Source organism: Pectobacterium sp. PL64, from assembly GCF_022477975.1.
GTDB lineage: Bacteria > Pseudomonadota > Gammaproteobacteria > Enterobacterales > Enterobacteriaceae > Pectobacterium > Pectobacterium jejuense.
The window spans coordinates 4839291-4896961 of sequence record NZ_CP092070.1 but is presented as its reverse complement, the minus strand read 5'-3'; the positions used below and the strand labels follow the sequence as shown (position 1 = coordinate 4896961).

Genomic DNA, 57671 nt, shown 5'->3' with positions numbered 1-57671 from the left:
GCGAACCCTACTGGAGCGAAGAGGCTTACTACCAGTTCACGCTTGCCCAGATCGAAGAGCTGGAAGAAGCCACAGCCGAGCTGCACCAGATGTGTCTGCAGGTGGTGGAAAAAGTTGTCAGTAGCGACGCGCTGCTTGCCAAATTCCGTATTCCCAAACACACCTGGGAATTCGTCAGATATTCATGGCGCACCAATCAGCCTTCGCTGTATTCACGCCTCGATCTGGCGTATGACGGCAAATCCCCAGCCAAGCTGCTGGAGAACAATGCGGATACGCCGACGTCGCTGTACGAAGCAGCCTTTTTCCAATGGCTCTGGCTGGAAGATCAAATCAACGCCGGAAACCTGCCGCAGAATTCTGACCAGTACAACAGCATTCAGGAAAAGCTAATCGAGCGCTTTGAAGAGCTAAAACTGAATCACGGCTTCGGCCTGCTGCACTTCGCCTGCTGTCAGGATACGGAAGAAGATCGCGGCACGGTGCAATACCTTCAGGATTGCGCGCTGGAAGCCGGTCTGCCGAGCGAGTTTCTGTACATTGAGGAAATTGGCCTCGGTGAGAAAGGCCAGTTTACCGACCCTGAAAATCAGGTAATTGGTAATCTGTTCAAGCTGTATCCGTGGGAGTTCATGCTGCGCGAGATGTTTTCCACCAAGCTGGAAGATGCGGGCGTCCGCTGGCTGGAACCGGCCTGGAAAAGCATTATTTCCAATAAAGCGCTGCTGCCGATGCTGTGGGAAATGTTCCCGAATCACCCTAACCTGCTTCCTGCCTATTTCGCGGAAGATGAACATCCCGCGTTGGACAGCTACGTCATTAAGCCGCTGTTTTCACGCGAAGGGGCGAACATCCAGATCGTCGAAAATGGCAAAGAGATTGCGTCAGCCGACGGCCCTTACGGCGAAGAAGGGATGATCGTCCAGCAGTACCACCAACTGCCGAAATTCGGCGACAGCTACACGCTGATTGGTAGCTGGCTGGTGAACGATCAACCTTGTGGTATCGGCGTACGTGAAGATCGCGCTCTGATCACTCAGGATCTCTCACGCTTCTATCCGCATACCATTCTGGATTAAGCATTGAATTGAAAGTAATAAGGCACGGTTTTCACCGTGCCTTATTCATTACTGAAGCAAACAGCAGATTTTATCCCACCTGCACCGACAGCATACTCAGCGATCCCATTTCAAGCCCATCGACCGGAATACTGATTGCCTCTTTGCCGTCCCAGCTTCCCAGCACATAGAGCAGCGGGAAATAGTGATCGGGCGTCGGGTTGGATAATGCGGCACCGTCATGCTGCATAAAATTAACCAGCGGATGGTCGTCGCCCTGATAAGTCAGGTTATCACGCACAAATTGATTGAATGAAACAGCCCACGGATACGGCTCCGCGTCGCCGTCCCATTTCACCATCCGCAGGTTATGCACGACGTTACCACTCGCCACAATCATGAAACCTTCATCACGCAGGGCTGCCAGCTTACGCCCTAATTCGTAGTGATACGCGGCAGGCTGCGTACCGTCCACGCTCAGTTGCACAACGGGAATATTCGCATCGGGATACATCTTGATCAGCACGCCCCAGGAGCCGTGATCCAAACCCCATTGGCTTTGATCGGCGGTAACGGGATACGGTGCCAGCACCTGCTGGATTCTCGCCGCCAATTCAGGTGAACCGGGTGCCGGATACTGGGTATCAAACAACGCCTGCGGGAAACCGCCAAAATCATGGATGGTGCGCGGGTTTTCCATCGCTGTCACGGCCGTACCACGGGTATACCAGTGGGCAGAAACCGCGATAATCGCCTTCGGACGCGGCAGCGTCTCACCCAGCGTTTGCCACGCCTGCGTATACACATTGTTTTCCAACACGTTCATCGGGCTACCGTGGCCGAGGAACAGTGCAGGCATCCGGGAAGTGTTACTCATAGTCATATCCTCTGAAAGATGTCAGCGAGCGTGCAGCCGCACGCGATGGCCTTACTTTACGCGCTTTATGAAACAGAAAAAGTCAGAGTTATGTGATGGAGAACATCAATTAATTTGAAAGGTATGACATACATGGCAGGATGAAGGAAAAGGCTTCCCGCCGAAGCGGAGGTTTCATAATGAAGGACGTTGGCCATTAAGCCGCATTCTTTCATAAAAAGCAAAACCCCGCCGAAGCGGGGTTTTATGATGAAGGGAGTTGACCGTTAAGCCGGGTTCTGTCGTGGACAGTCATTCATCTAGGCCAGCAATCACTCACTGGCTCAAGCAGCCTACCCGGGTTCAGTACGGGCCGTACCATGTGAACCCCTATTTGGCCTTGCTCCGGGTGGAGTTTACCGTGCCACGAACTGTTGCCAGTCGCGCGGTGCGCTCTTACCGCACCCTTTCACCCTTACCTGATCCCACTTGCGTGGGCCATCGGCGGTTTGCTCTCTGTTGCACTAGTCGTAGGCTTGCGCCTCCCAGGCGTTACCTGGCACCCTGCCCTATGGAGCCCGGACTTTCCTCCCCTCCACCTGTCTCCCCCGAAAGGGACGGCAGTGAAGCGGCGACTGTCTGGTCAACTCCGGCGCGGATGATAGGGCAAATTGCCCTACTTGTCATCCCCCGATTCACCGCTATCACCTTCTTGCTCCAGCCCATAGCGGTAAAGCGCATTTTTCTTCACGCCGTGAATCTCTGCCGCCAGCGCCGCCGCTTTCTTCAGCGGTAGCTCGGCACGCAATAGCGTCAGCGTACGCAGCGCTTCCGCCGACAGCGCGCTGTCATCAATCTGATGCCCTTCCACAATCAGCACCATTTCCCCTTTGCGCCGATTCTCATCTTCTTTCACCCAGGCCAGTAATTCGCCCACCGGTGCGCCGTGAATCGACTCCCAGGTTTTGGTGATTTCGCGTGCCAGCACCACGTAGCGCTCGGCTCCCAGCACCTCGCTGATATCCTGCAGGCTATCCAAGAGACGATGTGTGGATTCGTAGAAAATCAGCGTGCGAGTCTCTTCTCCTAGCTCACGCAGCTTATCCTTGCGTCCTTTGGTTTTGGCGGGCAGAAAACCTTCATAGCAAAAACGGTCAGACGCCAGACCGGACGCGGAGAGCGCCGTTATCGCCGCGCACGCGCCCGGCAGCGGCACCACGCGAACGCCTGCTTCACGGCAGCGTCGAACCAAATGGTAACCGGGGTCGTTAATCAGCGGCGTGCCCGCATCTGAAACCAGCGCGATGCTTTGTCCTGACTGTAATTTAGCCAGCAACACGTCCGCTTTTTGTTGTTCGTTATGATCGTGTAATGCGAACAGTCGCGCATTAATCGCAAAATGTTGTAACAGCAGACCGGTATGGCGGGTATCCTCTGCGGCGATCAGATCAACGCTCGCCAATACCGCCAGCGCACGCTGCGTGATGTCGCCCAGATTGCCGATTGGCGTGGGGACAATGTAGAGGGTAGATGCAGAAATGTCTGCTTGTTGGTCTTGATTCATTGTTTCATCCGGGTTGCCGATTTAATATTGAGCATCTTTAAAAAAAATCACTGGATACAGTATGCTTCCCTTTCATTTCGTCCGTACCCAGGCAGGGCGTGTTATCCCTGTTTTGTTAGCGGCACTGTTTCTCGCAGGCTGTCCAAGTCATGCACCGCAGAGCCCACCACCCGAGGTTCAGGGCAAAGCTGACGCATCATCCGATTATTATCTGCAACAGATGCAGCAAAGTAACGATAATAACAAGGCTGACTGGCAATTACTTGCTATTCGTTCCCTGTTACAGGAAGGGAAAGCCCCTCAGGCAAGCCAGCAGTTCAATGCGCTGCCAGAAAAATTGAGCGCAGCGCAAAAGCAAGAACAGCAGCTACTCAGTGCGGAACTGTCCGTTGCCCAAAACAATATGGATGCGGCTAAAGCAGCGCTGAGCCAGCTTGATGTGGGTGCGCTTTCCGATGAGCAAAAGCAGCGTTACTACCAGACGCAAATCAAAACAGCACAAGGTCGTCCTTCCATTGAGCTGCTGCGGGCCTATATCGCTCAAGAGCCGCTGCTGAAAGGCGACGAGCATCAGATGAATCTCGATCAGACCTGGCTGGCGTTGACGCAAATGTCACCGCAGGAGTCGAACTCGCTGCTGATTAATGCGAATGAAAATGTGCTGCAAGGCTGGGTCGACCTGCTGAATAACTATCAGGACAACCGGACTTCTCCCGATCAGTTAAAGAGCGCGATTCAGGATTGGCAAACCCGCTATCCGCACCACCCTGCTGCAAAAACGCTGCCTACGCAGTTGAATCAGGTCATTAACTACCAGCAGTCATCGGTGAACAGCATCGCATTGCTGTTGCCACTCAATGGTCAGGCGCAGGTTTTCGCCAATGCCATCCAGCAAGGCTTTAACGCGGCCAAGAACGGTCAGATAGCCACCGCAGTCGTATCTGCCCCGGCCGCACCGTCAGCGGATGCCACGCAAGCCGAACAGGTCACCCCATCGCCAGAAGGTCAGAATGCCCCATCGCCTGCGCCGTACAGCGATCAGGCGGTAGCCTCCCCGACGCCTGCACCGGAAGCACAGGCGACAAGCGCTGGGCTGTCCAGTTCGCTCCCGGTCAAAGTGTATGATACGTCTTCACAGCCGCTGGCGAATATTCTCACACAGGCACAGCAAGATGGCGCTTCGCTGGTCATCGGCCCGCTGCTGAAAAATGAAGTGGATCAGTTGGCGAACAGTCAGTCACCGCTGAATATTTTGGCGTTGAACCAGCCAGAACATGTCGAAAATAGCCCTAACATCTGCTACTTCGCCCTCTCTCCAGAAGATGAAGCCCGAGACGCGGCAAAATTTATCCATCAGCAGGGTAAACAGCAGCCGCTGGTGCTAGCCCCTCGCGGTGCTCTGGGCGACCGTATCATTAACGCATTCGCTCAGGCCTGGAACCAGCAAAGCGGCACCAGCGCTCTGCAACAGCGCTTCGGCAACACGGCGGAGTTAAAACAGGCCATTAATAGCGGCGCGGGCTTAAGCCTGAGCGGTCAGCCTGTTAACGTGTCGCAGCAGCAAGCACAGCCAGGCACCACCATCGGCGGCTTAACCATCCCATCACAGGTTCAACCGACGACCAGTTCGTCTGTCAGCGGTAATATCGATGCGGTCTATATCATCGCAACGCCAGACGAGCTGGCGCTGATTAAGCCGATGATTGATATGCGCACCACCTCACGCGCACGTCCGGCGCTCTACGCCAGCTCACGTAGCTTCCAGGCTGGATTGGGCCCTGACTTCCGCCTCGAAATGGAAGGCTTACAGTTCAGCGATATTCCGTTGTTAGCCGGTGCGAACCCAGCGCTGATGCAGCAAGTCAGCAGCCAGTTTAAAAACGATTACTCGTTAGTCCGCTTATATGCCATGGGGATGGATGCCTGGACGCTCGCCAGCCACTTTGGTGAAATGCGCCAGATTCCGGGCCACCAGATTCCTGGGGCAACAGGAATGCTGAGTTCAGGGCCGGATTGCACCATCAATCGGCAGCTAACCTGGCAGCAATATCGTCAGGGCCAGCTGGTACCCGTTCTCTGAATCAGCGAGCGGCTGGTGCAGTTTACGAACAACAGGCCCGACGTTATCTTGAACGCGCAGGCCTGACCTTCACCGCGGCGAATGTTACGCTACGCGGCGGTGAACTGGATTTGATCATGCGAGATCGCCATATTTGGGTGTTTGTCGAAGTGCGCTATCGGCGCAACGCCCATTTTGGTGATGCCGCAGCCAGCGTCACCCGACGCAAACAGCAGCGGTTGTTGCATGCCGCCGCCGTGTGGTTGGCACAGCGAGGTGCCAGCTTTGACACGGTGGATTGCCGTTTTGACGTGCTGGCAATTACAGGCGAACAGTTCGACTGGCTCCCTAACGCCTTTGCCGCACAGGGATAACATTTTTACCATTCAGAGATATCTTATCCTTAATGGACTTCAATTTACGTAGGTTAATTCAACGTGCTGGATAGAATAAAAGTTTGTTTTACCGAGAGTATTCAAACGCAGATTGCAGCGGCAGAAGCCTTGCCGGACGCTATTTCCCGCGGCGCGATTGCGATGGTGCAATCTCTGCTAAACGGCAACAAAATTCTGTGCTGCGGTAACGGAACATCAGCAGCCAATTCGCAGCATTTTGCCGCCAGCATGATTAACCGTTTTGAAGCAGAGCGCCCCAGCTTACCGGCTATCGCACTTAATGCAGATAATGTGGTCTTAACTGCGATAGCCAATGACCGCTTGCATGAAGAGGTCTATGCCAAACAAGTCAGAGCGTTAGGTCAGGCTGGCGATGTGCTATTGGCCATTTCAACCCGTGGCAACAGCCGCGATATTGTTAAAGCCGTAGAGTCTGCCGTTACCCGCGACATGACGATTGTCGCCCTGACCGGCTACGATGGCGGAGAACTGGCCGGGTTGCTCGGGCCGCAGGATGTGGAAATTCGCATCCCGTCACACCGCAGCGCCCGTATTCAGGAAATGCACATGCTGACAGTCAATTGCCTGTGCGATTTAATTGATAACACACTTTTTCCACACCAGAACGATTGAAGGAGCACTACATGAGGATAAGTTCTGCATTTGCCGTGCTGTCTATCGCCCTGCTGCTACAAGGCTGTGTCGGGGTTGTTGCTGTTGGCAGTGCCGTGGCAACCAAAACGGCCACAGACCCGCGTACCGTAGGCACGCAGGTTGACGATGGCACACTGGAAGTCCGCGTGACGAATGCAATCAGCAAAGACGAGCAGTTGAAAAAAGAGGCTCGTATCATTGCAACAGCTTATCAGGGGAAAGTATTGTTAACAGGGCAAGCACCGAGCACAGAAATGGCAAGCCGAGCTAAGCAAATCGCCCTCGGCGTGGAAGGCGCAGCCGAAGTCTACAATGAGATACGCCAAGGTACGCCGGTTTCAATGGGAACCGCCTCCATGGATACCTGGATCACCACCAAAGTGCGCTCACAGATCCTGGCAAGCGACACAGTTAAATCCTCTAACGTCAAAGTCACAACGGAAAATGGCGAAGTCTTCCTGTTAGGTCTGGTGACACAGCGTGAAGGCACCTCCGCCGCAGAGATCGCCAGTAAAGTTGGCGGCGTGAAACACGTCACGACGGCCTTCACCTACCTGCAATAACGTTTTGATTTCTTTAATACGTTTGTCTTTTTAAAAACAAAAACCGCTGATGAAGACATCAGCGGTTTTTTTATCTCTGCGCTTTTTATCCCACTTCAGAGACGCATATCTTTGCCCGATGAGATCGGGGCTCAAGAAAATTATGGCGTCACAGGGTTAAGCAACCAGAGTGCACGGCGGGTTTCAACGCTGATGTGGCTCGGTTCTTTATCACGCGCACCAGCCTCACCGGTGAGCAATTCCGCAAAGCCTGCTTGCCTGATTTGCGTCTGGTAACGCGACGTTTTCAAACCACGATCCGCCTGCAATAACAGCGGGATAAGACGGCTGCTTTGCCTGTCCATCGTTTTGCGCGGCCACGCCTTGTTTTCATCCAGATACGGTGCCATGAAATCCAACGCCTTTATCATACTGCTTCCCTTCGGCGTGTGGTACTGCCAGATATTCTCGCCAACGCGGGAAGCCAGCATCGCCATATCCGTTATCGCCTGAAGGTTGAAGTAGCTGTAATGGAAAGAACGGGTACGTGCCAACTCTTCCGGCTGAGCCCCATCCGCTTGCAGTTGGTGATCCAATTTTTCCCGCTGTAACTGCGCCATGGATTTCACCACGTCGATTTTCCCCAGATACCAGGCGATCCCCGCAACCTGTACGGTATACCAGCTACCGTGATTGTTCTGGGCCGTTGCCTCTTTTTTCCCCAGTTTGCTGGTTTGCAGCCAGTGCAGATAATCACTCATCCATTTCTGCATCTGCTGTTCATCCTGAGCTGTCCAGCCCGGAGCCTGACGCAGCATGATTAGCGAATCGACGATGCGGGTCGAAAAATAGCGCCCGTCCAGCACGCCCGAGCCTCTGCCCGGCGCGATGCCCGGCACACCTTGCGCGAAGTCGAGATTAGGGTTCATGCGCGTAGCGGGGTCGATAAACCAGGTACGGATCATCGACATGGCCTTATCGGCATAAGCCTGTTTGCCAGAGAAATACCATGCCAGCGTCAACGCCTGCGTTTGGGCAGTAAATTTTGCCAGTCTTACCCCATCGGTCTCCTCATCCTTGCTGGCAGGGTTTACCTGCCCATCACGACGAATCCAAGGCAAACCATCAGCTTTGTCGGGATCGGGCCACCAGTAGGCGCTGAGGCTCAAATAATCATGCTTTGAACCACTGGGTGGCGTGGATTTCTTTTCCGTCACGCTGGGATTATTTATTTTCAGCGCGCGGTCGGCTTCCGAAATAAGCTGCTCGTACGCCATTCGCGCCTGCGGCTTTTCCGTTTTCTGCTGTAGCTGCTGTTTTACCGAAGATAACTGAGCCTGCTGCAAGAAGGCGTAGGGATTATCGGGGGATGACGCTTTAGGCTCCGCATCCGCACGGGCAACAGAAGCCACACAACACAATGCAACCAGTAAACCTGACCAATAACGTAACCGCATACTTTCTCCTGATGTCGAAAACACGACCGTTAACGCAAAAATTTCTCGGTATAGTAAACGAACAAGGCGACTTAATTCAGATTGTTACCTCACAACAGATCGTTATCTCGCAAAAACTCGTCGCCGCCCATCTGCCTCATCTGGCGCAAAATCCACTGCTGACGTTGAATAACATAGCCGGAGGGCGCATTCGCACGAAAGCGAATGGGGTTCGGCAGCACCGCCGCCAGTAAGGCAGATTCACTTGCCGTCAGCCTGCTGGCAGGCTTGTTGAAATAACGTCTGGCGGCCGCTTCCACGCCAAAAATTCCGGGGCCAAATTCGGCGATATTCAGATACACGGTCAGAATCCGCCGTTTCGTCCAGACCAGCTCAACTCCGGTGGTAATACCCGCCTCAAGCCCCTTGCGCACCCAGCTACGTCCATCCCACAGAAACAGGTTCTTCACCATCTGCTGCGACAGCGTAGAGGCACCGCGAATCCGCTGCGTGTTGCGCTCGTTGTGCTTCAGTGCCTGGCCAATCGCATCCAGATCGAAACCCCAATGCTGAGGGAATTTTTGGTCTTCCGCCGCGATCACCGCCAGCGCCATTTCCGGTGCAATTGCCTCCATTGCCACCCAGTCAGAATGGGCAACGTAGGAGAACTCGCCTTTCAGCCATGCGCTGATCTGCCTGTCGGCCATCACCGCAGAGAACGGCACGGGCAGGAAGGAAAACAGCAGGATGCCAGCCAGCCACGCACCGATGACAACCAACAGACTCCGAACAATCAGGCGCTTCAGCCACGTGAATAAGCCTCCACGCCCTCGGTTCCACCTCATTCGGTGAGATCCAATACGCGTGCCACAAGCTTATCAATGCCTTGTGCCGCTTCGCTGATGGAGTTAGCCAGCATATAGGCCGGTGTGGTCACGATTTTATGCTCTTCATCAACCACGATATCATCGACCGGACAAACCACGTGGATACCACCCATCTCGTCGACGGCCTCAGCGGTATCAATATCGTTACCAATGGTTACGCGAACAGGTACACCCAAAATCGTTGGCAGCAGCGCCGGCGAGATGCAAATAAAACCAATTGGTTTATTTTGCTTATAAATTTCCTGTGTGAGCAATTGCAGCGTTTCGTCAATCTGACACGCCGTTCCCTGCGTCGCGAAGTCACTTAAATTTTTCGCAGCGCCAAAACCACCCGGCACAATCAGCGCATCTAAATCTTGTGCATTTGCCGCAGAAAGCGGCTGGATTTTTCCTCTGGCGATCCGTGCTGATTCTGCTAAAACGTTGCGATTCTCACCAGTTACGTCACCTGTCAGGTGATTAACCACCTGTAATTGTGGTTTATCTGGCGCAAAGCAAACTGCTTGCGCGCCCGCGCGATCCAGCGCAAGTAACGTCAACACGGCTTCATGAATCTCGGAACCGTCATAAACACCACAGCCACTAAGGACAATGCCGACTCGTTTCATCATCTTTTCCTTCATTTCATTACATCAACTAATTGATTTTTTAATTGACAAACACTAATCTACATCACACATTTTAATGATTCTTGTAACAAAGATTTCTACATTTGCTATTTTGTTGCTTGATGAAGATGTACAGTAGCTAGGTTTTAGTCGCTGTTGTAATTTGTAGTCGTTAAGAACATAGTTAAGACACGAATATCCGCACTTGCGAGTTTACAAACCCTGAGATCTAAATGCAGGTGCATGTTTTCCCTGGTGTTGGCGCATAATTCGCGCACCCCGACTTCGGTCGGGGTCATTTTTTTCTACCGTATGAAAACGTGCAAAGCCCTCGCATCCCCATCCCCCTAGAATCGTAAACATCACTCAATCTGCCGCCGTTGGCACTTTTTGCATGATATCGTGCAAGACGAAAAAATTTTCTAGCCGTTTTGCTCGCCACGTCCCTGTGGCCGCAACAGACCGTATCAGGATTCTTTTTCGGCTTTTGCTACCCAATCACGCAGTACCTGAACGTCATGACGCCAGTCGTGCTTAAGCTCATCAACCCATTCCTGCACGTTATCCCACCATGCCGGTAGCGATGAGGTCTGAATTTGCTGGGCGACTTGCTGTAGATGCCGTAGCCCGACGGAACCTGCCGCCCCTTTGATTTTGTGTCCTTCTTCCGTAATGCCTTTCTGGTCGCGTGCTGTCATGTTGGAATCCAGAATCGCCAGATAGCCCGGCATCATCTGTTCGAACATCTCCAGACTCTGGTGGATCAATTTCGGCCCCACCAAATCCAAATACTGTTCCAGCATCGGGATATCCAGTAGGTCTTCTTCTGCGTTTGCCATTTCATCCTCCTCCTCAATCACCGGTTCTTCCGTCCACACCGAGTGCGTATCCCAGAATTGTTTGATGACGGCGGTCAGCGCAGGTACCGAGAGCGGTTTGCTCAGCACGTCGTCCATTCCCGCATCCAGATATTCGCGTTTATCTTTCAGCACGTTCGCCGTCAGCGCTACCAGCGGCGGCATACTACGTTTGCCATAGCGTGAACGCAGCTGACGCGCCACGTCCAGCCCGGTCATATCCGGCAGTTGAATATCGAGCAGTACCAGATCGAACTCATCGGGATCGAACATGTCCAGCGCTTCCTGCCCGGTCATGGCGACATCCACGCTATTACCCAGTTTTTCCAGTACCGAACGCGCGACAACTACGTTGAGCTCGATATCTTCCACCAGCAGAACATGCAGCGCCGGTAGCGGTAAATCATCGTCGTCATCCAGACCGCTTCCCGCTTCATCGACGCTCGGGGCCGTCACCGTCAGGGTGAAGCAGGATCCCTTGCCTTGTGTGCTGGAAACCTGGATATCGCCCCCCATGTTCTGTGCCAGACGCTTCGACACCGCCAGACCGATTCCCGTGCCCGTTGCGGGTTTCCCGCCGTGCTGGTCTTTGACCTGATAATACATGGCGAAGATTTTTTCCAACTCATCCGCCGGAATACCCATCCCGGAATCTTCCACCTCAAAGCGCAGGCGATCGCCTTTCTCATGCCAGACGCGCACCACAATTTCGCCCTTCTTGCCGTTCTCACCCTTCGGAGTGAATTTCACCGCGTTGCTGAGCAGGTTCCACAGGATCTGCCGCAGGCGCGTTCCGTCAGTAATGACTTTCTGCGGCAGAGGCTGATGCTGGTCCATAATCAGCTTCAGACCTTTCGGTTCTGCCAGCAGGCCACCGAGGTTTTCCAGATCCACCAGAAAACCGGTGAAATCAATCGGCTGGTTATCGAGTTGCACCTTGCGGCGCTCCTGTTTGTCCATCTCAATCACGTCGTTAAAGATATTGCCCAGCGTAATCGCGCTGACGTGGATGGTTTTCAGGTATTTTTGCTGTTCAGGGTCAAGTTGCGTATCCAGCAGGATGCGACTTAACCCGACAATGCCATTAAGCGGCGTACGAAGCTCGTGGCTGATTGTTGAGATAAAAGTGGTCTTCTCCCTACTGGCGTTCTCTAACGCGTCCTGGTAACGCTTACGCTCCGTTATATCGCGTCCAAATCCCATCAGCCCGTGACGTTTGCCCATCCGGTCATAAAACGGCACCTTGCGCAGCTCAAAACAGGCTTTACGGCCATCGGGATACACCAGCCATTGCTCGTAGGTCAGAGAAACGTTGTGGCGGAATACTTTTTCGTCCGTTTCCATCACTTTCTCGGCAATATCGGGGGCGTAAACATCCTGCGGCGTCAGACCAATGAGCTGCTTCTGGCTTTTGCCCACCAGCAGTTCCATCGCACGGTTGCAGCCGGAGAATTCTTTATCTTCGTTACGGTAGTAAACCAAATCCGGCGAGGCATCGAGGAACGAACGCAGCAGCGCAGATTGCTGCTCCAGCTCAATCTGCGCCTGTTCACGGCGGGACATCTCTTCTTTGAGCCGGCTCATCACCAGCACGCGCGCATCTTCCGCTTTGATACGGTCAGCGATTTCCTGATTGAGCTGTGCAATATTCTCCTGAAGCTGCGCATTCAGCTCCAGATCCCGATGGCGCATTTCTTCCAGCTTCGCCACCAGCTTCGCCAGTCGCTGGCGAGACTCTTCAAGCTGTTCCACCACCACGGAGAGAAAATAAACGGCCCAGGGCGTAATCAACAGCCCGAAGAAAATGGAGCGGACGACGTCGATATTTTCGACTTCCCCGCTGAGCAACAGGGTGACCGCCATTTGCACCACCATCGCTAGCAGCACCAATACCGAGGCCAGCAGCAGTGAAAAACGGACAAGCCCCAGTTTTACCATCAAATCAACATAGTACTGCGCCAACAGACGAATTTGCTTCATAGCGATTTTCCTTAGTCACCCACCCGCGCATCATAACGTAAAACGACGGCTTATACGGTGCTGCCGCACAGATTCACGGCACAGCATCAGCCGCCAATGTCCTGCGGCACATTACCTATCAGCATAGTGGTACGGCGTGCCCAGCGCGGAACCCTGTACGCCATGCGTTTGCAGATAGCGATCCAGCTCCACCATGCCCGTCCAGCGGTTTTCACACCAGAGCGGTGCCAGCAAGGTCGGGCGGCGAGCGCTGGCGGAAATGCGGTGATAAATCACATCCGGCGGCGTATGGCGAATCATCTCTCCCGCGATCTCCACGTAGCGATCCAGCGCCAGCTCCGGCAGCCTTCCCGCTTTCCAGGCCTTCGCCATCGTGCTGCCTTCCACGATATGGAGAGGATGCAGCTTAATGCCCTCCACGCCGGTTTCAACCACCTGCTCCAGCGTCGATAAGCAGTGCTGTGCGTCCTCTCCCGGTAAACCCACGATCAGATGACTACACACTTTCAGACCGCGCTCACGTGCACGGCGGGTGGTTTCCTGATAGCAGGCGAAGTCATGGCCGCGATTAATCCGGTGCAGCGTTTTGTCACACGCGCTTTGCAGCCCCAGTTCCAGCCAGACCTCATAGCCCTGTTCATGGTAGCGGGACAGCAAATCCAGCACCGCATCGGGCACGCAGTCGGGGCGAGTGCCCACGCAAATCCCCACCATTTCGGCCTGCTTCAACGCTTCCTGATACATGCTTTCCAGCACCTGAACCTCGGCATAGGTGCTGGTATACGCCTGAAAATACGCCAGATAGCGTTTGGCTCGGTTCACCTTTCCCGCCTGCGCTTCCAACTGCTGCGCGATGCTGCGTTGCTGCATCTGCTCATCGGCAAACGAGGCCACATTACAGAACGTGCAACCACCCCGCCCCAGCGTGCCATCACGGTTTGGGCAGTTAAACCCACCGTGCAGCGTCAGCTTGTGGATCTTCTCGCCATAACGACGTTGAAGATTTCCGCCAAACATATTGATTAATTTTTGCAATTGCATATTCTAACCTGCTCCCTTGAGGAACAGCAGACTACCTTTCTCTCGCTCCCTTCGCGATGACCGCGATCAATCACACACATCCCAATGAAATGCATTTTTATTCGCTTTTAGTGAAAATAAAATCACGTCGGTGTTAATTAATTTTTCTTATCCCGCATGCTCGCTTGATGAAAAGATGAAGCAATACTTAAAAATAGTTTCATGAAATCTAAAAGTAGTCATATACAGCATAATATGCTACGACGCAGAGAGAATGCAGCACGGATAAGGGTTCCCGCGCTTTTGTATAGTGATACAGCTCACACTTCAATTAAACCCCATATCCATTTATCGAGATAGTTTTTCTAAAAAAATCATTATCTTTCATAGGTATAATTAAAAATTATCGCATATCAGCACATTTTACACTGGTATTTGACCTGAACAGGCTTTCTCGCTAATTTGGGGATCCGCTGGAAGCTTTCCTGACGGGTTCACGACTCGTCATATTTATGCAGTAAATGAAGACTCCCTCTAAAAACAAGTCATTTACCACTTGTGAGACCGTCACGAGAGGCCGAAGAAGAGAGCGTAATACTAGCCGCTCAACGCCACGGTGCTTTCTCGCAGTAGGTTGTGAGAGTCACACAGAGCCTGGGGAGGTTCACTAACATGTTGTACGATGCATCCCAAGAGAGAGATAACTGTGGTTTCGGATTAATCGCCCATATAGAAGGTGAGCCGAGCCATAAAGTAGTGCGTACTGCCATTCACGCACTTGCACGCATGCAGCACCGTGGCGCAATCCTTGCTGACGGCAAGACTGGCGACGGCTGCGGTTTATTACTTCAGAAGCCCGACCGTTTCTTTCGTCTGGTGGCGGAAGAGCACGGCTGGCGTTTAGCCAAAAACTACGCCGTTGGCATGATGTTTCTCAATCAGGACGAAGAACTGGCTCGCGCCACACGTCGGATTGTAGAAGAAGAGTTGCAGAACGAAACGCTGTCCGTACTGGGCTGGCGTGAAGTTCCGACCAACCCGGATGTACTGGGGGAAATTGCCCTGTCGTCCATGCCGCGTATTGAGCAAATTTTCGTTAACGCCCCGGCTGGCTGGCGTCAACGTGATATGGAACGTCGCCTGTTCATGGCGCGTCGCCGTATCGAAAAGCGCATTGAAGATAAAGAGTTCTACGTTTGTAGCTTCTCCAATCTGGTCACGATCTATAAAGGTCTGTGCATGCCGGCGGATCTGCCACGCTTCTACCTCGATCTGGCCGATCTGCGTCTGGAGTCGGCAATTTGCCTGTTCCACCAGCGCTTCTCAACCAACACCGTTCCACGCTGGCCGCTAGCGCAGCCGTTCCGCTATCTGGCGCACAACGGCGAGATCAACACCATCGCTGGTAACCGTCAGTGGGCACGCGCACGTGCTTACAAGTTCAAAACGCCGCTGATCCCGGATTTGCAGGATGCCGCACCGTTCGTCAACGAAACTGGCTCCGACTCCAGCTCGCTGGATAACATGCTGGAACTGTTCCTGAGCGGCGGGATGGATATCATCCGTGCCATGCGCCTGCTGGTTCCGCCAGCCTGGCAGAACAACCCGGATATGGATCCTGAACTGCGCGCCTTCTTCGACTTTAACTCCATGCACATGGAGCCGTGGGATGGCCCGGCTGGTATCGTGATGTCCGACGGGCGCTATGCTGCCTGTAACCTGGATCGTAACGGCCTGCGCCCTGCGCGCTACGTCATCACCAAAGACAAGCTGATCACCTGTGCCTCTGAAGTCGGTATCTGGGATTATCAGCCGGATGAAGTGGTTGAAAAAGGCCGCGTTGGTCCGGGCGAACTGATGGTGATCGACACCCGCAGCGGTCGCATCCTGCACTCTGCCGAAACCGATGACGATCTGAAAAGCCGCCACCCTTACAAAGAGTGGATGGAGAAAAACGTTAAGCGTCTGGTGCCGTTCGAAGAATTGCCAGACGATCAGGTCGGCAGCCGTGAATTCGACGATGAGCTGCTGGAGACCTTCCAGAAACAGTACGGTTACAGCAGCGAAGAGCTGGATCAGGTCATCCGCGTGCTGGGCGAGAACGGTCAGGAAGCCACCGGTTCGATGGGTGACGACACGCCGTTCGCCGTGCTGTCGAGCCGTCCACGCATCATTTATGACTACTTCCGTCAGCAGTTCGCGCAGGTGACCAACCCGCCAATCGACCCGCTGCGTGAAGCACACGTGATGTCACTGGCGACCAGCATTGGCCGCGAGATGAACGTGTTCTGTGAAGCGGAAGGTCAGGCCCACCGCCTGAGCTTTAAATCGCCCATCCTGCTTTACTCCGATTTCACCCAGTTGACGTCGCAGGATGAACTGCACTATCGCGCCGACACGCTGGATTTGACGTTTGATCCGTCGCAGCAAACGCTGCAACAGACGATCGAGAAACTGTGTGACGAGGCTGAAAGCAAAGTCAGAGACGGTGCCGTTCTGCTGGTGCTCTCCGACCGCGGCATTAGCGAATCACGCTTGCCTGTCCCTGCGCCGATGGCCGTGGGTGCCGTTCAGCGCCGTCTGGTCGAAAAGAGCCTTCGCTGTGATGCCAACATCATTGTCGAAACCGCCAGTGCGCGCGATCCGCACCACTTTGCCGTGCTGTTAGGCTTTGGTGCGACCGCTATCTATCCTTACCTCGCCTACGAAACGCTGGCGCGGATGGTGGATAACCACACCATCGACAAACCTTATCGTGCCGTGATGCTGAACTACCGTAACGGCATCAATAAAGGCCTGTACAAGATTATGTCCAAAATGGGCATCTCGACGATTGCGTCTTATCGCTGCTCCAAGCTGTTTGAAGCCGTGGGCCTGCACAAAGATGTGTCGACGCAATGCTTCCTGGGCGTCGTCAGCCGTATCGGCGGTGCAAACTACAGCGACTTCGAACAGGATCTGCTGAACCTGTCCAAACGTGCCTGGCTGAAACGCAAAACACTGGAACAGGGCGGCCTGCTGAAATTTGTTCACGGCGGCGAATACCATGCCTACAACCCGGATGTCGTCACCACGCTGCAAACCGCGGTGAAAACCGGGGAGTACAGCGATTACGAGCAATACGCCAAACTGGTTAACGAGCGTCCAGCAGCGACCTTACGCGACCTGCTGGCACTGAAACCGCAAGAAGGCGCGGCCATCGCAATCGACAGCGTCGAACCCGCTTCTGAAATGTTCAAACGCTTCGATACCGCGGCCATGTCCATCGGCGCACTCAGCCCGGAAGCCCATGAATCGCTGGCTGAAGCGATGAACGGACTGGGCGGCTTCTCCAACTCCGGTGAAGGCGGCGAAGATCCGGCGCGTTACGGCACCAATAAAGTGTCCCGTATCAAGCAGGTGGCTTCTGGCCGCTTTGGTGTGACGCCAGCCTATCTGGTTAACGCCGATGTGATTCAGATTAAAGTGGCGCAGGGCGCGAAGCCGGGCGAAGGCGGTCAGTTACCGGGTGATAAAGTCACGCCGTACATTGCTCGTCTGCGCTATTCCGTGCCGGGCGTGACGCTGATTTCACCACCGCCGCACCACGATATTTACTCTATCGAAGATCTGGCACAGCTGATTTTCGATCTGAAGCAGGTCAACCCGAAAGCGATGATTTCGGTAAAACTGGTGTCCGAACCGGGCGTCGGAACTATCGCTACGGGCGTAGCCAAAGCGTACGCCGATTTGATCACCATCGCCGGTTACGACGGTGGTACCGGTGCCAGCCCGCTGTCCTCCGTGAAATACGCGGGTTGCCCTTGGGAGCTGGGTCTGGTTGAAACGCAACAGGCTCTGGTCTCCAACGGGCTGCGCCACAAAATCCGCCTTCAGGTGGACGGTGGCTTGAAAACCGGTCTGGATATCGTCAAAGCGGCGATTCTGGGTGCAGAAAGCTTCGGCTTCGGCACCGGCCCGATGGTTGCGCTGGGCTGTAAATACCTGCGTATCTGTCACCTGAATAACTGTGCGACAGGCGTTGCAACACAGGATGAGAAGCTGCGCCGCGATCACTACCACGGCCTGCCTGAGCGTGTAACCAACTACTTCCACTTCATCGCGCATGAAACTCGCGTGCTGATGGCAGAACTGGGCGTCAGCCGTCTGGTGGATCTGATTGGTCGTACCGACTTGCTGGTTGAGCTGGACGGTTTCAGTGCGAAACAGAACAAACTGGATCTGTCACCGCTGCTGCACGCGGCACAACCTCAGCCGGGCAAAGCGCTGTACTGCACTGAAAGCAATCTGTCGTTCGATAAAGGCTTGCTGAACAAAGAGCTGCTGGCTCAGGCACAGCCGCACATCGATGCGAAACAGGGCAAAGCGCTCTACTTCGACATCCGTAACACCGATCGCTCCGTCGGCGCGACGCTGTCTGGTGCGATTGCCGAGAAACATGGCGATCAAGGGCTAGCGGGCGATCCGATTAAAGCGCACTTCTCCGGTACCGCAGGGCAGAGCTTCGGCGTCTGGAACGCCGGCGGCGTGGAACTGAAACTAACTGGCGATGCCAACGACTACGTGGGCAAAGGCATGGCGGGCGGCAGTATCTCCGTGCGTCCTCCAGTAGGTTCTGCCTTCCGCAGCCACGAAGCCAGCATCATCGGTAACACCTGCCTCTACGGCGCTACCGGCGGTAAGCTGTTTGCCGCAGGCCGTGCAGGTGAGCGTTTCGCCGTACGTAACTCCGGCTGTATCACCGTGGTAGAAGGTATCGGCGATAACGGCTGTGAATACATGACGGGCGGTATCGTCTGCGTGCTGGGTCGTACCGGCGTGAACTTTGGCGCAGGGATGACCGGTGGATTCGCCTACGTGCTGGATGAAGACGGTGAATTCCGTAAACGCGTTAACCCGGAACTGGTGGAAGTGCTGGATGTCGAAGAACTGGCTATTCATGAAGAACATCTTCGTGGCCTGATCACCGAGCACGTGCAGAATACCGGTTCACACCGCGGAGAAGAGATCCTTGCTAACTGGCCGACCTGGGCACCGAAATTTGCTCTGGTGAAACCGAAGTCAAGTGATGTGAAGGCATTGTTGGGTCACCGTAGTCGTTCCGCAGCCGAGCTGCGGGTTCAGGCGCAGTAAGAGGTCATCATGAGTCAGAATGTTTACCAGTTTATCGACTTACAGCGCGTTGATCCGCCCAAGAAACCGCTGAAGATTCGTAAAATTGAATTTGTTGAGATCTACGAGCCGTTCTCAGAAAGCCAGTCCAAAGCCCAGGCAGACCGCTGCCTGGCGTGCGGTAACCCTTACTGTGAGTGGAAGTGTCCGGTACATAACTACATCCCGAACTGGCTGAAGCTGGCGAACGAAGGCCGCATTATCGAAGCGGCTGAGTTATCGCACCAGACCAACAGCCTGCCGGAAGTCTGCGGTCGCGTATGCCCGCAGGACCGTCTGTGTGAAGGGTCTTGTACGCTGAATGATGAATTCGGCGCGGTCACCATCGGCAACATCGAACGCTATATCAATGATAAAGCGATAGAGATGGGCTGGAAGCCAAGCGTTGCTAACGTCAAACCGACCGGTAAGCGCGTCGCCATCATTGGCGCGGGTCCGGCAGGGCTGGCTTGTGCCGACGTGCTGGCACGCGGTGGCGTACAGGCCGTCGTGTTCGATCGTCATCCTGAGATCGGTGGCCTACTGACCTTCGGTATCCCTTCTTTCAAGCTGGAAAAAGAAGTGATGGTGAAACGTCGTGAGATCTTCACCGAGATGGGCATCGAATTCCGTCTGAATACCGAAGTCGGCAAAGACGTGCAGATGAAAGCGCTGCTGGACGAGTACGATGCAGTATTCCTCGGCGTCGGCACCTATCAGTCTATGCGTGGCGGATTGGACAATGAAGACGCTCAGGGCGTCTACGATGCGCTGCCGTTCCTGATCGCCAACACCAAGCAGCTGATGGGCTTTGAAGCCGCAGAAGACGAGCCTTACATCAGCATGCAAGGTAAACGCGTTGTGGTGCTGGGCGGTGGTGACACCGCGATGGACTGCGTACGTACCTCGATTCGTCAGGGCGCAACGCACGTTACCTGTGCCTATCGTCGTGATGAAGAGAACATGCCGGGCTCCAAGCGCGAAGTGAAAAACGCGCGTGAAGAAGGCGTCGAGTTCAAATTCACCCTGCAACCGTTAAGCGTCGAGATCAATGGCGCTGGCAAAGTGTGCGGCGTGAAAATGGCGCGTACCGCGCTGGGCGCACCGGATGCCAACGGCCGTCGTCGTCCTGAAATCGTAGAAGGTTCCGAGCACGTACTGGAAGCCGATGCGGTCATCATGGCGTTTGGCTTCCGTCCGCATAAAATGACGTGGCTGGCAGAACATGACGTCAAGCTGGACGATCAAGGTCGCATTGTCGCACCAGAAAGCTGCGATAACGCGTTCCAGACCAGCAACCCGAAAATCTTTGCGGGTGGCGATGCAGTGCGCGGTTCCGATCTGGTGGTTACGGCCATCGCAGAAGGTCGTAAAGCCGCTGACGGTATCATGAACTATCTGGAAGTGTAGAACGACCACTTCTCTTAAGGGCAGCGCTGGCTGCCCTTTTCTTTTTCAGCCTTCACCCGATTCCGCCTTTATTCGCACACTCAATCTTTACCGGAATACAGGTCAATCACATCCTGTTCCGTCAGCATCGGCGTTTTCTCAGCAAGCGAGTAGTAGCTCGGTTTCTTATCAATATAAATCTGCGATACCAACGTTTTATTGGTCTCGTCAGCAAAAAAGCCCGCCGGAATATGATAAGCACCACCGCTACGCAGCCGATAGAACAGGTGCGTTCCACATACGCGGCAAAAACCGCGCTCGGCCCATTCCGATGACGGCCAGACCGTAATATTTTCCTCGCCCTCGATGGCAATCGCCGGATCCGTACATTCAACAGCCATGAGCGGACCACCGCCCCACGTCTGGCACATTCCACAGTGGCAGGCATCTACCTTACTCACCGAGTGCGCCGTGGAAATCGTCACACCACCGCATAAACAACGACCTTGATGCATTGCTCCCCCTCCTGATGCTCTGCGTTCTGGAATCGCAATACCCTATAAAAAAGGAATATCACCGTGAATGTCGGTTATAGCATAGGTTATATACGTGCTTTTTCTTATTCTCAGGAAGTTGGACAATGCTCAACTCTCAATCGGTATTCCCCTAGCGGTGCAGCAAGAAAATGAAATAAGTCGTGCGGTAGCAATCGATGGCGACGTGCTGCACTTCTTTCTCGGAATATCACACCAGACAGGCTAATAAAACCTTCGTCTTTCCACTGGGCTCTAAAGAACCTTTCGTAATAAATCCTGCAATATCACGTTAAAGACCTACACTTACCTCCGACATTAACTTGTCTTTATTGAGATTGGATTTCATTAAGGAGGAACTATGACAGTCGAAGTGGCTCTTGTAACAGGAGCCGGTCAAGGTATTGGCCGCGCTATTGCTCTCAGACTGGCGGCAGACGGTTTTGCCGTCGCCATCGTGGACTATAACCAAGAAACCGCACACAGCGTGGCACAGGAAATCGAAAAATCCGGCGGGCAGGCCATCGCACTACAGGCGGACGTTGCGGATCGTGAGGCAGTTTTCGCCGCTGTCGCAGAAACTAAAAAGCGCTTTGGTGACTTTAACGTCATCGTCAATAACGCTGGTGTTGCCCCTTCAACCCTGATTGAAGACATCACGCCAGACGTTGTTGATCGCGTTTATAACATCAACGTCAAAGGCGTCATCTGGGGCATTCAGGCAGCGCTCGATGCCTTCAAATCTCTGGGTCACGGCGGAAAAATTATCAATGCCTGTTCGCAGGCTGGGCATGTGGGCAATCCCGAACTCGCCGTCTACAGCTCAAGTAAATTCGCAGTTCGTGGCTTAACGCAAACGGCCGCACGCGATTTAGCGCCGCTGGGCATCACGGTCAATGGTTACTGTCCGGGTATCGTAAAAACGCCAATGTGGGATGAAATCGATCGGAAGATCTCCGAATCCGCAGGGAAACCGCGTGGCTATGCGACGGAAGAATTCGCCAAACGCATCACCCTGGGCCGCCTTTCCGAGCCGGAAGATGTCGCTGCCTGCGTGTCCTATCTGGCCAGCCACGATTCCGACTATATGACGGGGCAGTCGCTATTGATTGATGGCGGAATGGTGTTCAGTTAATCGCATATTCAGCGAACAACGGGAATAAGAAAGGGCACCACAAGGGTGCCCTTAAACATTACTTCACGACCCGTAGCGACGGTCGGCCACCTTTAGGTGGCTGTGGTGGTTCATCATCAGAACCCGAGCCATCGTCAGGCGCTTCAGAATCAGGTGAGCTATCGACAATCGACATGACCGTCCCTGAAGCGGGTGCGCCTTCCTGAAAGTCTTCATATTCAGCTGCAGATTCGTAAGCAGGTTCGGACTCAAACATCGTTCCAGCCCCGTTCTCACGTGCATAAATCGCCATGACGGCCGCCATCGGCACATAAACCTGACGTGGTACGCCGCCAAAACGGGCATTGAAACGAACGCTGTCATCAGCTAACTCAAGGCCCCCAACAGCGCGCGGTGCGATATTCAGCACGATCTGGCCGTCACGGGCGAACTCCATCGGCACCATAACATCCGGCAGAGTGACATCTACCACCAGATGAGGCGTTAATTGGTTATCCAGCAACCAATCATAAAAAGCCCGTAATAAATACGGACGACGCGGAGACAGTTGAGACAACGCCATACGGTTTAACCTCGGGTTTGCAAACGCATTTCACGTTCCACTTCCGTCAGGGAAGCCAGGAACGCATCACGCTCAAAGACGCGAGTCATGTAGCCTTTCAGCTCTTTCGCGCCCGAACCACTCAGTTCAATGCCTAACTGCGGCAAACGCCACAGCAGCGGAGCCAGATAGCAATCCACCAGGCTGAACTCTTCGCTCATGAAATAAGGCGCTTCGTTGAACACAGGGGCAATCGCCAGCAGCTCTTCACGCAATTGCTTACGTGCCGCGTCTGCTTCCTGAGCGCTGCCGTGCGTAATTTTCTTCAGCAAAGAATACCAGTCGCTCTCAATGCGGTGCATCATCAGGCGGCTGTTACCGCGCGCAACCGGATAGACAGGCATTAACGGCGGATGAGGAAAACGTTCATCCAGATACTCCATGATAATACGGGATTCATAGAGCGTCAGTTCACGATCGACCAGCGTTGGCACGGAACCGTAAGGATTGAGGTCAATAAGATCCTGAGGCAGATTATCCATGTCTACCTGCTCAATCTCGACACTCACACCCTTTTCCGCCAATACGATGCGGACCTGATGGCTAAAAATGTCGGATGGACCAGAAAACAGCGTCATTACCGAACGTTTGTTGGCAGCGACAGCCATGAAAACCTCCAAGTTTATCGAGAAAATATGGCGAATAACCGCGCAGTCAGTAACCTGCAAACCGCTATTCGAAATGCTGCTCGCCAATGTGTGTAAACGTCACCGGACAAAAATCCAGCTGTTTTAAACAGCTACACGATAGCTTACACACAGGCATAAAATCGGCGGATAGTTTATCAGATTTTGTTCGTTTTGTGGGGGTATAAGCGGATAATCTTATTTAACAAGATGATAAATAATAATTTTTTTATTAAATACAAATTTTTCATTTGCAATAGCGAAGTCTAAACAACGCCGCCAGAGAATAATCTATCCCCTGTATTGACCTGCGCTGAGTCGTCAATCGCCTAGAAGCCGACGGGGGCCGTCGGCTTCTAAGTAAGCGAAATTAAAGCAAATTGATGCCGTTAAGCCGATGGTTAAGGTCGTGCCGCAGTGCCATCCGGCAAGCGTGCATTCGTCCATGACGGCAATCCACCTTCAACAGGGAATTGCTTCGCTTTTTGCTCATCGATATCAATCCCTAGTCCTGGCTTATCGTTCAGGTACGCGTATCCGCCTTCAATATCCGGGCAACCAGGGAAAACGTCCCGCAGCGCCTCATTCATCGGCGTATATTCTTGAATACCCAGATTAGTAATACTCATATCAATGTGCATATTCGCGACGACGCCGATAGGAGAGATATCCCCCGGACCATGCCAGGCGGTTCTCACGCCATGAAACTCGGCGAGCGTCGCCAGTTTTTTGGCTGGCGTAATCCCACCGATCATACTGATATGGCAGCGAATAAAATCAATCAGATGATTGGTGATCAGGTGCTTGTATTCGGCAACATGAACAAACAGTTCGCCCATCGCGATTGGGGTGGATGTTTGTTGCCGCATCACGCTAAGGAAATCAACATTCTCTGGAGCGACGGGGTCTTCAAGATAAAAGAGCTTGTAATCTTCCAGAGACTTCGCCATTTGCAACGCGGTAACCGGCGATACCCGCTCATGAACATCATGAATAAATTCAACATCAAACCCAATCTTATTGCGCAGATGATCGAAAAAGGCCGGAATACTTCTGGCATAAGCATCAGGGTCGAAATAAATACCGGGCGTCTTCGTTCTTGGTGAGCGCTTCGGCGTGATATTGGCTTTATCCAACTGAGTGGCAATCAGTTTGAGGTCTTCCGTCCCGGCCCCACCGTACATGCCCATCTGACAACGAACGTACTGGTAGCCTTCTTCCATTGCCGCACGGATGTTATCTTCCGCCGCGACCGCATCCGCACCATCGCAATGACGATAAAGCGGAATACCGTCACGGCATTTGCCGCCCAGCAATTCATAGACCGGCAGGTTAGCGACTTTACCCTTGATATCCCACAGCGCCATATCGATAGCCGAAATCGCATTGTTCATCACCGGCCCATTGCGCCAATAGCCGCTCACGACAGCAGACTGCCAGATATCTTCAATACGAGAAGGATCTTTCCCGATCAGGAAAGGCTTCATGTACTCATTAATGGCCGCTTCAACCGCGAAAATACGCTGGGTAAAGGTCGCACATCCCAAACCGTATAAGCCGTCCTGATTGGTTTCGACCTTGACGACAACCAGATCAATGCCACCCGGTGCCGTTAGAATCGTCTTTACGTTTGTTACCTTTATCATTCAAAAACTCCTGTGATAGCCACAATCAGATTATGTAGAATCTCATTTGTTGTATGACATCATATCTCTTGAGGTATTACTATCAAAAGGAAAAAATAAAAGCAACTTATATCGAAGAGAAAACAGAGAAGTACAGCGGGCTGAAGGGGGTCACTAAAGGTAGTAATTTTAATAAATTAGATAAATAGTAGATCACTACGGGTACATTTCAGATACAAAAATATCGCGAAGTAATATCAATTGCCGATGCTGCAAAGCAAGCATCAGCAGGCCGTTACTGACATACGAATAAAGGAGAGGTAAGCGACCTGAGAAATAGGGCGATATTTACGCGTTAGTTATTATCAAGGTTGTTAATCATAACAATGTTACATTCCATTGCCTGATCCAGACATAGCTTAGCGGTTTCAACATCACGATTTTTTATCGCCATAAAAATTTTGATATGCGCGTCAATACTATCTAACGTGATGCCTAACACACGGTTTAACTCTTCCAGATAGAAATAGTACATATTTTTCACATACTTAATAGCATGTGAAAACACTTTATTGTGCGCCGCATTGATAATCGCCATGTGGAAATCCAGGTCGGCCTGAGAGTACTTTTTATAGTCGTTTTTGTTGACCAGCATTCGGTTAAGTGCATCTTCTATAAGCGCAATATCCTCATCCGTTGCATTTTTTGCCGCCAGCTCGATGCACTTAAATTCCACCGTTTGCCGAAACACCATCATGTCCATGAATTCACCTTTCGTCAGGTGAAGAATCGGCTTGTCATTCGCCTGCATACGGAAGCTTTCAATTTCATTTGAAACAAAAGAACCTCGACCATGTTTGGTATAGATGATTCCCAAGTTCCTCAATTTTTGCACCGCACTGCGAATACTCGTTCTACTTACTTCAAAAGCTTCACTTAATTCAAACTCAGACGGTAATTTCTCACCCTGTTTCCACTCACCGCTGAGTATCTTTTTCTGCATCTTCTGATAGACGGCTTCAGCAATATTATTTCTTGGTATTGATTCTATATTGTCCATAACGCCTCAAATCAATTATTGGAATCATGATCACAAAAAAACGCTTTGACTGTTGATTGAAGTATAACAAAGCGACACCATCACTTCCACTCGTTAGTTGTATGACAACATGATGTATGACAACACTACCTCTTAAAAAATAACCTATTCACTGCTCAATAATCAGTTAAGGAGTTGATAATGGATGCCGCAAAACTATTTGATCTATCAGGGAAAACTGCACTCATTACCGGTTCTGCAAGAGGCCTCGGCTTTTCCTATGCAGAAGGACTCGCATCAGCGGGTGCCGCCATTGTGCTCAGCGACATCAGAGAAGAAACGCTGAACGAGGCGGTAGAAAAGCTAACGGCAAAGGGCTATAACGCCAAAGGTTACGTGATTGACGTCTCAAAAGAAGACCAGATCGTCAATGCATTCAACCTGATGGATGCCGCTGGTATAGAAATCGACATTGTGATTAATAACGCAGGGATCCAGCATCGTCAACCGTTAGTCGACCTCGCGCTACAGGACTGGCAGCGCGTCATGGACATTCACCTGACAGGGACATTCCTCGTATCGCGCGAGGCGGCAATCCGCATGATAAAACGCGGCCGCGGCGGCAAATTTATCAATATCTGTTCACTGACCAGTGAACAAGCACGTCCTACCGTCGCACCTTATACCGCCGCTAAAGGCGGAATCAAAATGTTGACGCGCTCCATGTCGGCGGAATGGGCAGAATATAACATTCAAGCGAACGCAATCGGCCCCGGCTACATCCTGACCGACATGAATGAAGCCTTGATTAAAGATGTTGAGTTCGATAAGTGGGTCAAAAGTAGCAACCCGACTAAACGCTGGGGAAAAACCGAAGAACTTATCGGTACGGCTATTTTCCTGTCTGCTGATGCATCGAATTATATCAATGGTCAGGTCATCTATGTCGATGGCGGATGGTTAGCGGTACTTTGATTCTCAGGAATCGATATTTGTCAGAGATGATTGATAAGTCAACGTGTGGTTTTTAATTCTCTCCACCGCGACAAAGGAAAACCACACTATATTATTTTAGAGGTATCAAGATGAAACAAGATACGCTGACCTTTGATGCATGTATTGTCCATGGAAAAAAAGACGTAAAAGTAGAAAGTCGTGAACTGACTTATACCGAAAATGATATTATCGTTAACGTTGAGTGCGGCGGTATTTGCGGTTCAGATATTCATTATTATCATGAAGGCCATGCCGGTTTGTCTGTAATAAAACATCCCATGGTCATTGGTCACGAATTCGTTGGCAGAATTCATCAGGCCCCAGCCAATAGTCCATTAAAAGTCGGCCAAAAAGTAGCGATCAATCCTTCCCAGCCGTGCAACAAATGTGAATATTGTCTGGAAGGCAAGCAGAACGAATGCCCCAGTATGCGATTCATGGGAAGCGCCCAATTTAATCCGCACGTACACGGCGGTTTTGCTCAATATGTCACGGTTTCCGCACAGCAGTGCTATCCCTATGACGAAAATGTCCCTTCGCAAATTATGGCACTTGCGGAACCGACTGCGGTTGTTATTCATGCCATCAATGTCGCAGGCAGCCTGGTCGGTAAAAAAGTCCTGGTCATCGGTGCGGGTCCTATCGGTGCCTTGACTATTGCCGCAGCGAAAGCCTCAGGCGCCGTAGAGATTGTCGCGTCCGACATCAGTGAAAGGTGCAGAAACATCGCGCTGGAAATGGGAGCCGATACCTCCGTCAATCCGCTTGATGAAAGTGCAATGGAAATCTATAACCAAAATAAAGGCTACTTTGATGTGACATTCGAGGCCAGTGGTGCGCCTTCGGCAATCGCCTCATCGGTCTTTGCAACACGCCCTAATGGTTTGATTGTACAAATTGGTATGGGACCAAGCCCTGTTCAATATCCCGTTGCACAAATGCTAGTAAAAGAACTCACGTGGAAAGGATCATTCCGATTCATTAATGAATTTGCTACTGCGGTTAAATGGCTGGAGAAAGGTATTATAAATCCACAACCCATTATCTCCGCTGAATATTCTTATCATGATGTTGAAGATGCATTAATTGCTGCGAGTGATAAAAATATTTCCTCAAAAGTACTCGTTAAATTTTAATAAAGACATCACCTTTAATTTTAAATCGGAATAATACGGCAAAGGAATGCTGACAATACGCTGTTGACCAAAAATCAAGATGTGGTGTTTTTCTTATTCTTCTACCGACTAATTATTTCCACACATTGTCTGGAAATGATTTTTCGTGTGTGCCACCAGGTATTTATACCTCACCACATATTGAATTAAATCTAATAATCATATGGTGACACTATGAACTCATCTCCAGTTAAGGTTAAAAGAAGCACCTCCGATCTTGCCAGGGCATCCGTTTCTGGCTGGCTCGGTACCACACTAGAATTCATGGATTTCCAGCTCTATTCTCTTGGTGCCGCACTGGTCTTCCATGAAATTTTCTTCCCTGAACAATCGGCTGCTATGGCATTAATTCTCGCGATGGGAACCTACGGTGCAGGATACATTGCCCGTATTGTCGGTGCCGTCTTCTTCGGGAAAATGGGAGATAGAGTCGGCAGGAAAAAGGTCCTGTTTATTACCATTGCATTAATGGGCGTTTGTACCACATTAATAGGCGCCCTCCCGACTTACCAGCAGGTTGGCATTCTGGCACCGATTCTATTGGTATTGCTCAGAATTATTCAGGGACTGGGTGCCGGTGCAGAGATCTCTGGTGCCAGTACCATGCTGGCAGAATATGCGCCTAAGGGTAAAAAAGGCATTATTGCCTCGCTGGTTGCAATGGGAACCAACTGCGGAACCTTGAGCGCGACGGCCATTTGGGCTGCGATGTTTTACCTCTTTAGCAATGAAGAGATTATTGACTGGGCGTGGCGTCTTCCCTTCCTTGCGAGTTTCGTGGTGATGGGGTTTGCTATCTGGTTACGTCTGAATCTGAAAGAAAGTCCGGTATTTGAAGGGGTACAAGAAACAGAAGAAGTCGCTCAACAGCCCACTCCTTTTTGGTCTTTGCTAAAAGGGAAGTCCTTTTGGATTGCAACAGGCCTTCGCTTCGGACAGGCAGGGAACTCGGGCATTATCCAGACTTTCCTGGCTGGCTACATGGTACAAACGCTACTATTTAGCAAGGCCATCCCCACCGATGCCATCATGATTAGTTCAGTCATCGGCTTTCTGACAATCCCATTGATGGGATGGCTATCAGATAGAATCGGGCGCCGCATTCCTTATATTATCCTCACGCTGGGTTCTATTCTTCTCGCTTATCCGATGATTTCAATCATCGTGAATAAAGAGCAGGCAGTTGCCACGATAACGGTATGCTTAATCCTCATTCATAACATCGCGGTGTTGGGGCAAGCCGCTATCGAAGGGATCACGATGGCAGAGATGTTCGGTTCAAAAAACCGCTTCTCCCAAATGGCAATTTCCAAAGAAATCGGTGGGTTATTCGCGACCGGGCTCGGGCCTTTGTTAGCAGGTATCTTTTGCCAAATAACGGGGTCGTGGTATCCCATCGTTGTGATGCTAATTTGCTACTCCTGCATTGGCTTGCTATCCGCCCTTTTGATGCCAGAAGTCAAAGATCGCGATCTGCATGATGTAAAAAACGCAACGGAATAGCAGACACCATCTCAGTAAAGGTAAACGCTAAATTCTAAATGTAAAAGACCACCTCAATAGGTGGTCTTTTACATTGGTAGCCTCAAGCACGGCTGAGACATAAAAAAACCCGGTGACCAGCACCGGGTTTTTTGCATTGATTTCGCTGCAAAGCAGCCAGAAATTAACGCTTGGAGAACTGAGGACGACGACGTGCTTTACGCAGACCGACTTTCTTACGTTCAACCTGACGAGCATCACGAGTAACGAAACCAGCTTTACGCAGTTCGCTACGCAGAGACTCATCATACTCCATCAGAGCGCGGGTGATACCGTGACGGATCGCACCAGCCTGACCAGAGATACCACCACCTTTAACGGTGATGTACAGATCAAATTTACCAACCATGTCGACCAGTTCAAGCGGCTGACGAACTACCATGCGGGCAGTTTCGCGACCGAAGTACTGTTCCAGACTACGCTGGTTGATAACGATGTTACCGTTGCCCGGTTTGATGAACACGCGAGCGGCGGAGCTTTTGCGGCGACCAGTGCCGTAGTATTGATTTTCAGCCATTGCCTATAATCCCGATTAAATGTCCAGAACTTGCGGTTGCTGTGCCGCGTGATTGTGCTCGGTGCCCGCGTAAACTTTCAGTTTACGGAACATAGCACGACCCAACGGGCCCTTCGGCAGCATGCCTTTAACCGCGATTTCAATCACACGCTCAGGACGGCGGGCAATCATCTCTTCAAAGGTCGCTTGTTTAATACCACCGATGTGACCGGTGTGATGATAATAAATCTTGTCAGTACGCTTGTTGCCAGTTACAGCAACTTTGTCAGCGTTCAGAACGATGATGTAATCACCCGTATCAACGTGCGGAGTGTATTCCGCTTTATGCTTGCCGCGCAGACGACGAGCCAGTTCAGTAGCGAGACGGCCTAAAGTTTTACCGTTCGCATCAACAACGTACCAGTCGCGTTTTACGGTCTCTGGTTTAGCTGTAAAAGTTTTCATTAAAAGCTTACCCAATAATTAGTTACACGTTGGTGAACACCCAAACGCTCGAAAACAGTTGAGGCTCACACGACCATCAAGTCCAGCAAACCTACCCCTTCGAATAGCCATTGCCGGCACTATAAAGTTTTTGGGAAAAAAAACTTTGTTGTAACGTGGGGTCGCAAGATTATAGAGAAGTCATTCTCAAAGATCGACCTTTTTTCACACGCAAATGACTAAAAAACCGCAGCCTGCGTTACGCCAAATGCGGCTGCCGTAAGTACTCTTCGCTTTGCATTTCCTGCAAACGGGATAAACAGCGCTGGTATTCAAATTTCAGGTGATCTCCCTGATAGATCTCAAACATCGACGCCTGCGCAGAAATAATCAATTTGATACGGCGATCGTAGCACTCGTCCACCAGTGCCAGAAAACGGCGAGCGGTGTTTTCTTCCTTCGTTTCCATCACCGTCACATTGTGCAACAGCATCGTGTGGTAGAGGCGCGACAGTGCGATGTAATCATTCTGGCTACGCGCTTCGGTACACAGCGTGTGGAAATCGACCGCCAATACACCGTCACTCACGCCAAGTGTCGATAACGGACGATGATTGATCTCCAGCACCGGCCCCGGCGTCTGCCACGTTCTCCCCGTCAGGCGGGTAAACATCTGCTGCATCGCCGCATCCGTCTCTTCATTCAGCGGCGAGAGATAAAGGTGTGCCTGCGTCAGCGTACGCAGACGATAATCGATACCCGCATCGACATTACGCACTTCGCAATACTGCTTAATCAGCTCAATCGCAGGCAGAAAACGCGCGCGTTGCAGTCCATTACGGTAGAGATCGTCTGGCGGAATATTCGACGTCGCCACCAGCGCAATACCACGAGCAAACAGCGCTCGCAGCAGCTCAGCCAGCAGCATCGCATCGGTAATGTCAGAGACGAAGAATTCATCGAAACACAGCACATCCGTTTCGGCCTTAAAACCGTCCGCCACTTTCTCCAGCGGATTTTCCTGTCCCTGAAATTGGTTCAGCTCTTCATGCACACGCAGCATAAAACGATGAAAATGCAGGCGCATCTTGCGTTCGGCGGGCAAGCTGTGGAAAAACATATCCATCAGCCAGGTTTTACCGCGCCCGACGCCGCCCCACATGTACAGCCCCTGAACTGGCGCAGATTCACGTTTATTACGCCGCCCCAGCCAGCTACGCCATTTCCCCACGCGATCGGATGTCCCCGCCTCGCCATCAGCAGCGCGTTCACATAACGCCTGATGTATCGCCTCCAGACGCACAACGGTTTGCCGTTGCACCTCGTCCGGCTGATATTCACCAGCGGAAAGCGCCTGCTGATAAAGCGCTAAGGGTGTTGTTTGCTGCTGTGTTGTCTGTGGAATAACCATAGCCATCGCAATCCCTGAGAAAAAAGTTAGTCGTGTTTTGCTGTGTGTTGTCGTCGATTTAAGCCGTAATCGTCGCAGTTAACAACCTTGATGTCTGCGGTAGGTCAACATTCCTTTCTGTCATTGAGCATCAGGATTCCACTCAAGCAAGGTTAACGGTTATAGTGACTATTATTAAGTGAAAAACCCTACGGGACAACGACGTCAAAATAGGAGCTATTATGACTTGGGAGTATGCGCTGATAGGTTTAGTTGTCGGTATTATTATTGGTGCTGTAGCCATGCGCTTTGGTAACCGTAAGCTGCGGCAACAGCAGGTATTGCAGAATGAGCTGGAGAAAAGCAAAACCGAACTGGAAGATTATCGTCAGGAATTGGTGGGTCACTTCGCCCGCAGTGCGGAGCTGTTGGATAACATGGCGGATGATTATCGTCAGCTTTATCAACACATGGCGAAAAGCTCCAATAACCTGTTACCTAACGTTCCCGGTCAGGATAATCCGTTTAAATATCGTCTGACCGAATCAGAAGCGGATAACGATCAGGCTCCGGTGAACATGCCGCCGCGCGATTATTCCGACGGTGCATCAGGCCTGCTGCGTGGCGAACACCCGATTCGCAAGTAATATCAACTAATTATACCCTAAATAATTCGAGCTGAAGGAAGGCGGCAAGCGAGGGAATCCCGATGAGCTTACCCAAGTAAGTGATTCGGGTGAGTAAACGCAGCCAACATACATGCAGCTTGAAGTATGACGGGTATAACAAGCGTGGGGCTTTCTGTCTCACGCTTTCCCCTCTCTTGTTCTACGCTTAAAACGCTTGTACGTTTAAGACGCGTACCGCAGGCTGTCATCCCCCGATCACGCATTAAAAAAGCGATAGTTACAATCTGCTGACGAAACAGCAGTGAACTTTACACATTGATCGCCAGTCTGACTCTTCACCGTGTCTTTAAGTTTATATATCATCGTTTTATTCATCCGCAGGCCGTGAGAGAGTTAATAACAATGAAAAAAACATCATTACTATTTAGTGCACTGGCAATGAGTATAGGTTTGACCCTGTCCACGCTTCCCGCTGCAAATGCTGCGCTGCCTGCCGTGGTTCAAGGTCAACAGACGCCAAGTCTGGCCCCGATGCTGGAGAAAGTTTTGCCAGCCGTCGTCAGCGTGCATGTTGAAGGTACACAGGTACAGCGTCAGCGCGTACCGGAAGAATTCAAGTTCTTCTTTGGCCCTAACTTCCCGACGGACAAGCAAAATTCTCGCCCGTTTGAAGGACTGGGTTCTGGCGTCATTATTGACGCCGCAAAAGGTTACGTGCTCACCAACAATCACGTGATCAATAACGCCGACAAGATCCGCGTCCAGCTCAATGACGGACGTGAGTATGAGGCGAAATTGATTGGGCGTGATGAGCAGACCGATATCGCCCTGCTACAGCTGAATGACGCCAAGAATCTGGTCTCTGTAAAAATGGCCGATTCCGATCAACTGCGCGTCGGTGATTTTGCCGTTGCCGTGGGTAACCCGTTTGGCCTTGGCCAGACCGCAACTTCCGGTATTATCTCCGCGCTGGGACGTAGTGGCCTGAATCTTGAAGGGTTAGAAAACTTCATCCAGACCGATGCGTCCATCAACCGCGGTAACTCCGGCGGTGCGCTGGTTAACCTTAACGGCGAACTGATCGGTATCAATACCGCGATCCTGGCGCCGGGCGGCGGAAACATCGGTATCGGCTTCGCTATCCCTAGCAACATGGCCCAGAATCTGGCTCAGCAGCTGGTTGAATTTGGCGAAGTGAAACGCGGGCTGCTGGGTATTAAAGGCAGCGAGATGACGTCGGAAATGGCGAAAGCCTTCAACGTCGACGCGCAGCGCGGCGCCTTCGTCAGCGAAGTCTTACCGAAATCTGCCGCATCCAAAGCCGGTATCAAGGCGGGTGACGTGTTGACGACGCTGGATGGTAAACCAATCAGCAGCTTTGCAGAACTGCGGGCCAAAGTCGGCACCACCGCGCCGGGCAAGACCGTGAAAATCGGCCTGCTGCGTGATGGTAAACCGCAGGAAGTTTCCGTCGTGTTGGATAACAGCTCATCGGCATCAACCAGCGCTGAAACGCTTTCACCGTCATTGCAGGGGGCTTCTCTGACTAATGGCCAACTGAAAGACGGCAGCAAAGGCGTACAGATCGATAACGTAGCTAAGGACACACCTGCAGCGCAGGTCGGTCTGCAAAAAGGCGATGTCATCATCGGCGTGAACCGCGAGCGTATTGAAAACATCACGCAACTGCGCAAACTGCTGGAAGCGAAGCCTTCCGTTCTGGCCTTGAATATCGTCCGGGGCGAAGAAACGATTTATCTGCTGCTACGTTAATCGCTTGCCGTCTTTTTCGGCAACTTAACTGGCAAGAACATCGCTAATGTTAAAAAATCGGACACCGAGCCATGCGGTGTCCGAACTTCTCGTGATATCCTCCCCTTATCTCCCTTTTTCCACAGTAAATCACGGCCATGCTTGCTAAGTTATTACGTTCAGCGCTCTTTGGTGCCCTCGTCGCCGGTATTATTCTGGCCGTACTGCCCTTTGTTGGGTCTGGCACGTCGTTTCTGAAAGGCAATGACAAAAATACTGATGGTTCGCCCATAAGCTACCATCAGGGAGTCAGCCATGCGGCGCCTGCTGTGGTGAACGTTTATAACCGGGTTGCCAAAGAGGGGAAACCTAGCGAAGTCGCCATTCATCCTCTCGGATCCGGCGTCATCATGAATGAAAAAGGGTATATTTTAACCAACAAGCATGTGATTAATAACGTGCAACAAATCCAGATAGAGCTGTCAGACGGCAGACTGTACGAAGCCCGCGTGATCGGTTCCGATAGCCTGACGGATCTGGCTGTATTGCAAATTGATGGCATCAACCTGCCCGTTATTTCGATAAATCCAGACCGCATACCACACGTCGGCGATGTCGTGATGGCGATCGGCAACCCTTATAATCTGGGGCAAACCGTCACTCAGGGCGTTATCAGCGCCACTGGCCGCGTCAGCCTCAGCGCTTATGGTCAGCAAAGAAGTCAGGTAGGACGCCAAAACTTGCTGCAAACCGATGCCTCAATTAACCACGGAAATTCCGGCGGTGCGCTGGTCAATACGCTCGGTGAATTGGTCGGTATTAATACTCTCTCGTTTGATAAAAGCAGCAACGGTGAAACGCCGGAAGGCATTAGCTTCGCCATTCCTGTCGCGCTGGCGACCAAAGTGATGGGCAAGCTCATTCGCGATGGTCGCGTGGTGCGTGGCTATATTGGCGTTAACGGCGTACAGATCGAGAATATTGAGAACAGCACGTCAACCAGCAACCGTGATGCGCAGGATAGATTAAGCGGGATTCTCGTTCAGACTATCGACCCAGGTGGACCAGCGGATAAAGCGGGTATTCGCGTCGAAGACGTCATCGTTAGCGTGAACAATAAGCCTGCACGCTCAATTATTGAAACCATGGAACAGGTTTCGGAAATACGCCCCGGCACTGTCATTCCGGTCACGATTGTGCGTGATAAAAATCAAGTCACGCTGCAAATGACAATTCAGGAATTCCCTACCCAATAACGGCATACAAGGTCGTTGATAAAGTCACATCGGCAGGTAAACAAGAAACCGGGTGGGAGTCCACCCGGCTGACAAACCTAATAGTGAAGGTAAAGCAGTTGGTACGCTTACTCGTGCTCTTTCACGCGCTCGATATTCGCACCTAACGCACGCAGCTTATCTTCGATGCGGTCATAGCCGCGATCGATGTGATAAATACGATCGACTATCGTCACACCTTCCGCGATACAACCGGCTAATACCAGACTGGCAGACGCACGTAAGTCGGTCGCCATCACCTGCGCACCGGACAGCTTATCAACGCCGTGGCAAATCACCGTGTTGCTCTCAATTTCCGCCTGTGCGCCCATACGGATAAGCTCAGGCACGTGCATGAAGCGGTTTTCGAAGATGGTTTCGGTAATCACGCCCGTCCCTTCCGCAACCAGATTCAGCAGGCTGAACTGCGCCTGCATATCGGTCGGGAATCCCGGATGTGGCGACGTGCGAACGGTAACGGCTTTTGGACGCTTACCGTGCATATCCAGACTGATCCAGTCTTCACCAATTTCGATCTCCGCGCCCGCTTCGCGCAGCTTCGCCAATACCGCATCCAGCGTATCAGGACGAGTATTGCGACACATAATCTGACCACGAGATACCGCAGCCGCGACCAGGAAGGTTCCGGTTTCAATACGGTCAGGCACCACGCGGTAGACACCGCCGCCCAGACGCGCAACGCCTTCAATGGTGATTTTATCCGTGCCTGCACCGCTGATTTTCGCACCCAGCGTATTCAGGAAGTTTGCCGTATCGACAATCTCTGGTTCACGCGCGGCGTTCTCAATAATCGTGGTGCCTTCCGCCAGCGTCGCCGCACTCATGATGGTGACCGTGGCGCCCACGCTCACTTTATCCATCACGATGTGCGCACCTTTCAGGCGGCCATCAACCGTCGCTTTAACATAGCCTTCTTCCAGTACGATCTGCGCACCGAGCTGCTCAAGGCCGTAAATGTGCAAATCTACCGGGCGCGCGCCAATCGCACAGCCGCCGGGCAACGAGACCTGACCTTGACCAAAACGCGCCACCAGCGGCCCTAAAGCCCAAATAGAGGCGCGCATGGTTTTCACCAGATCGTACGGCGCACAAAACACGTTTACATCGCTGGCATCCACATGGACGGAACCGTTACGCTCAACGCGCGCACCCAACTGACCAAGCAGCTTCATGGTGGTATCAATATCACGCAGTTTCGGTACGTTCTGAATTTCTACCGGTTCTTCTGCGAGTAGCGCAGCGAACAGGATGGGCAACGCAGCATTCTTGGCGCCAGAAATGGTCACTTCCCCCGCTAAGCGGGTTGGGCCCTGAACACGAAATTTATCCATAGTCTTTGTATCTCAATGTCTTAATTCAATATGTCGTCACACTGATACCGGCAGTTTATTCCCACTCGCAGGGGGAATAAGACTTAGAAGCCGTTCAGTTTACGGTCGCGTTGCCACTCTTCCGGCGTATAAGCCTTGATTGACAGCGCATGAATACGGTTATCCGCGATGTACTCCATCAGCGGCGCATAAACAGCCTGCTGTTTTTTTACTCGGCTCATTCCAGCAAAAAGTCCGCCCACTACGATGACCTGAAAATGGCTGCCATCACCAGAAACATGGGCTTCTTCCAGTGCCAATGCGTTCATCAGCACGTCTTTAATTTCGTTATTTTCCATCGCTCTCGATTTCTATGTCAGGGGGAGATGATTTACAGGGAGGTATCTTAGATGAATATGACGCTATCTTAAACAAAGAATACGCCCCTTCAGACGATGCCTAAAGGGGCGAATCCGGTAACCCGCGTTACCGTTTAAGACACAGGAATGATTTCATTCAGGTTATAGAGCGCAATGAGCGTTTTTAGCCGATCGCTGGCACCGACAATCGTTATCTCTCCGCCTGAAGACGGTTGCTGATAAACGTGCATCAGCAATGCTAACCCGGCAGAATCAACGCGGTTTAATCCAGACACATCCAGCGTGGTTTTACCCGCCAGCAACGATTCACGCTGCTGCCAGAACGGTAACAGCGTTTCACGATCCAGCTCGCCCGTTAACGCCAGCGTGGAGTCCTGTGCCTGCCAGTTCAATGCGTTCGCCATGTTCGTACCCAAATTACTTTTTCTGATCCAACGTGATGGTCTGCTTCGCCGAGGATTCCAGCTGTTTAGTCAGGCCATCCACGCCGTTCTGACGCAATATTGCCGCCCACTCGTTCTGCTTGGTGGTGATCATACTGACGCCTTCGGCAATCATGTCGTACGCCTGCCAGTTACCGGTTTTGCTGTTCTTACGCCATTGGAAATCCAGACGTACCGGAGGACGGCCACCGTTATCAATGATGGTGACGCGAATAGAAACGATATCGGCATCACCCAGCGGTTTCTCAGGGGCGATCTGGTAGGTCTGCCCGTTATACATCGCCAGCGCCTGGCCGTAAGCCTGTTCCAGATAAGCTTCAAACGCTTTGAAGTAGGCATCACGCTGTGCCGGCGTCGCATCTTTGTAGTAACGACCCAGAACCAGCGCACCGGCGTATCTCACCTGAACATACGGCAGCAGCTCTTCACGTACGACGGTACGCAAATAATCAGGGTTTTGTTTGATACTTGGCTGTTCGTTCTTTAAACGATCAAAAGTTTTTTCCGCCGCTTCATTCATTAAACGATAGGGATTCGTTTGATCCGCCGCGTTGGCTAATGGCGCGACCACCAGTAAAGCCACCATCAGTAAACGTTTAAACATGCAGATATCCTCTTATGGATGTGAAGGAACAGGTTCGTTGTTGTGTTCAGGGGTTGCCGCAGAATTGGCACCCGGCTCCGAACCTGATTGACCGGCATTATCTTCGCTATTGCTACCGCTCTTATATAGGAATTGACCGATGAGATCTTCAAGCACCATCGCTGACTTGGTGTCCTGAATCACACCGCCGTCTTTCAGGATCGCGGTGCCCATTTCCTCATCTTCAAACCCAATGTTCAGCGACAAATACTGTTCGCCCAGCAAGCCGGAGGTGCGAATGGCCAGAGAGCTGGTATCAGGAATATGATCGTAGCGCTGCTGGATATCCATCGCCACACGCGGCAGGTACGTTTTCTCGTCCAGCGAAATATCCGCTACGCGGCCAACAACCACGCCGCCAATTCTGATCGGAGAACGCGCTTTCAGCCCGCCAATGTTGTCAAACGTCGCATACAGACGATACGTCGGCTCGCTACCGATCGATTTAAGATCGGCGACTTTCAGGCATAAAAAGAGGATGGCAGCCAGCGCGATCAACATAAACACACCAACCCAGACTTCAGTTTTCTTTGTTTGCATCGACTCAGTTCCCAAACATCAGTGCTGTCAGCACAAAATCCAATCCCAGTACCGCTAACGACGAGTGCACGACGGTTCGGGTCGTTGCACGGCTGATCCCTTCAGACGTCGGGATCGCGTCATAGCCGTTAAACAGTGCAATCCAGGTCACGGTAATCGCAAATACGATACTTTTAATCACGCAGTTCAAGACATCCTGACGCCAGTCAACCGCGCCCTGCATGGCAGACCAGAAGAACCCGCTGTCGATGCCTTTCCAGTCCACACCGACCAGCGCGCCGCCCCAAATGCCCACCGCGACAAAGATCACCGCCAGCAGCGGCATACTGATTAATCCCGCCCAGAAGCGCGGCGCGACAACGCGGCGCAGCGGATCGACCGCCATCATCTCCATGCTGGAGAGCTGTTCTGTCGCCTTCATCAGGCCAATTTCCGCTGTCAGCGCGGAACCCGCACGACCCGCGAACAGCAATGCCGTCACCACCGGACCGAGTTCACGCAGCAGCGACAGCGCCACCATCATGCCCAGGCTGGCCTCGGCGCTGTAAGTCGTCAGGATGATATAGCCCTGTAACCCCAGCACCATGCCGATAAACAGGCCGGAAACCATGATGATAAGCAGCGACTGCACGCCAACGCTGTAAAGCTGTTTCACCAACAGCGGCCACTGTTTTCTGAATTCGGGTTTACCCACCAATGCATTAAACAGCATCAGCCCGGCGCGCCCAAACGCGGCACTGGTGGAGATTCCCTGACGCCCCAACGACGCCAACGTCCGTAATAACATGACTGCGTTAACCCCCTGAACCTAGCAGCGACGTTTTATAGTCGCCCGCCGGAAAACGGAAAGGCACTGGCCCGTCGGCGATACCATCCAGGAACTGACGAACCTGCGGGTCATTGTTTGCCCTCAGTTGATCCGCTGTCCCTTCCCCAATCACCCGCTTATCGGCCACGATATACGCGTAATCGGCAATGCTCATCACCTCCGGCACATCGTGAGAAACCACAATGCAGGTCACGCCCAATGCATGATTCAACTCGTCGATGAGCTTCACCAGTGTCCCGAGCGTAATCGGGTCTTGCCCGACAAAAGGCTCATCAAACATAATCAACTGCGGGTCAAGCGCGATGGCTCTCGCCAACGCCGCGCGCCGCGCCATGCCGCCGGAAAGCTCCGCGGGCATCAGTTTCGCCGCGCCGCGTAGCCCCACCGCTTCCAGCTTCATCATGACGATGCTACGCAACAGTTCTTCCGGCAGTTTAGTGTGTTCACGCAGCGGCCAGGCGACATTATCAAACACGTTCAAATCGGTGAATAACGCACCGGACTGAAACAACATGCTCATTTTCTTGCGCGCGTTGTACAACTCACTGCGCGACAACGTCGGGATATTCTCACCATCAAACCAGATTTCGCCGCTGTCTGGCGGTAGCTGTCCGCCAATCAGGCGCAACAGCGTGGTTTTACCGATACCGGAAGGCCCCATGATCGCGGTGACCTTGCCTTTAGGCACATTCAGCGTGATGTCCGTAAAAATCTCTCGCTCTCCGCGCCGAAAGCTAAGACCACGGATCTCGACCAGATTAGTTGCCTCATGGTTCATTATTTCCATTCCTTACCCATCAGTACGCTCATAAAGAGGTCTTTCACTCCAGCCTAACGGCTGGCTTTCATCAAGGTGCGAGTTTTACAAAAACTTACCGTCAGTTCTTGTCCAAAATGGCGGCACAAACCGTTACTGGGTTTTACTTATCGCGACAGGTTTTACTTTTTCGCCAAGCACCGTCAGAATTAGCACTCATCACAGAAAATGCTTTTTGTGCGAAAATCGTCCAGAAATACTGACTTATTCGACAACAAGCCGGTGATTATATCCTATTAAAGGACGCTGCATGCTTTTTGCAACACTACTCTTGTTCGTTGGTTTGCTACTACTGGTTTACGGTGCCGATCGTCTTGTCTATGGCGCCGCCGTGCTTGCGCGTTCTCTTGGCTTACCTCCTTTCGTCATCGGCATCACCATTGTCGGCTTCGGCACCTCGCTACCCGAGCTGATTGTTTCCGTTACCGCCGCCTTAAACGATCAGAACGATATGGCCGTCGGTAATGTTATCGGCTCTAATATCGCCAATATCTTACTCATTCTCGGCAGCGCAGCGCTTATTCGGCCGCTGACGGTACATTCGGCCATCCTGCGCCGGGAATTGCCGCTCATGTTGTCCGTCACTTTATTGTGTGGCGTTTTACTGCATGATAGCTACCTGAGCCGCACCGACGGCATAATGCTGCTCTTTGCCGCCATTCTGTGCCTGGTGTTGATACTTCGCATGGCGCAACAGGCGCAGCGGGAAGGTGGCGATAGCCTGACACGCGAACAGCTGGCGGAGCTCCCACAGGATGACAGCAGCCAGATGGTCGCCGTGCTGTGGTTGATTCTCGGCATGATTATTTTACCCATGGCCGCCCGTATGGTGGTGGATAACGCCACCGTCATTGCACGCTACTTCGATGTCAGTGAGTTGACTATCGGGCTGACCATATTGGCGATTGGCACCAGCCTGCCTGAGCTTGCTACCGCCATCGTCGGGACGCTGAAGAAAGAAGATGATATTGCGCTGGGCAACCTGATTGGCTCGAACATTTTTAATATTGCGATTGTTCTGGGCGTACCTGCTCTGCTCTCGCCGGGCGCACTGAACCCTCTGGCTTTTCAGCGCGACTATTGGGTCATGCTGGCGGCGAGCGTGTTATTAACCGCACTGTGCCTCAGCAAAAAACGCCGTATAGGACAGGGCGCAGGCGCATTATTATGCTGCGCGTTTATCGCCTATCTGACGGCCCTATTTTGCTTTTCATAAGCAGTTTTGTTTTTCATAAGACGCTCTGTTTTTCATCATAATCAGGACTATTGGTATGTCACAGTTTGAACAAGATGCTCATCTAAAACAGCAGTCTGACCGTGCACTATCCGATCATGCACCACAAGCCGATCACACGCGACAAAAGGCTCATGAACTACCAGCAGATTTCGATTTCCAGCAAGCGGGCAAGCAGGTACTGAGTATCGAGCGCGATGGGCTTGCGCAATTAGACCAGTACATTGATGACAACTTTACCCTCGCCTGCAAAAAGATATTCGATTGCCAGGGCAAAGTGGTGGTGATGGGAATGGGCAAATCCGGCCACATCGGCTGTAAGATTGCCGCGACCTTCGCCAGCACCGGTACGCCTGCTTTTTTTGTTCATCCAGGCGAAGCCAGCCACGGTGACCTCGGCATGGTGACGCCCCACGATATCGTGATCGCCATTTCCAACTCCGGCGAATCCCATGAAATTCTGTCGCTGATTCCGGTGCTGAAACGTCAGAAAGTGTTCCTGATCTGCATGACCAGCGCACCAGAAAGCACGATGGGTAAGGCGGCGGATATTCACCTGTGCGTTCACGTCCCGCAGGAAGCCTGCCCGCTCGGTCTGGCACCCACCACCAGCACTACCGCAACGCTGGTCATGGGCGACGCGCTGGCCGTGGCGTTGTTACAGGCGCGCGGCTTTACTGCCGAAGATTTCGCTCTTTCTCACCCCGGTGGCGCACTCGGCCGCAAACTTTTACTGCGCGTCAGCGATATCATGCATTCGGGCGATGAGATTCCCCATGTCCCACACGATGCCTCGCTGCGTGATGCGCTGGTGGAAATTACGCGCAAAAATCTGGGTATGACGGTAATCTGCGAGGCGGATATGAAAATTCAGGGCATCTTTACCGATGGTGACCTGCGTCGCATCTTCGACATGAATATTGACTTGAACAGCGCGCGCATTGCTGATGTGATGACCGCGGGCGGCATCCGGGTCGCACCGCAAACGCTGGCGGTGGATGCACTTAACCTGATGCAGTCGCGCCACATCACCTCCGTGCTGGTGGCAGAAAACGATCGTCTGGTCGGGATCGTCCATATGCACGATATGCTGCGGGCTGGCGTGGTTTAAAAAGAAAGGATAATAGTGAATGAGTGAAGTCAGGGCGCAAACCGATACCTGCTATGGGCCTGTCGATCAACAGGTACTGGATAAAGCCCGTGAGGTTCGCCTGTTAATTTGCGACGTTGACGGCGTGATGTCAGATGGTCTGATTTATATGGGTAATCACGGCGAAGAACTGAAAGCCTTTAACGTCCGCGACGGCTATGGTATTCGCTGCTTGCTGACGTCCGATATTGAGGTTGCCATCATTACCGGGCGTTCAGCAAAACTGCTGGAAGATCGGTGTAAGACGCTGGGCATTAACCATCTTTATCAGGGGCAATCGGATAAGGTTTTGGCCTTCAACGATCTGTTGGATAAACTGTCAGTAACGGCAAATCAGGTGGCGTATATCGGCGACGATATGATCGACTGGCCAGTGATGGCGCAAGTCGGGCTGAGCGTTGCCGTGGCAGACGCCCACCCGCTGCTGTTACCACGCGCAGATTATGTCACCCGCATTGCAGGAGGCCGTGGCGCAGTACGTGAGCTGTGTGATTTGATTCTGTTCTCTCAGGACAAGCTGGAGCATGCCAAAGGGTTGTCAATATGAGTAAAACCAAGCGTTGGCTCACCGCTTTTCTGGCCCTGTTAGTGCTTATCCTCATCGGCTGGAATATTGCGGATGACGACACGGTAGCGGCACCGGATGCGAACGACCCCGCCGTGCCGGTTTATACCAGCGAAAAGACGAACACGCAGGTATACAGCCCTGCGGGTAAGCTGAGCTACAGACTGATTTCGGAAAAAGCGGAATATTTCAACGACGAGCAGTTGAGCTGGTTTACCAAGCCTGTTGCCACGCTGTTCAATGAACAAGGCACAGCAACCTGGTCAGTACGCGCCGATCGCGCCAAGCTGACAAAAGACAAGATGCTCTATCTGTACGGCAACGTTGAGGTGAATAGCCTGACGAAAGACGCACAGCTTCAGCGCATCACAACGAATAATGCCCAGGTGAATCTGGTAACGCAGGACGTCTCTTCCGATGATGAAGTCACCCTGTACGGCGCCAGCTTCACGTCAAGCGGAATGAAAATGCGCGGGAATCTGCGTAACAAAACGGCCGAGTTGATCGAAAAGGTAAAAACCTCTTATGAAATCCAAAACCAATAATCTGATGCGTAACACCCTGATCGCCAGCTCGCTGTTCGCCGTCAGCGTTTCCGCTTTTGCCGTAACCGGCGATAGCAATCAACCTATTCACATTGATTCAGCACAGCAATCTCTGGACATGCAGGGCAACACGGTGACGTTCACCGGTAATGTTGTCGTGAAGCAAGGCACGATTGAAGTAAAAGCCGACAAGGTCGTCGTGACGCGTCCACAAGGCACGCAAGGCAGTGAAGTGGTGGAAGGTTACGGCAACCCCGTGACGTTCTACCAGATGCAGGACAACGGCAAACCGGTGAAAGGTCACGCGCAGAAAATCCGCTACGAGCTGGCCAAAGACTTTCTGGTGCTAACGGGCAATGCCTATCTGGAACAGCAGGACAGCAATGTCAAAGGCGATCGCATCACCTATCTGGTGAAACAGCAACAGATGGAAGCGACCAGCGACAAAGGAAAACGCGTGACGACGGTGTTGGTCCCTTCTCAGCTTCAGGAGAAAGAGAACAAGAGCCAGCCTTCTCGTTCTCAGCAACCGCAACCACGGGTCACTGAATAAGTTATGGCAACATTAACCGCAGAAAATCTAGCCAAGGCGTACAAAGGCCGTAAGGTCGTGGAAAACGTCAGTCTCACCGTGAATTCCGGTGAAATCGTCGGCCTGCTTGGGCCGAACGGTGCTGGCAAAACAACAACGTTCTACATGGTCGTGGGTATTGTTCCGCGTGATGAAGGACGAATCGTCATTGACGATGACGACATCAGCCTGCTTCCTTTGCACGAACGTGCGCTGCGCGGTATCGGCTATCTGCCGCAGGAAGCCTCTATCTTCCGTCGCTTAAGCGTGTATGACAATCTGATGGCAGTGTTACAGATCCGTAAAGATCTGACGACCGAACAGCAGGAAGATCGTGCCAATGAACTAATGGAAGAATTCCATATTATTCATTTGCGCGATAGTCTGGGACAATCGCTGTCCGGTGGAGAAAGACGCCGCGTAGAGATTGCGCGTGCGTTGGCAGCGAATCCGAAGTTCATCCTGCTGGATGAACCGTTTGCGGGCGTAGACCCGATCTCCGTACTGGATATTAAAAAAATCATTGAGCATCTGCGTGACAGCGGGCTTGGCGTGTTGATTACCGATCATAACGTCCGCGAAACGCTTGATGTCTGTGAACGAGCCTACATCGTGAGTCAGGGCAACCTGATCGCCCACGGTTCACCGACCGACATTCTGGCCGATGAACAGGTGAAACGCGTCTATCTGGGCGAAGGCTTCCGACTCTGATAGGGTAATATTTTATCTTTGCAGTACTTATGGGACGTTAGCGCGATTTATGAAGCAAGGTTTGCAACTCAGGCTTAGCCAGCAACTGGCCATGACTCCACAGCTCCAACAGGCGATCCGCCTGTTGCAACTGTCCACGCTTGAATTGCAACAGGAAATTCAACTGGCGCTGGAAAGCAATCCGTTGCTCGAACAAACGGATCAGCACGACGAAATCGAGTCATTTGAAAAGGCAGACAGCGATTCACTGGATACCGGTGAAGCCCTCGAACAAAGAGACATGCCGGAAGAATTGCCGCTCGATGCGACCTGGGATGAAATCTACTCCGCAGGCACGCCGTCGGGCACTGGCACCGACTATCGCGATGAAGAACTGCCGATTTACCAAGGCGAAACCACGCAAACGCTTCAGGATTACCTGATGTGGCAGGTTGAGCTAACGCCGTTTTCCGATACCGACGCGGCTATCGCGACTTCTATCGTCGATGCGGTGGACAACACCGGCTACCTGACCGTACCGCTGCAGGACATTCTTGACAGCATTGGTGATGACGACGTGACGCTGGAAGAAGTTGAAGCCGTACTCAAACGCGTGCAGCGCTTCGATCCCGTTGGCGTCGCCGCTCGCGATCTGCGTGATTGTCTGCTGGTGCAGCTTTCCCAGTTTGTCGACGACACGCCACGCTTGGCCGAAGCGCGTCTGATCGTCAGCGATCATCTTGATCTGTTAGCCAATCACGATTTCCGCAGCCTGATCCGCATCACGCGCCTGAAAGAAGACGTGCTGAAAGAAGCGCTGGCGCTGATCCAATCGCTCGATCCCCGTCCGGGACAATCGATCAACACCGGTGAATCCGAATACGTGATTCCCGACGTGCTGGTACGTAAAGTTCAAGGGATCTGGGCCGTCGAACTGAACACCGACAGCGTTCCCCGGTTGCAGATTAACCAGCAGTATGCCGCGCTGGGTAACAGCGCGCGCAACGACAGCGACGGGCAGTTTATCCGCAGCAATCTGCAAGAGGCGCGCTGGCTCATCAAAAGCCTGGAAAGTCGCAATGACACGCTGCTGAAGGTCACCCGCTGTATCGTCGAGCAGCAGCAGGATTTCTTCGAGCAGGGCGAAGAATTCATGAAGCCCATGGTACTGGCAGACATCGCTCAAGCGGTGGATATGCATGAATCCACCATCTCACGCGTGACGACACAGAAGTTCCTGCACAGCCCACGCGGCATTTTTGAGCTAAAATATTTCTTCTCCAGCCACGTTAATACCGATAGCGGCGGAGAAGCCTCGTCAACGGCAATCCGCGCGTTGGTGAAGAAGCTTATTGCAGCGGAAAACCCCGTGAAGCCACTGAGCGATAGCAAGCTTACGGCACTGCTCTCCGATCAGGGCATCATCGTGGCGCGTCGAACCGTGGCAAAATACCGAGAGTCTTTATCTATCCCACCATCGAATCAGCGTAAACAACTGGTTTGATCTCAACAGAGAAGGAAGACACTATGCAGCTCAACATTACCGGACACCACATCGATATCACCGAACCACTGCGTGATTTTGTGAATGGCAAGTTTGCCAAATTAGAGCAGTATTTTGACCGGATTAATCAGGTCAATGTGGTATTGAGAGTGGAAAAAGTTCAGCAAATTGCCGAGGCCACGCTCCACGTTAATGGCGGCGAGCTGCATGCAACCTCAGAGGCGGCAGATATGTACGCCGCGATAGATTTATTGATTGATAAGCTGGCGAGACAGCTCAATAAGCATAAAGATAAACTCAAGCAGCACTAATTTTCTCCTTTGCCGCTTGGCAAAGGACAAACTCGGCCCATCCATCGGGTGGGTCGGGATCACCAGAAGTGAAAGCGTCGTTAAGTGAAAATAAAATGAACCACGATCCCGTATTGCAGCTCAGCACCGTATTACGTCCTGAGTGCACCCGAAGCACCGTCCACTGCCAGAGTAAGAAACGGGCATTGGAAATTATCAGTGAGCTGGCCGCCAGGCAGCTTAACATTCCTTCGCAGATTATCTTTGATGCCATCCTGACCCGGGAGCGGATGGGCAGCACGGGAATCGGCGGCGGCATTGCCATTCCTCACGGTAAGCTGGAAGACGATAATGCGCTGGGTGCCATCGGTGTTTTCATCCAGTTAGAGCAACCGATCGCTTTCAATGCCATTGATAATCAGGCCGTTGATCTGCTTTTTGCCTTGCTGGTTCCAGCGGAACAATGTAAAACCCATTTGCATACCCTGTCGCTTGTTGCCAAGCGGCTGGCAGATAAAACGGTTTGCCGACGCCTGCGTGCGGCGCAAAGCGATGAAGAGCTGTACCAGATTATGACGGAAGCCGGTTAAGCCGGATGGTTGTTATGTTCACGATGACGGGCGATTCGCCGTGGATTCAGAGAATGCTTGCAATCCATGCGCTAAGCCGTCATTTTTTTAGCTATACATCACTTTATAAAAACAGTGGCAATGAAAATTCGCCATCACATTGCCAGAGGGGAGTCGTCAGATGGTGCTGATGATTGTCAGTGGTCGCTCAGGTTCAGGAAAATCTGTCGCCCTGCGCGCACTGGAAGATATGGGGTTCTACTGCGTAGATAACCTGCCAGTGGTTCTACTGCCAGAACTGGCTAATACGCTTGCGGCACGTAACATTTCCGCAGCAGTCAGCATTGACGTGCGCAATATGCCGGAATCACCAGAGATCTTCGAGCATGCCATGGAGCAACTGCCGCCCAGCTTCTCGCCTCAACTGCTGTTTCTGGATGCCGATCGCAATACGCTGATTCGTCGCTACAGCGACACCCGTCGCCTTCACCCGCTCTCCAGCAAGAATTTGTCACTGGAAAGCGCCATTGATGAAGAAAGCGACCTGCTGGAGCCGCTGCGTTCACGCGCCGACCTGATTATCGACACCTCAGAGATGTCGGTACATGAACTGGCCGAAATGCTGCGTACCCGACTGCTCGGCAAGCGAGAACGCGAGCTCACGATGGTGTTCGAATCGTTCGGCTTCAAACACGGTATCCCTATCGATGCGGATTACGTCTTTGACGTGCGCTTCCTACCGAACCCGCATTGGGATCCGAAACTGCGCCCGATGACCGGTCTGGATAAGCCCGTTGCATCCTTCCTCGACCGGCACACCGAAGTTCACAACTTCATCTACCAGACCCGCAGCTATCTGGAACTGTGGCTGCCGATGCTGGAAACCAATAACCGCAGCTACCTGACTGTCGCCATTGGCTGTACCGGCGGTAAACACCGTTCCGTCTACGTCGCCGAACAGCTGGCAGACTACTTCCGCTCACGCGGTAAGAACGTGCAGTCGCGCCACCGTACGCTGGAAAAACGTAAACCCTCGTAATCGTCGGCAAACCAGTACAATCAGGTAACCTATGACAGTCCGGCAAACGGTTGAAATCAAAAACAAGCTGGGCATGCACGCTCGCCCAGCCATGAAGCTGTTCGAGCTGGTGCAGAGCTTTGATGCAGAAGTGATTCTGCGTAATGACAGCGGCACCGAAGCCGAAGCCAGCAGCGTGATTGCTATGCTAATGCTGGACTCGGCGAAAGGGCGGCTCATCGAGGTAGAAGCGACGGGCCCAGATGAAGAACAGGCGCTTGCCGCCGTCATCGGGCTATTCGAAGCCGGGTTCGACGAAGACTAGCGATTTCCTTGTATGACGGGTATCTGCCAGCCTTCGTGACAAGGATCGCTTCACTTTCCTCCCCGAACCTCCTACTATCTACCTCTATAAATCATAATATTTTCTTATACCCCCTGCTCCTTTGGGTGCGGGGGGTTATTTTTATATCATCTGAAAATACCAACTGGAGAGGAGTATGACGAAACCTAACCTGACAATCAGTGAATTGGATGCAGAACGTCTGGATATGTTATTGGAGCAGCCCGCCTTTGCGGACAGCGATATCGCACAGGCGTTGAATGAGGAGCTGGATCGGGCGGACATTCTGCCTTCGGCATCAATTCCCTCACATGTCGTCACCATGAATAGTCGGGTGCGTTTCCGCGATCTGAATACCAACGAAGAGCACATCCGCACGCTGGTTTATCCGGCCGCGGTGAAGGACAGTCAGGAACCGCTGTCGGTGATGGCTCCGCTGGGCGCGGCACTATTGGGAATGCATGTGGGAAATTCGATCACCTGGCAGTTGCCAAACGGTGAAGAAACGCGAATTGAAGTACTAGAACTACTCTATCAGCCAGAAGCCGCAGGCGAGTACCACCGCTAAACCAGCAAGGTACGATGCCAATATCGACATAGAGTAACAGCCGTCGGACACTGCCGACGGCGACGGTTATTCACAAAGAGCAGGCTTATTCCCCTGCGATCTTCATCTCTGGCAGCAACACGGAACCACACTGGATATTGCTGCGGGTTTCGATATCGTTCCCCACCGTCACAATATTACGCAGCATGTCTTTCAGGTTACCCGCGATGGTAATCTCGCTGACCGGATACTGAATTTCGCCGTTTTCGACCCAGAAGCCGGATGCACCACGGGAATAATCCCCCGTCACACCGCTCACACCCTGCCCCATCAGTTCGGTCACCAGCAGGCCTTTGCCCATCTGTTTCAACATACCGTTGAAATCCAGACCCTGTCCGGCAATCCGCCAGTTATGGATGCCACCCGCATGGCCGGTGCTCTGCATTCCCAACTTACGCGCGGAGTAGCTTGTCATGAGCCAGGTCTGCAACACGCCCGCCTTCACAATGTCACGCGCCTGCGTCCGCACGCCTTCGCTGTCGAACGGTGTAGAGGCCAGCCCTCTCAGCAGATGCGGCTGTTCCTCAATCGTCAGCCACTCCGGCAAAATCTGCTGACCCAGCTTATCCAGCAGGAAAGTGGATTTACGATAAACGCTGCCGCCGCTGATGGCGCCAACCAAATGGCCAAACAGACCCGTCGCCACTTCCGCAGAAAACATCACCGGTGCCTGCATGGTCGGCAGTTTACGCGGGGACAGACGGGATAACGTGCGGCGTGCGCACTCTTCACCGACCCATTCCGGGCTGCGCAAGTCATCCAGCGCACGGCCGACGGTGTAGGCATAGTCCCGCTCCATATCGCCATTTACTTCGGCAATCACACAGCTGGACATGGAGTGGCGGCTAGAGCAGTAACTTTTCAGCAGACCGTGGCTATTGCCGAATACCTTAACGCCGTAGTGGCTGTTAAAGCTGCCGCCTTCGGTGTTGGTAATACGCTTATCAGCCTGTAAGGCGGCCTGCTCTGCGCGAGCGGCTAATTCAATGCCGCGATCCGCATCCAGCTCGGTTGGGTGGAACAGATCCAGATCCGGCGCGTCGAACGCCAGAAGATCGCGATCCGCCGGGCCAGCAAAAGGATCGACAGAGGTATAACGAGCAATATCCAGCGCGGCCTGTACGGTACGGGCTATCGCATCCGGGCTGAGATCGGTAGACGATGCGCTGCCTTTACGCTGTTGGTGATAAACCGTAATGCCCAACGCGCCATCGCTGTTGAATTCAACATTTTCAACATCACCATAACGGGTACTGACGCTAATGCCCGTCGTTTTTGACACCGCGACTTCTGCCGCATCAGAACCGGCACGCGCCAGTTCCAGCGCCTGAGCAACCGCGAGCTCCAGCGCTTTACGCTGCTCTGCAACCTGAGTAGTTATCGTCATTGTTCTGCCATAATGAGTGGAAGAAAGCTCACCATCATCATCCCCGCAACGAGCACGAAAGGGGCGTATACTCTCTATACTTCGCGCAGCCAACACGCAGGTAACGTGAAGTATGAGGAGCATAAAATGGTGTAGCATAATGCTTTCTAGTCTAACAGGATCTACGGACAATTTCGCACAAAGCCCAAAACCTGTTAGTATCAGCCTCTTTTTTCTGGTGGGCACGCTGTTCACCATCCCGGAGCCGCTACGCGTAGCGTTACGAATTGCTCCTGGACACTTTTTAGGAGCCAACCATGAAGCAAAAGTACGAAGACTGGCTGAATGACGTCCCCGATAACCAAGAAGACGACGAAGATGATGAAATTATCTGGGTCAGCAAAAGTGAAATAAAGCGCGATGCCGAAGCGCTGAAAGATCTCGGCGCGGAACTGGTCGATCTGGGTAAAAACGCCCTGGAGAAGATCCCGCTGGACGACGATCTGCGTGCGGCGGTGGAACTGGCGCAGCGGATCAAGAAAGAAGGCCGCCGCCGTCAGCTACAGCTGATTGGTAAAATGCTGCGCGCCCGCGATCCAGAGCCGATCCAAACCGCGCTGGATAAGCTGAACAACCGTCATAATCAGCAGGTCGCGTTATTCCACAAACTGGAACAGCTGCGCGACCGTCTGATTGAAGAGGGTGACGATGTGGTCCCCGATATTCTGGCGCTGTATCCTCACGCTGACCGTCAGCAGTTACGTTCTCTGGTGCGGAATGCGCAGAAAGAGAAAGCAACGAATAAGCCACCGAAATCTGCCCGCCAGATCTTCCAGTATCTGCGCGAGCTGGCTGAAACCAAAGACTAACGGCGATCGTGGGATGAGGAGCATGCCTCACTCATCCCACGTATTACCTATACTGTCTTATCGGTATTCAATCGGATTCGATCAATTCCGATCGCAACACCCCCTTCAGATCACAACCCGCCCAAATGCCAGGTTTTCACTTCCAGAAACTCGTCCAGCCCCAGAACCGAGCCTTCGCGCCCTAATCCTGACTCTTTCACGCCGCCGAAGGGGGCTAATTCGGTTGAAACCGCGCATTCGTTAATGCCAACCATGCCGCTCTCCAGCGCTTCTGCCACGCGGAACACACGCTGCAAATTCTGGCTGTAGAAGTAGGCGGCCAGCCCAAACGGCGTATTGTATGGCGCGCTGAATCACCTCTTCTTCCGTTTTGAAACGGAAACAAGGCGCGACCGGACCAAACGTTTCTTCCTGTGCCAGCAGCATCGCTTCGTTGGCATCAACAATCACCGTCGGCTCAAAGAAGCTATGGCCCAGCTTGTGCCGTTTACCACCGACCAGCGCCTTGCCACCCTTTTCCACCGCATCATTGACGTGCTTTTCTACCTTCTCGACCGCAGCATCGTCAATCAGCGGACCGAGTACAACGCCGTCATCCATACCGTTGCCGACTTTCAGCTTCTTCACTTCTTCCGCGAGCTGAGAGACAAACTCATCGTAGACGCCATCCTGAATATAAAATCGGTTGGCACTGACACAAACCTGACCCGCGTTACGGAAACGGTTAGCTATCGCGCCTTTCACTGCAGCCTGAATATCCGCGTCATCAAACACGACATAAGGCGCGTTGCCACCCAGTTCCATCGACACTTTCTTCATGGTCTCTGCGGCGTTGCGCACCAGCGTTTTCCCTACTTCCGTCGAGCCGGTGAAGGAAATTTTGCGCACTTTATCGCTCGCCATAACGGTATCGCTGATCGCCTGCGTATCGCCCGCCACGCCGTTGAGTACGCCATCCGGCACACCCGCCTGCTGCGCCAGCGCCAACAGGGCAAACGCAGACAGCGGCGTGTTGTTCGCAGGTTTGATGACGCCGGTACATCCCGCGGCCAGCGCCGGCCCCAGCTTACGCGTCAACATCGCCAGCGGGAAATTCCACGGTGTAATGGCGACAACGACCCCAACGGGTTCACGCGTGGCGTAAATCTTCGATCCGGGCTTAGCCGGCGGAATAATCTCACCGTTCGCCCGCTTGCCCTGCTCAGCAAACCACTGAATGAAATTCGCCGCGTAAACAACTTCGCCTTCGGCTTCCTGCACGGGCTTGCCCTGCTCGGCGGTCATCAACTCCGCCAGATAGCGTTTATTTTCCAGAATCAGTTCGTACCAGCGGTACAGAATTTCAGAACGCTCCTTCGCGGTTTTACGCTTCCAGGCAGGAAAGGCGGCATAGGCGGCGTCAATCGCCACCTGCGTCTCTTTCTTTCCCGCTTTCGCCACGCTGGCAATCGACTCGCCCGTCGCCGGATTCACGACCTCGAAGGTCGCGCCGCTCTGCTGCCATTTCCCCGCAGCAAAGTAGCCCGTTTTAAACAGTTCATGATTCTGCAGATTTTGTCCTGACATCGTGTTACCTCCTGAAAAGGGTCATATTCCATGACGTTATGAGGGAAGCTATAGATAATTCAGTATAGAAGTGATGGGCGGAGGCTGCGGTACTCTCGGATTAATCGTCAGAGTTACCGTTCCACCTCGCCCACTGAGATTAGTTGCTCAGCGCATGCTGATAGTCACGCAGGATCCCGGTCAATCGCCCGACAGGCACTGTTACGCTCGGCGGTAGCTGCTGTTCTGCCAGCATCTGCTGATAGAGTTCAAGCTCGTCCAACAGCTGCGTGAAATAGCGGCTGCGCGTGCTATCGCGTCGGGCCGAAATCACCTGCTCCGCCGTTGCACGAATCTGGCGATGAAAGGCAGAGAGCGCCGCGTTTTGCGGAATATCCAGCGTTCTCAGACGCTGGTGCATGATGATTAGCCACAATGCGAGACGATACTTGGCAATATCGTCAGGGAAGCGGCTCAGCAGCAGGAACAGCTGTTGATACAGCGCTGGCAGGTGGTTTTCCTTGCGACGCGCCGTGTTGGTCGTCAGCGCCGAGACCGCGCCATACACAAAGCGGTTCAGCAGCGTTCTCCCCGTGTGTGCCTTGGTGTTATCCCGGATTAACAGGATCACCATCAACGCCAGAAAACAACCGATGATCTGGCCAATCGCACTGTCCAGAAACTGACTGACGTTGAACGTCATCGGGTTATCCAACACCAGAATATTGATCGTACTGGCCAGTGCACCCAGTGAGCCGAGTCGACGTTTTTGTACTTCAAGGCCGAGAAAGAAAGCCATTGCCCCCAGACTCAGGCACAGCAGCAGCATACTTTGCTGCGTTGACGGTATGATAAACATGAACATCAGCGCCCCCAGCGGCAGCGCGTAGATCGTCCCGAAAAGAAAATCCTTCGCCATCATCTGCGGGTTCGGCAACCGCATGGCAAGCGAGGTCACCACCGCAATCATCACCATACACACGCTGCCAGAAGTCCAGCCAGTGCTCAGCCAGAACAGACAGCCTAACGCCGTCGCTACGCCAGTGCGTAAGCCATTAATCATGGCGTGATGCGTTTCGGCTGATGGTGCTTTAATTTCCACTTCACTGTTCAGCACGTCAGCTTCAATCGTATTGATACGCCGGTTGGTCTGCACGCCCTTCGCCAACAGCAGGTAGCGCGTCGCCGCGCCGACCCAACTACTCAGCATCGGCGGCACGTCACGGCTGTCCGCCGCAATCAGCTGGCGCAATGTTTTCACACGGCAATGCACGTCGCGAAACGACTCAACAGGCTGATCCAACACTTGTTTCAGGCTGCTTTTTACGGGAGTCGGGGCGTCCTGCAAAATCAGGTAGGTTTCACACGCCTGTGTAATCATCGTGAGCGATTGCGTATGCAGCGACGTTAAGCGGCGATTGCTGTTCTGCCAGCGCGAGGACTCCAACATCAGGCTGCTGTGCATGCCGTTTAGCGCGGTTGTTTTGCGCACCAGCGCGTGCCATGCCTTGTCTATTGCGTCTTTCTCCGCCCCGCTCATGCAGAGTTGCAGTAACCGATACTGATCCACCAATAGCTCACCGATACTGCGGTCGACATCCTGCTTGATCGAGCGCGGCGAGAACAGTAAATCCGCCAGAATCGCACAGACGATGCCCAACACAATCTCGCTACAGCGTTCCACGGCAAACTGCGGCGTCAGCAGCGGTGTCCCCTGTGTCGACACAATAATAATCAGCGCGGTATAGCCCGCCAGCCCGAACACATAGGCATTTTCGACTTTAACCAGCGAGGAAACCCAGGTGCAGAAGCCCGCCCAAATACAGCACAGCATCAACATCACAACCGGTGCACGAACGGTAGCGATAATGATGACAAGTGCGCCGATACAACCGATAAAGGTGCCGACAACGCGTAGCATGCCACGATGGCGAATGGCGCCAGAAAATGGCTCACCGCCCGCAGCAAACGCTGGACCCGCGGCGACAATCGCCGCCGTCAGCACCGACCAGCGCGGCGTTTCCAACTGGAGATGGAAGCCCAGAAACAGGGACAGCACAATCGCGAAGCTCAGTTTGAAAGCGAAGCGAAGGCGCGCAAACTGTGGCGTCGTAAAGAACATAGCGCCTGTTAGCGACGGAGTTTTCATCATCGCCTCACTTAGCCGAACTCACGCAGGCGATAAAGGAGACGGATGAGCGGCGATGGCGCTTTATCATTGTTGACCTGCTCACCGGTGATTACTACGGTGGCCGTTGTGCCAGCCGGGTAGAGGTCGCCCATTTGGCGGTCGAGGCGAATTTTTACCGGCACACGCTGCGCCAGACGCACCCATTCCAGATTGGAATCCACGTTGGCCAGGCCTTTACTATTCGCGCTGTTACTGTTGTTATTTACCCCAGCTGCCACGCTATCGACCGTGCCATAAAATATCTTTTCGCTACCCAGCGGCGTAATCTCCACACGGTAGCCACGACGCACGCCTTCAAGCTTGGTCCCTTCCATGTACGCCAGCAGATAGAATGAATCCTTCTTCACCAGCGCCACCGCCGTGTTACCGCGTTCGATGAACTCACCGCTCTGCACGTGCAGGTTGGTCACCCAGCCGTCGGCAGGAGCACGTACCACGGTGCGTTCCAGCTCCAGTTGCGCCAGTGACAATACCGCCTGCGCTTTAGCAAGCTGGTGCGTGGCAGTTTCCAATGCATTACTGGACTGATCGATATTTTCCTGTGACATCGCACTGATACCCAGTCGCGCCCGGCGTCCTGATTCCCGACGTTTTTCCGTCACCAGAGCCTGATAGTAGGCAACATCGGCTTCCGCCTGCGCCACCGCCTGATGGTAGCGCGGCTGGTCGATAACAAACAGCACGTCACCTTTGTTCACCAGCTGATTGTCCGTAACGCGAACATCGCTCAATAACCCGCTGACGTCCGGCGCAATCGCGACAACATCCGCCGTAAATTTGGCATCACGCGTCCAGGGCGATTCGGTATAGAACGCCCAGACCCGGAAAATCGCCACAATCGCACACAGCACAATCACCAGCGTAATGACCACGCGGCTCAGTTTTTTGATCAGCACCGCCTGCTGTCTAAACAAGGGTAAAAAGAAAGCTTTCACAGACACCTCACAGACCGTAACGGAACAGTAAATAGAACAGACAGCAGAACAGCGCGCTGTTAAACAGCGCAGGATGCCAGACGAAGTCATAGATCCCCGTCGGTTGCAGCAGGCGATTCACGACAAAAAACAGGGTCAGCGATACCAGCAAGACAAAAAATACGGGGGGAAATGACAGCCCGAATAGCACCATAACCGGGAGTGAACTCATCCTCTTTTCCTTTTTCTATTAGAGAGCGGTAACGAGCAGGTGCGCTACCGAGTGGTAAATTATGTCGTCTGGCGCCCTTTCAGCACCGACAACAGAGCCTCATCCCGCAGGCGAGCAGCCAACGGATGGGATAGCGTTAAACTGATGAATAGCGATGTCAGCAGGGGCTGACTAACGATGGGAAATCAGCGTATTACTCTAATTGGGTAAATAAACACAATCATTGAATGGCTCTGTTCTGCCCAGAACCATCGGATAGGCTATATTATGGATGCTTATTATCACCTTATCTACATAGCGTGATCTAAATCACTTTTAAGCCAGAGTGAATAATGGAAAGACTAAAGAGTATGTCGGTGTTTGCCCGCGTGGTGGAATTTGGTTCTTTTACCGCTGCAGCCCGTCAGTTACAGATGAGCGTATCCGCCGTCAGCCAGACCGTTACCAAGCTTGAAGATGAGCTACAGATTAAGCTGCTTAATCGCAGTACGCGCAGCATTGGTTTGACGGAAGCGGGGAAAATCTATTACCACGGCTGTCGACGCATGCTGCATGAGGCGCATGAAGTCCATGAGCAGCTTTACGCCTTCAACAACACGCCGATTGGCACGCTGCGCATCGGCAGTTCTTCCACCATGGCGCAGAATGTGTTGTCCACCATGACTGCCGCCATGCTGAAGGAATATCCCGGTTTGTCCGTCAATCTGGTCACCGGAATTCCCGCTCCCGATCTGATTGCTGACGGGCTGGATATCGTTATCCGCGTCGGCGC

54 protein-coding genes, 1 other RNA gene and 1 pseudogene (2 of these 56 cut by a window edge) are annotated in these 57671 nt (G+C 52.7%); 28 read left to right on the top strand and 28 right to left on the bottom strand.

Going from position 1 to position 57671, the window contains the following annotated elements; all coding sequences use genetic code 11:
- On the top strand, nt 1–1079 hold the 3' portion of the coding sequence (locus tag HP572_RS22025) for a glutathionylspermidine synthase family protein (protein WP_240584329.1). It extends 82 nt beyond the left edge of the window; 1079 of the gene's 1161 nt are visible here — the last part of the coding sequence; its start codon lies off the left edge, out of view; its stop codon occupies nt 1077–1079.
- Nucleotides 1080–1149: 70 nt separating this feature from the next.
- Here the strand turns inward: HP572_RS22025 and ygiD are convergent, their stop codons facing one another.
- From ygiD to rsmI, 3 genes are all read right to left on the bottom strand, one after another.
- Entirely contained in the window at nt 1150–1935 is a 786-nt protein-coding gene (gene ygiD, locus HP572_RS22020; protein ID WP_240584328.1) for a 4,5-DOPA dioxygenase extradiol, read from the bottom strand.
- Between the two features lie 251 nt (nt 1936–2186).
- Nucleotides 2187–2565: RNase P RNA component class A (rnpB, locus tag HP572_RS22015), an RNA gene on the bottom strand.
- A 25-nt stretch (nt 2566–2590) separates the two neighbouring features.
- Nucleotides 2591–3478, bottom strand: a complete 888-nt coding sequence (gene rsmI / locus HP572_RS22010) for a 16S rRNA (cytidine(1402)-2'-O)-methyltransferase (RefSeq protein ID WP_039510034.1) — start codon at nt 3476–3478, stop codon at nt 2591–2593.
- Between the two features lie 61 nt (nt 3479–3539).
- Between rsmI and HP572_RS22005 the strand changes: the two genes are divergently transcribed.
- From HP572_RS22005 to dolP, 4 genes are all read left to right on the top strand, one after another.
- Nucleotides 3540–5558: a penicillin-binding protein activator gene (locus HP572_RS22005; RefSeq protein ID WP_240584327.1), complete on the top strand. Its 2019-nt coding sequence runs from the start codon at nt 3540–3542 to the stop codon at nt 5556–5558.
- Nucleotides 5555–5911: a YraN family protein gene (locus HP572_RS22000; protein ID WP_039279491.1), complete on the top strand. Its 357-nt coding sequence runs from the start codon at nt 5555–5557 to the stop codon at nt 5909–5911. The genes HP572_RS22005 and HP572_RS22000 overlap by 4 nt, the downstream gene beginning before the upstream one ends.
- Nucleotides 5912–5974: 63 nt before the next feature.
- Nucleotides 5975–6565 carry a DnaA initiator-associating protein DiaA gene (diaA, locus tag HP572_RS21995; RefSeq protein WP_005975525.1) on the top strand — a complete coding sequence of 197 codons (591 nt, stop codon included), beginning with the start codon at nt 5975–5977 and terminating at the stop codon, nt 6563–6565.
- A gap of 11 nt (nt 6566–6576) precedes the next feature.
- Nucleotides 6577–7149, top strand: coding sequence for a division/outer membrane stress-associated lipid-binding lipoprotein (gene dolP / locus HP572_RS21990; RefSeq protein WP_120358112.1), 573 nt, complete (start codon nt 6577–6579; stop codon nt 7147–7149).
- A 140-nt stretch (nt 7150–7289) separates the two neighbouring features.
- Here the strand turns inward: dolP and HP572_RS21985 are convergent, their stop codons facing one another.
- From HP572_RS21985 to HP572_RS21965, 5 genes are all read right to left on the bottom strand, one after another.
- Nucleotides 7290–8585, bottom strand: a complete 1296-nt coding sequence (locus HP572_RS21985; RefSeq protein ID WP_240584326.1) for an alginate lyase family protein — start codon at nt 8583–8585, stop codon at nt 7290–7292.
- A gap of 89 nt (nt 8586–8674) precedes the next feature.
- On the bottom strand, nt 8675–9409 hold the full coding sequence (mtgA, locus tag HP572_RS21980) for a monofunctional biosynthetic peptidoglycan transglycosylase (protein WP_240584325.1): 735 nt from the start codon (nt 9407–9409) through the stop codon (nt 8675–8677).
- Nucleotides 9406–10059: an isoprenoid biosynthesis glyoxalase ElbB gene (elbB, locus tag HP572_RS21975; protein WP_010280199.1), complete on the bottom strand. Its 654-nt coding sequence runs from the start codon at nt 10057–10059 to the stop codon at nt 9406–9408. The genes mtgA and elbB overlap by 4 nt, the downstream gene beginning before the upstream one ends.
- Nucleotides 10060–10526: 467 nt before the next feature.
- The gene (arcB, locus tag HP572_RS21970) at nt 10527–12896 is read right to left on the bottom strand and encodes an aerobic respiration two-component sensor histidine kinase ArcB (RefSeq protein ID WP_205554153.1); all 2370 of its coding nucleotides are present in this window, start codon (nt 12894–12896) and stop codon (nt 10527–10529) included.
- Between the two features lie 111 nt (nt 12897–13007).
- On the bottom strand, nt 13008–13937 hold the full coding sequence (locus HP572_RS21965; protein ID WP_240584324.1) for a TIGR01212 family radical SAM protein: 930 nt from the start codon (nt 13935–13937) through the stop codon (nt 13008–13010).
- 651 nt (nt 13938–14588) lie between these two features.
- Between HP572_RS21965 and gltB the strand changes: the two genes are divergently transcribed.
- Together gltB and HP572_RS21955 are read left to right on the top strand one after the other, a co-directional pair.
- Nucleotides 14589–19049 carry a glutamate synthase large subunit gene (gltB, locus tag HP572_RS21960; RefSeq protein WP_039498171.1) on the top strand — a complete coding sequence of 1487 codons (4461 nt, stop codon included), beginning with the start codon at nt 14589–14591 and terminating at the stop codon, nt 19047–19049.
- 9 nt (nt 19050–19058) lie between these two features.
- Nucleotides 19059–20477 (top strand): glutamate synthase small subunit, encoded by a 1419-nt coding sequence (locus HP572_RS21955; RefSeq protein WP_240584323.1) that lies wholly within the window; start codon nt 19059–19061, stop codon nt 20475–20477.
- A gap of 80 nt (nt 20478–20557) precedes the next feature.
- Here HP572_RS21955 and HP572_RS21950 read toward each other — a convergent pair whose 3' ends face one another.
- The gene (locus tag HP572_RS21950; RefSeq protein WP_240584322.1) at nt 20558–20971 is read right to left on the bottom strand and encodes a GFA family protein; all 414 of its coding nucleotides are present in this window, start codon (nt 20969–20971) and stop codon (nt 20558–20560) included.
- Nucleotides 20972–21350: 379 nt separating this feature from the next.
- Between HP572_RS21950 and HP572_RS21945 the strand changes: the two genes are divergently transcribed.
- Nucleotides 21351–22124 carry a (S)-acetoin forming diacetyl reductase gene (locus HP572_RS21945; protein ID WP_119872076.1) on the top strand — a complete coding sequence of 258 codons (774 nt, stop codon included), beginning with the start codon at nt 21351–21353 and terminating at the stop codon, nt 22122–22124.
- A 58-nt stretch (nt 22125–22182) separates the two neighbouring features.
- Here HP572_RS21945 and sspB read toward each other — a convergent pair whose 3' ends face one another.
- The 4 genes from sspB to HP572_RS21925 form a co-directional block, all read right to left on the bottom strand.
- Nucleotides 22183–22686, bottom strand: coding sequence for a ClpXP protease specificity-enhancing factor (gene sspB, locus HP572_RS21940; RefSeq protein ID WP_240584321.1), 504 nt, complete (start codon nt 22684–22686; stop codon nt 22183–22185).
- A 5-nt stretch (nt 22687–22691) separates the two neighbouring features.
- Complete coding sequence (sspA, locus tag HP572_RS21935) at nt 22692–23333, bottom strand: stringent starvation protein SspA (protein ID WP_005975503.1); 642 nt, start codon at nt 23331–23333, stop codon at nt 22692–22694.
- A gap of 419 nt (nt 23334–23752) precedes the next feature.
- The gene (locus HP572_RS21930; RefSeq protein ID WP_095993462.1) at nt 23753–24997 is read right to left on the bottom strand and encodes an enolase C-terminal domain-like protein; all 1245 of its coding nucleotides are present in this window, start codon (nt 24995–24997) and stop codon (nt 23753–23755) included.
- A gap of 334 nt (nt 24998–25331) precedes the next feature.
- Nucleotides 25332–26036: a FadR/GntR family transcriptional regulator gene (locus HP572_RS21925; protein ID WP_010280187.1), complete on the bottom strand. Its 705-nt coding sequence runs from the start codon at nt 26034–26036 to the stop codon at nt 25332–25334.
- A 180-nt stretch (nt 26037–26216) separates the two neighbouring features.
- Between HP572_RS21925 and HP572_RS21920 the strand changes: the two genes are divergently transcribed.
- The 3 genes from HP572_RS21920 to HP572_RS21910 all read left to right on the top strand — a co-directional run bounded on the left by HP572_RS21920 (nt 26217) and on the right by HP572_RS21910 (nt 29689).
- Nucleotides 26217–26990, top strand: a complete 774-nt coding sequence (locus HP572_RS21920) for an SDR family oxidoreductase (protein ID WP_205554160.1) — start codon at nt 26217–26219, stop codon at nt 26988–26990.
- A gap of 110 nt (nt 26991–27100) precedes the next feature.
- Entirely contained in the window at nt 27101–28147 is a 1047-nt protein-coding gene (gene idnD / locus HP572_RS21915) for an L-idonate 5-dehydrogenase (RefSeq protein ID WP_240584320.1), read from the top strand.
- A gap of 213 nt (nt 28148–28360) precedes the next feature.
- Nucleotides 28361–29689 (top strand): MFS transporter, encoded by a 1329-nt coding sequence (locus HP572_RS21910; RefSeq protein WP_240584319.1) that lies wholly within the window; start codon nt 28361–28363, stop codon nt 29687–29689.
- A gap of 163 nt (nt 29690–29852) precedes the next feature.
- Here the strand turns inward: HP572_RS21910 and rpsI are convergent, their stop codons facing one another.
- From rpsI to zapE, 3 genes are all read right to left on the bottom strand, one after another.
- A complete protein-coding gene (rpsI, locus tag HP572_RS21905) occupies nt 29853–30245 on the bottom strand; it encodes a 30S ribosomal protein S9 (RefSeq protein ID WP_010280182.1) in 393 nt (130 codons plus the stop codon).
- 15 nt (nt 30246–30260) lie between these two features.
- Entirely contained in the window at nt 30261–30689 is a 429-nt protein-coding gene (gene rplM, locus HP572_RS21900; RefSeq protein ID WP_005975488.1) for a 50S ribosomal protein L13, read from the bottom strand.
- Nucleotides 30690–30927: 238 nt separating this feature from the next.
- Nucleotides 30928–32079 (bottom strand): cell division protein ZapE, encoded by a 1152-nt coding sequence (gene zapE / locus HP572_RS21895; RefSeq protein ID WP_240585806.1) that lies wholly within the window; start codon nt 32077–32079, stop codon nt 30928–30930.
- A gap of 221 nt (nt 32080–32300) precedes the next feature.
- Here zapE and zapG point away from each other — a divergent pair, with 221 nt between their 5' ends.
- From zapG to degS, 3 genes are all read left to right on the top strand, one after another.
- Nucleotides 32301–32705, top strand: coding sequence for a Z-ring associated protein ZapG (gene zapG, locus HP572_RS21890; protein ID WP_205549136.1), 405 nt, complete (start codon nt 32301–32303; stop codon nt 32703–32705).
- A 384-nt stretch (nt 32706–33089) separates the two neighbouring features.
- The gene (degQ, locus tag HP572_RS21885; RefSeq protein WP_039279103.1) at nt 33090–34460 is read left to right on the top strand and encodes a serine endoprotease DegQ; all 1371 of its coding nucleotides are present in this window, start codon (nt 33090–33092) and stop codon (nt 34458–34460) included.
- Between the two features lie 137 nt (nt 34461–34597).
- On the top strand, nt 34598–35695 hold the full coding sequence (degS, locus tag HP572_RS21880) for an outer membrane-stress sensor serine endopeptidase DegS (RefSeq protein ID WP_205554166.1): 1098 nt from the start codon (nt 34598–34600) through the stop codon (nt 35693–35695).
- Between the two features lie 107 nt (nt 35696–35802).
- On the opposite strand, the gene murA is transcribed toward degS, so the two are convergent.
- From murA to mlaF, 7 genes are all read right to left on the bottom strand, one after another.
- Nucleotides 35803–37065 carry a UDP-N-acetylglucosamine 1-carboxyvinyltransferase gene (gene murA / locus HP572_RS21875; RefSeq protein WP_010296664.1) on the bottom strand — a complete coding sequence of 421 codons (1263 nt, stop codon included), beginning with the start codon at nt 37063–37065 and terminating at the stop codon, nt 35803–35805.
- An 83-nt stretch (nt 37066–37148) separates the two neighbouring features.
- Nucleotides 37149–37403: a BolA family iron metabolism protein IbaG gene (gene ibaG, locus HP572_RS21870; RefSeq protein WP_010280170.1), complete on the bottom strand. Its 255-nt coding sequence runs from the start codon at nt 37401–37403 to the stop codon at nt 37149–37151.
- A gap of 134 nt (nt 37404–37537) precedes the next feature.
- Nucleotides 37538–37828 carry a lipid asymmetry maintenance protein MlaB gene (mlaB, locus tag HP572_RS21865; protein WP_240584318.1) on the bottom strand — a complete coding sequence of 97 codons (291 nt, stop codon included), beginning with the start codon at nt 37826–37828 and terminating at the stop codon, nt 37538–37540.
- Nucleotides 37829–37841: 13 nt separating this feature from the next.
- Nucleotides 37842–38471 (bottom strand): phospholipid-binding protein MlaC, encoded by a 630-nt coding sequence (mlaC, locus tag HP572_RS21860; RefSeq protein WP_240584317.1) that lies wholly within the window; start codon nt 38469–38471, stop codon nt 37842–37844.
- A gap of 12 nt (nt 38472–38483) precedes the next feature.
- A complete protein-coding gene (gene mlaD / locus HP572_RS21855; protein WP_205554173.1) occupies nt 38484–39050 on the bottom strand; it encodes an outer membrane lipid asymmetry maintenance protein MlaD in 567 nt (188 codons plus the stop codon).
- A gap of 4 nt (nt 39051–39054) precedes the next feature.
- The gene (gene mlaE, locus HP572_RS21850) at nt 39055–39837 is read right to left on the bottom strand and encodes a lipid asymmetry maintenance ABC transporter permease subunit MlaE (RefSeq protein WP_205554175.1); all 783 of its coding nucleotides are present in this window, start codon (nt 39835–39837) and stop codon (nt 39055–39057) included.
- Nucleotides 39838–39844: 7 nt separating this feature from the next.
- A complete protein-coding gene (mlaF, locus tag HP572_RS21845) occupies nt 39845–40657 on the bottom strand; it encodes a phospholipid ABC transporter ATP-binding protein MlaF (RefSeq protein ID WP_039279090.1) in 813 nt (270 codons plus the stop codon).
- Between the two features lie 289 nt (nt 40658–40946).
- Here mlaF and HP572_RS21840 point away from each other — a divergent pair, with 289 nt between their 5' ends.
- The 12 genes from HP572_RS21840 to rnk all read left to right on the top strand — a co-directional run bounded on the left by HP572_RS21840 (nt 40947) and on the right by rnk (nt 49743).
- On the top strand, nt 40947–41912 hold the full coding sequence (locus HP572_RS21840; protein ID WP_240584316.1) for a calcium/sodium antiporter: 966 nt from the start codon (nt 40947–40949) through the stop codon (nt 41910–41912).
- Nucleotides 41913–41967: 55 nt separating this feature from the next.
- Nucleotides 41968–43041, top strand: coding sequence for an arabinose-5-phosphate isomerase KdsD (kdsD, locus tag HP572_RS21835; RefSeq protein WP_095993453.1), 1074 nt, complete (start codon nt 41968–41970; stop codon nt 43039–43041).
- 19 nt (nt 43042–43060) lie between these two features.
- A complete protein-coding gene (gene kdsC, locus HP572_RS21830; RefSeq protein ID WP_010296644.1) occupies nt 43061–43627 on the top strand; it encodes a 3-deoxy-manno-octulosonate-8-phosphatase KdsC in 567 nt (188 codons plus the stop codon).
- Nucleotides 43624–44190, top strand: a complete 567-nt coding sequence (gene lptC, locus HP572_RS21825) for an LPS export ABC transporter periplasmic protein LptC (RefSeq protein WP_075277779.1) — start codon at nt 43624–43626, stop codon at nt 44188–44190. Before kdsC ends, lptC begins: the two co-directional genes overlap by 4 nt.
- Nucleotides 44171–44743: a lipopolysaccharide ABC transporter substrate-binding protein LptA gene (gene lptA, locus HP572_RS21820; protein WP_039535302.1), complete on the top strand. Its 573-nt coding sequence runs from the start codon at nt 44171–44173 to the stop codon at nt 44741–44743. Before lptC ends, lptA begins: the two co-directional genes overlap by 20 nt.
- Before the next feature lie 3 nt (nt 44744–44746).
- Nucleotides 44747–45472: an LPS export ABC transporter ATP-binding protein gene (gene lptB / locus HP572_RS21815; protein WP_010296638.1), complete on the top strand. Its 726-nt coding sequence runs from the start codon at nt 44747–44749 to the stop codon at nt 45470–45472.
- Nucleotides 45473–45521: 49 nt separating this feature from the next.
- Entirely contained in the window at nt 45522–46955 is a 1434-nt protein-coding gene (gene rpoN, locus HP572_RS21810) for an RNA polymerase factor sigma-54 (RefSeq protein ID WP_240584315.1), read from the top strand.
- 23 nt (nt 46956–46978) lie between these two features.
- Nucleotides 46979–47266 (top strand): ribosome hibernation promoting factor, encoded by a 288-nt coding sequence (gene hpf, locus HP572_RS21805; protein WP_010296634.1) that lies wholly within the window; start codon nt 46979–46981, stop codon nt 47264–47266.
- 95 nt (nt 47267–47361) lie between these two features.
- On the top strand, nt 47362–47835 hold the full coding sequence (ptsN, locus tag HP572_RS21800) for a PTS IIA-like nitrogen regulatory protein PtsN (RefSeq protein WP_240585805.1): 474 nt from the start codon (nt 47362–47364) through the stop codon (nt 47833–47835).
- A gap of 160 nt (nt 47836–47995) precedes the next feature.
- The gene (gene rapZ / locus HP572_RS21795; protein WP_010296630.1) at nt 47996–48853 is read left to right on the top strand and encodes an RNase adapter RapZ; all 858 of its coding nucleotides are present in this window, start codon (nt 47996–47998) and stop codon (nt 48851–48853) included.
- 31 nt (nt 48854–48884) lie between these two features.
- Nucleotides 48885–49157 (top strand): PTS phosphocarrier protein NPr, encoded by a 273-nt coding sequence (npr, locus tag HP572_RS21790; protein WP_010296626.1) that lies wholly within the window; start codon nt 48885–48887, stop codon nt 49155–49157.
- Nucleotides 49158–49332: 175 nt separating this feature from the next.
- A complete protein-coding gene (gene rnk / locus HP572_RS21785; RefSeq protein WP_014913850.1) occupies nt 49333–49743 on the top strand; it encodes a nucleoside diphosphate kinase regulator in 411 nt (136 codons plus the stop codon).
- 85 nt (nt 49744–49828) lie between these two features.
- Here rnk and pmbA read toward each other — a convergent pair whose 3' ends face one another.
- Complete coding sequence (gene pmbA, locus HP572_RS21780; RefSeq protein WP_010681570.1) at nt 49829–51169, bottom strand: metalloprotease PmbA; 1341 nt, start codon at nt 51167–51169, stop codon at nt 49829–49831.
- 296 nt (nt 51170–51465) lie between these two features.
- On the opposite strand from pmbA, the gene yjgA reads away from it, so the two are divergent.
- Nucleotides 51466–52017 carry a ribosome biogenesis factor YjgA gene (gene yjgA / locus HP572_RS21775; protein WP_205554199.1) on the top strand — a complete coding sequence of 184 codons (552 nt, stop codon included), beginning with the start codon at nt 51466–51468 and terminating at the stop codon, nt 52015–52017.
- 110 nt (nt 52018–52127) lie between these two features.
- Here the strand turns inward: yjgA and HP572_RS21770 are convergent.
- The 4 genes and pseudogenes from HP572_RS21770 to aaeX all read right to left on the bottom strand — a co-directional run bounded on the left by HP572_RS21770 (nt 52128) and on the right by aaeX (nt 56899).
- A pseudogene (locus tag HP572_RS21770) lies at nt 52128–53583 on the bottom strand (NAD-dependent succinate-semialdehyde dehydrogenase).
- Between the two features lie 139 nt (nt 53584–53722).
- Complete coding sequence (aaeB, locus tag HP572_RS21765) at nt 53723–55711, bottom strand: p-hydroxybenzoic acid efflux pump subunit AaeB (RefSeq protein WP_240585804.1); 1989 nt, start codon at nt 55709–55711, stop codon at nt 53723–53725.
- Nucleotides 55712–55722: 11 nt separating this feature from the next.
- Nucleotides 55723–56688, bottom strand: coding sequence for a p-hydroxybenzoic acid efflux pump subunit AaeA (gene aaeA / locus HP572_RS21760; protein ID WP_240585803.1), 966 nt, complete (start codon nt 56686–56688; stop codon nt 55723–55725).
- A gap of 7 nt (nt 56689–56695) precedes the next feature.
- Nucleotides 56696–56899 (bottom strand): p-hydroxybenzoic acid efflux pump operon protein AaeX, encoded by a 204-nt coding sequence (gene aaeX / locus HP572_RS21755; RefSeq protein WP_005975424.1) that lies wholly within the window; start codon nt 56897–56899, stop codon nt 56696–56698.
- A gap of 332 nt (nt 56900–57231) precedes the next feature.
- On the opposite strand from aaeX, the gene aaeR reads away from it, so the two are divergent.
- Nucleotides 57232–57671, top strand: partial view of an HTH-type transcriptional activator AaeR gene (aaeR, locus tag HP572_RS21750; RefSeq protein WP_240584314.1) — the beginning only. It continues 496 nt past the right edge of the window; the window shows 440 of its 936 coding nt (coding positions 1–440); its start codon is at nt 57232–57234; the stop codon falls past the right edge of the window.

Coding starts and splice junctions, on each gene's coding strand:
- arcB (WP_205554153.1), bottom strand. CDS start 12,896: ATGAAGCAAATTCGTCTGTTGGCGCAGTACTATGTTGATTTGATGGTA.
- yjgA (WP_205554199.1), top strand. CDS start 51,466: ATGAAGCAAAAGTACGAAGACTGGCTGAATGACGTCCCCGATAACCAA.
- rapZ (WP_010296630.1), top strand. CDS start 47,996: ATGGTGCTGATGATTGTCAGTGGTCGCTCAGGTTCAGGAAAATCTGTC.
- rpsI (WP_010280182.1), bottom strand. CDS start 30,245: ATGGCTGAAAATCAATACTACGGCACTGGTCGCCGCAAAAGCTCCGCC.
- zapG (WP_205549136.1), top strand. CDS start 32,301: ATGACTTGGGAGTATGCGCTGATAGGTTTAGTTGTCGGTATTATTATT.
- HP572_RS21955 (WP_240584323.1), top strand. CDS start 19,059: ATGAGTCAGAATGTTTACCAGTTTATCGACTTACAGCGCGTTGATCCG.
- rnk (WP_014913850.1), top strand. CDS start 49,333: ATGACGAAACCTAACCTGACAATCAGTGAATTGGATGCAGAACGTCTG.
- elbB (WP_010280199.1), bottom strand. CDS start 10,059: ATGAAACGAGTCGGCATTGTCCTTAGTGGCTGTGGTGTTTATGACGGT.
- ygiD (WP_240584328.1), bottom strand. CDS start 1,935: ATGAGTAACACTTCCCGGATGCCTGCACTGTTCCTCGGCCACGGTAGC.
- degS (WP_205554166.1), top strand. CDS start 34,598: ATGCTTGCTAAGTTATTACGTTCAGCGCTCTTTGGTGCCCTCGTCGCC.
- dolP (WP_120358112.1), top strand. CDS start 6,577: ATGAGGATAAGTTCTGCATTTGCCGTGCTGTCTATCGCCCTGCTGCTA.
- murA (WP_010296664.1), bottom strand. CDS start 37,065: ATGGATAAATTTCGTGTTCAGGGCCCAACCCGCTTAGCGGGGGAAGTG.
- lptC (WP_075277779.1), top strand. CDS start 43,624: ATGAGTAAAACCAAGCGTTGGCTCACCGCTTTTCTGGCCCTGTTAGTG.
- aaeX (WP_005975424.1), bottom strand. CDS start 56,899: ATGAGTTCACTCCCGGTTATGGTGCTATTCGGGCTGTCATTTCCCCCC.
- kdsC (WP_010296644.1), top strand. CDS start 43,061: ATGAGTGAAGTCAGGGCGCAAACCGATACCTGCTATGGGCCTGTCGAT.
- rsmI (WP_039510034.1), bottom strand. CDS start 3,478: ATGAATCAAGACCAACAAGCAGACATTTCTGCATCTACCCTCTACATT.
- mlaD (WP_205554173.1), bottom strand. CDS start 39,050: ATGCAAACAAAGAAAACTGAAGTCTGGGTTGGTGTGTTTATGTTGATC.
- ptsN (WP_240585805.1), top strand. CDS start 47,362: ATGAACCACGATCCCGTATTGCAGCTCAGCACCGTATTACGTCCTGAG.
- mtgA (WP_240584325.1), bottom strand. CDS start 9,409: ATGAGGTGGAACCGAGGGCGTGGAGGCTTATTCACGTGGCTGAAGCGC.
- mlaC (WP_240584317.1), bottom strand. CDS start 38,471: ATGTTTAAACGTTTACTGATGGTGGCTTTACTGGTGGTCGCGCCATTA.
- zapE (WP_240585806.1), bottom strand. CDS start 32,079: ATGGTTATTCCACAGACAACACAGCAGCAAACAACACCCTTAGCGCTT.
- idnD (WP_240584320.1), top strand. CDS start 27,101: ATGAAACAAGATACGCTGACCTTTGATGCATGTATTGTCCATGGAAAA.
- HP572_RS21920 (WP_205554160.1), top strand. CDS start 26,217: ATGGATGCCGCAAAACTATTTGATCTATCAGGGAAAACTGCACTCATT.
- HP572_RS21840 (WP_240584316.1), top strand. CDS start 40,947: ATGCTTTTTGCAACACTACTCTTGTTCGTTGGTTTGCTACTACTGGTT.
- rplM (WP_005975488.1), bottom strand. CDS start 30,689: ATGAAAACTTTTACAGCTAAACCAGAGACCGTAAAACGCGACTGGTAC.
- mlaF (WP_039279090.1), bottom strand. CDS start 40,657: ATGAACCATGAGGCAACTAATCTGGTCGAGATCCGTGGTCTTAGCTTT.
- HP572_RS21925 (WP_010280187.1), bottom strand. CDS start 26,036: ATGGACAATATAGAATCAATACCAAGAAATAATATTGCTGAAGCCGTC.
- lptB (WP_010296638.1), top strand. CDS start 44,747: ATGGCAACATTAACCGCAGAAAATCTAGCCAAGGCGTACAAAGGCCGT.
- kdsD (WP_095993453.1), top strand. CDS start 41,968: ATGTCACAGTTTGAACAAGATGCTCATCTAAAACAGCAGTCTGACCGT.
- pmbA (WP_010681570.1), bottom strand. CDS start 51,169: ATGACGATAACTACTCAGGTTGCAGAGCAGCGTAAAGCGCTGGAGCTC.
- HP572_RS22005 (WP_240584327.1), top strand. CDS start 3,540: ATGCTTCCCTTTCATTTCGTCCGTACCCAGGCAGGGCGTGTTATCCCT.
- mlaB (WP_240584318.1), bottom strand. CDS start 37,828: ATGGCGAACGCATTGAACTGGCAGGCACAGGACTCCACGCTGGCGTTA.
- rpoN (WP_240584315.1), top strand. CDS start 45,522: ATGAAGCAAGGTTTGCAACTCAGGCTTAGCCAGCAACTGGCCATGACT.
- ibaG (WP_010280170.1), bottom strand. CDS start 37,403: ATGGAAAATAACGAAATTAAAGACGTGCTGATGAACGCATTGGCACTG.
- HP572_RS21985 (WP_240584326.1), bottom strand. CDS start 8,585: ATGCGGTTACGTTATTGGTCAGGTTTACTGGTTGCATTGTGTTGTGTG.
- HP572_RS21950 (WP_240584322.1), bottom strand. CDS start 20,971: ATGCATCAAGGTCGTTGTTTATGCGGTGGTGTGACGATTTCCACGGCG.
- sspA (WP_005975503.1), bottom strand. CDS start 23,333: ATGGCTGTCGCTGCCAACAAACGTTCGGTAATGACGCTGTTTTCTGGT.
- HP572_RS21930 (WP_095993462.1), bottom strand. CDS start 24,997: ATGATAAAGGTAACAAACGTAAAGACGATTCTAACGGCACCGGGTGGC.
- mlaE (WP_205554175.1), bottom strand. CDS start 39,837: ATGTTATTACGGACGTTGGCGTCGTTGGGGCGTCAGGGAATCTCCACC.
- degQ (WP_039279103.1), top strand. CDS start 33,090: ATGAAAAAAACATCATTACTATTTAGTGCACTGGCAATGAGTATAGGT.
- npr (WP_010296626.1), top strand. CDS start 48,885: ATGACAGTCCGGCAAACGGTTGAAATCAAAAACAAGCTGGGCATGCAC.
- HP572_RS21910 (WP_240584319.1), top strand. CDS start 28,361: ATGAACTCATCTCCAGTTAAGGTTAAAAGAAGCACCTCCGATCTTGCC.
- hpf (WP_010296634.1), top strand. CDS start 46,979: ATGCAGCTCAACATTACCGGACACCACATCGATATCACCGAACCACTG.
- HP572_RS21945 (WP_119872076.1), top strand. CDS start 21,351: ATGACAGTCGAAGTGGCTCTTGTAACAGGAGCCGGTCAAGGTATTGGC.
- HP572_RS21965 (WP_240584324.1), bottom strand. CDS start 13,937: ATGCAATTGCAAAAATTAATCAATATGTTTGGCGGAAATCTTCAACGT.
- lptA (WP_039535302.1), top strand. CDS start 44,171: ATGAAATCCAAAACCAATAATCTGATGCGTAACACCCTGATCGCCAGC.
- sspB (WP_240584321.1), bottom strand. CDS start 22,686: ATGGCGTTGTCTCAACTGTCTCCGCGTCGTCCGTATTTATTACGGGCT.
- gltB (WP_039498171.1), top strand. CDS start 14,589: ATGTTGTACGATGCATCCCAAGAGAGAGATAACTGTGGTTTCGGATTA.
- aaeB (WP_240585804.1), bottom strand. CDS start 55,711: ATGAAAACTCCGTCGCTAACAGGCGCTATGTTCTTTACGACGCCACAG.